General features: G+C 57.9%; 47 protein-coding genes and 2 pseudogenes (2 of these 49 cut by a window edge). 35 read left to right on the top strand and 14 right to left on the bottom strand.

The window, feature by feature from the left end; translation table 11 throughout:
* Positions 1–800, bottom strand: the 5' portion of a protein-coding gene (locus QSV77_RS11070; protein WP_302733499.1) for a PrsW family intramembrane metalloprotease. It extends 52 nt beyond the left edge of the window; the window shows 800 of its 852 coding nt (coding positions 1–800); its start codon is at positions 798–800; its stop codon lies beyond the left edge, outside the window.
* Between the two features lie 346 nt (positions 801–1,146).
* Here QSV77_RS11070 and QSV77_RS11065 point away from each other — a divergent pair, with 346 nt between their 5' ends.
* On the top strand, positions 1,147–1,704 hold the full coding sequence (locus QSV77_RS11065; protein WP_271363796.1) for a TetR/AcrR family transcriptional regulator: 558 nt from the start codon (positions 1,147–1,149) through the stop codon (positions 1,702–1,704).
* Positions 1,705–1,907: 203 nt separating this feature from the next.
* Here QSV77_RS11065 and QSV77_RS11060 read toward each other — a convergent pair whose 3' ends face one another.
* Positions 1,908–2,204 carry a hypothetical protein gene (locus QSV77_RS11060; RefSeq protein ID WP_302733498.1) on the bottom strand — a complete coding sequence of 99 codons (297 nt, stop codon included), beginning with the start codon at positions 2,202–2,204 and terminating at the stop codon, positions 1,908–1,910.
* Positions 2,205–2,869: 665 nt separating this feature from the next.
* Between QSV77_RS11060 and QSV77_RS11055 the strand changes: the two genes are divergently transcribed.
* Entirely contained in the window at positions 2,870–3,184 is a 315-nt protein-coding gene (locus QSV77_RS11055; RefSeq protein WP_302733496.1) for a DDE-type integrase/transposase/recombinase, read from the top strand.
* Between the two features lie 174 nt (positions 3,185–3,358).
* Here the strand turns inward: QSV77_RS11055 and QSV77_RS11050 are convergent, their stop codons facing one another.
* The 4 genes from QSV77_RS11050 to QSV77_RS11035 are packed head-to-tail and all read right to left on the bottom strand — an operon-like array spanning position 3,359 to position 8,173.
* Positions 3,359–4,153, bottom strand: a complete 795-nt coding sequence (locus QSV77_RS11050; RefSeq protein WP_271363799.1) for an inositol monophosphatase family protein — start codon at positions 4,151–4,153, stop codon at positions 3,359–3,361.
* Positions 4,154–4,156: 3 nt separating this feature from the next.
* Positions 4,157–5,218: an ABC transporter ATP-binding protein gene (locus tag QSV77_RS11045; RefSeq protein WP_302733492.1), complete on the bottom strand. Its 1,062-nt coding sequence runs from the start codon at positions 5,216–5,218 to the stop codon at positions 4,157–4,159.
* Positions 5,211–7,217 (bottom strand): iron ABC transporter permease, encoded by a 2,007-nt coding sequence (locus tag QSV77_RS11040; protein WP_302733490.1) that lies wholly within the window; start codon positions 7,215–7,217, stop codon positions 5,211–5,213. Before QSV77_RS11040 ends, QSV77_RS11045 begins: the two co-directional genes overlap by 8 nt.
* The gene (locus QSV77_RS11035; RefSeq protein WP_142840640.1) at positions 7,214–8,173 is read right to left on the bottom strand and encodes an extracellular solute-binding protein; all 960 of its coding nucleotides are present in this window, start codon (positions 8,171–8,173) and stop codon (positions 7,214–7,216) included. The genes QSV77_RS11040 and QSV77_RS11035 overlap by 4 nt, the downstream gene beginning before the upstream one ends.
* 210 nt (positions 8,174–8,383) lie before the next feature.
* Between QSV77_RS11035 and QSV77_RS11030 the strand changes: the two genes are divergently transcribed.
* The 6 genes and pseudogenes from QSV77_RS11030 (at position 8,384) to QSV77_RS11005 (ending at position 14,716) form a co-directional block, all read left to right on the top strand.
* Positions 8,384–9,643, top strand: a complete 1,260-nt coding sequence (locus tag QSV77_RS11030) for an ROK family protein (protein ID WP_302733488.1) — start codon at positions 8,384–8,386, stop codon at positions 9,641–9,643.
* Positions 9,644–9,665: 22 nt separating this feature from the next.
* A complete protein-coding gene (locus QSV77_RS11025) occupies positions 9,666–10,841 on the top strand; it encodes a Gfo/Idh/MocA family protein (RefSeq protein WP_302733486.1) in 1,176 nt (391 codons plus the stop codon).
* Complete coding sequence (locus tag QSV77_RS11020; protein ID WP_302733485.1) at positions 10,838–11,455, top strand: GNAT family N-acetyltransferase; 618 nt, start codon at positions 10,838–10,840, stop codon at positions 11,453–11,455. The genes QSV77_RS11025 and QSV77_RS11020 overlap by 4 nt, the downstream gene beginning before the upstream one ends.
* A gap of 268 nt (positions 11,456–11,723) precedes the next feature.
* Complete coding sequence (locus tag QSV77_RS11015) at positions 11,724–11,954, top strand: BrnA antitoxin family protein (protein ID WP_142840636.1); 231 nt, start codon at positions 11,724–11,726, stop codon at positions 11,952–11,954.
* 219 nt (positions 11,955–12,173) lie between these two features.
* A pseudogene (locus tag QSV77_RS11010) lies at positions 12,174–12,320 on the top strand (IS6 family transposase); the annotation flags it as partial.
* A gap of 617 nt (positions 12,321–12,937) precedes the next feature.
* Positions 12,938–14,716 (top strand): bifunctional diguanylate cyclase/phosphodiesterase, encoded by a 1,779-nt coding sequence (locus QSV77_RS11005; protein ID WP_302733484.1) that lies wholly within the window; start codon positions 12,938–12,940, stop codon positions 14,714–14,716.
* 451 nt (positions 14,717–15,167) lie between these two features.
* On the opposite strand, the gene QSV77_RS11000 is transcribed toward QSV77_RS11005, so the two are convergent.
* Both QSV77_RS11000 and QSV77_RS10995 read right to left on the bottom strand, forming a co-directional pair.
* Positions 15,168–18,425 carry an autotransporter outer membrane beta-barrel domain-containing protein gene (locus QSV77_RS11000; RefSeq protein ID WP_302733482.1) on the bottom strand — a complete coding sequence of 1,086 codons (3,258 nt, stop codon included), beginning with the start codon at positions 18,423–18,425 and terminating at the stop codon, positions 15,168–15,170.
* A 435-nt stretch (positions 18,426–18,860) separates the two neighbouring features.
* Positions 18,861–19,085, bottom strand: a pseudogene (locus QSV77_RS10995) (IS6 family transposase); the annotation flags it as partial.
* Between the two features lie 444 nt (positions 19,086–19,529).
* On the opposite strand from QSV77_RS10995, the gene QSV77_RS10990 reads away from it, so the two are divergent.
* The 16 genes from QSV77_RS10990 (at position 19,530) to QSV77_RS10915 (ending at position 40,413) form a co-directional block, all read left to right on the top strand.
* Positions 19,530–20,642, top strand: coding sequence for a helix-turn-helix transcriptional regulator (locus QSV77_RS10990; protein ID WP_302733481.1), 1,113 nt, complete (start codon positions 19,530–19,532; stop codon positions 20,640–20,642).
* 402 nt (positions 20,643–21,044) lie between these two features.
* The gene (locus QSV77_RS10985) at positions 21,045–21,983 is read left to right on the top strand and encodes an AraC family transcriptional regulator (protein ID WP_142840631.1); all 939 of its coding nucleotides are present in this window, start codon (positions 21,045–21,047) and stop codon (positions 21,981–21,983) included.
* Positions 21,984–22,101: 118 nt separating this feature from the next.
* Positions 22,102–24,276, top strand: a complete 2,175-nt coding sequence (locus QSV77_RS10980) for a TonB-dependent receptor (RefSeq protein ID WP_302733479.1) — start codon at positions 22,102–22,104, stop codon at positions 24,274–24,276.
* Between the two features lie 7 nt (positions 24,277–24,283).
* Positions 24,284–26,077: an ABC transporter ATP-binding protein gene (locus tag QSV77_RS10975; RefSeq protein WP_302733477.1), complete on the top strand. Its 1,794-nt coding sequence runs from the start codon at positions 24,284–24,286 to the stop codon at positions 26,075–26,077.
* Entirely contained in the window at positions 26,077–27,807 is a 1,731-nt protein-coding gene (locus QSV77_RS10970; RefSeq protein ID WP_302733475.1) for an ABC transporter ATP-binding protein, read from the top strand. Before QSV77_RS10975 ends, QSV77_RS10970 begins: the two co-directional genes overlap by 1 nt.
* A gap of 483 nt (positions 27,808–28,290) precedes the next feature.
* The gene (locus QSV77_RS10965; RefSeq protein WP_142840627.1) at positions 28,291–29,199 is read left to right on the top strand and encodes a LysR family transcriptional regulator; all 909 of its coding nucleotides are present in this window, start codon (positions 28,291–28,293) and stop codon (positions 29,197–29,199) included.
* Between the two features lie 147 nt (positions 29,200–29,346).
* Positions 29,347–30,129 carry a carbon-nitrogen hydrolase family protein gene (locus QSV77_RS10960; protein WP_302733926.1) on the top strand — a complete coding sequence of 261 codons (783 nt, stop codon included), beginning with the start codon at positions 29,347–29,349 and terminating at the stop codon, positions 30,127–30,129.
* A 14-nt stretch (positions 30,130–30,143) separates the two neighbouring features.
* Positions 30,144–30,809 carry an RraA family protein gene (locus QSV77_RS10955; protein WP_142840625.1) on the top strand — a complete coding sequence of 222 codons (666 nt, stop codon included), beginning with the start codon at positions 30,144–30,146 and terminating at the stop codon, positions 30,807–30,809.
* A gap of 62 nt (positions 30,810–30,871) precedes the next feature.
* On the top strand, positions 30,872–31,912 hold the full coding sequence (locus tag QSV77_RS10950; protein ID WP_269703335.1) for an ABC transporter substrate-binding protein: 1,041 nt from the start codon (positions 30,872–30,874) through the stop codon (positions 31,910–31,912).
* A 279-nt stretch (positions 31,913–32,191) separates the two neighbouring features.
* Positions 32,192–33,265 carry an ABC transporter ATP-binding protein gene (locus QSV77_RS10945; RefSeq protein WP_302733471.1) on the top strand — a complete coding sequence of 358 codons (1,074 nt, stop codon included), beginning with the start codon at positions 32,192–32,194 and terminating at the stop codon, positions 33,263–33,265.
* Positions 33,262–34,140, top strand: a complete 879-nt coding sequence (locus QSV77_RS10940; protein ID WP_271362408.1) for an ABC transporter permease — start codon at positions 33,262–33,264, stop codon at positions 34,138–34,140. Before QSV77_RS10945 ends, QSV77_RS10940 begins: the two co-directional genes overlap by 4 nt.
* Positions 34,141–34,152: 12 nt before the next feature.
* Positions 34,153–34,947, top strand: a complete 795-nt coding sequence (locus QSV77_RS10935) for an ABC transporter permease (RefSeq protein WP_302733469.1) — start codon at positions 34,153–34,155, stop codon at positions 34,945–34,947.
* A gap of 181 nt (positions 34,948–35,128) precedes the next feature.
* On the top strand, positions 35,129–36,526 hold the full coding sequence (locus QSV77_RS10930) for an NAD(P)/FAD-dependent oxidoreductase (protein WP_302733467.1): 1,398 nt from the start codon (positions 35,129–35,131) through the stop codon (positions 36,524–36,526).
* The gene (locus QSV77_RS10925) at positions 36,523–37,785 is read left to right on the top strand and encodes an FAD/NAD(P)-binding oxidoreductase (protein WP_302733466.1); all 1,263 of its coding nucleotides are present in this window, start codon (positions 36,523–36,525) and stop codon (positions 37,783–37,785) included. The genes QSV77_RS10930 and QSV77_RS10925 overlap by 4 nt, the downstream gene beginning before the upstream one ends.
* A complete protein-coding gene (locus QSV77_RS10920) occupies positions 37,785–39,179 on the top strand; it encodes an FGGY family carbohydrate kinase (protein ID WP_302733465.1) in 1,395 nt (464 codons plus the stop codon). Before QSV77_RS10925 ends, QSV77_RS10920 begins: the two co-directional genes overlap by 1 nt.
* A gap of 121 nt (positions 39,180–39,300) precedes the next feature.
* Positions 39,301–40,413 carry an endonuclease/exonuclease/phosphatase family protein gene (locus QSV77_RS10915; protein ID WP_302733463.1) on the top strand — a complete coding sequence of 371 codons (1,113 nt, stop codon included), beginning with the start codon at positions 39,301–39,303 and terminating at the stop codon, positions 40,411–40,413.
* Between the two features lie 274 nt (positions 40,414–40,687).
* Here QSV77_RS10915 and QSV77_RS10910 read toward each other — a convergent pair whose 3' ends face one another.
* Entirely contained in the window at positions 40,688–41,560 is an 873-nt protein-coding gene (locus QSV77_RS10910) for an AraC family transcriptional regulator (RefSeq protein WP_302733461.1), read from the bottom strand.
* Positions 41,561–41,691: 131 nt separating this feature from the next.
* On the opposite strand from QSV77_RS10910, the gene QSV77_RS10905 reads away from it, so the two are divergent.
* The 3 genes from QSV77_RS10905 (at position 41,692) to QSV77_RS10895 (ending at position 44,224) form a co-directional block, all read left to right on the top strand.
* The gene (locus tag QSV77_RS10905) at positions 41,692–42,627 is read left to right on the top strand and encodes a phytanoyl-CoA dioxygenase family protein (protein ID WP_302733459.1); all 936 of its coding nucleotides are present in this window, start codon (positions 41,692–41,694) and stop codon (positions 42,625–42,627) included.
* A 171-nt stretch (positions 42,628–42,798) separates the two neighbouring features.
* Positions 42,799–43,527 carry a L,D-transpeptidase gene (locus QSV77_RS10900; protein WP_206913474.1) on the top strand — a complete coding sequence of 243 codons (729 nt, stop codon included), beginning with the start codon at positions 42,799–42,801 and terminating at the stop codon, positions 43,525–43,527.
* A 34-nt stretch (positions 43,528–43,561) separates the two neighbouring features.
* On the top strand, positions 43,562–44,224 hold the full coding sequence (locus QSV77_RS10895) for a DsbA family protein (RefSeq protein ID WP_302733455.1): 663 nt from the start codon (positions 43,562–43,564) through the stop codon (positions 44,222–44,224).
* Positions 44,225–44,322: 98 nt separating this feature from the next.
* Here QSV77_RS10895 and QSV77_RS10890 read toward each other — a convergent pair whose 3' ends face one another.
* Complete coding sequence (locus QSV77_RS10890) at positions 44,323–44,931, bottom strand: DsbA family protein (protein ID WP_302733453.1); 609 nt, start codon at positions 44,929–44,931, stop codon at positions 44,323–44,325.
* Positions 44,928–46,790: a protein-disulfide reductase DsbD gene (dsbD, locus tag QSV77_RS10885; protein WP_302733451.1), complete on the bottom strand. Its 1,863-nt coding sequence runs from the start codon at positions 46,788–46,790 to the stop codon at positions 44,928–44,930. The genes QSV77_RS10890 and dsbD overlap by 4 nt, the downstream gene beginning before the upstream one ends.
* A 142-nt stretch (positions 46,791–46,932) precedes the next feature.
* Between dsbD and QSV77_RS10880 the strand changes: the two genes are divergently transcribed.
* The gene (locus tag QSV77_RS10880) at positions 46,933–47,595 is read left to right on the top strand and encodes a response regulator transcription factor (RefSeq protein WP_046801585.1); all 663 of its coding nucleotides are present in this window, start codon (positions 46,933–46,935) and stop codon (positions 47,593–47,595) included.
* Positions 47,595–48,953 carry an ATP-binding protein gene (locus tag QSV77_RS10875; protein WP_271362396.1) on the top strand — a complete coding sequence of 453 codons (1,359 nt, stop codon included), beginning with the start codon at positions 47,595–47,597 and terminating at the stop codon, positions 48,951–48,953. The genes QSV77_RS10880 and QSV77_RS10875 overlap by 1 nt, the downstream gene beginning before the upstream one ends.
* 27 nt (positions 48,954–48,980) lie before the next feature.
* Here QSV77_RS10875 and QSV77_RS10870 read toward each other — a convergent pair whose 3' ends face one another.
* Positions 48,981–51,017 carry an NADH:flavin oxidoreductase gene (locus tag QSV77_RS10870; protein WP_302733448.1) on the bottom strand — a complete coding sequence of 679 codons (2,037 nt, stop codon included), beginning with the start codon at positions 51,015–51,017 and terminating at the stop codon, positions 48,981–48,983.
* Between the two features lie 142 nt (positions 51,018–51,159).
* Between QSV77_RS10870 and QSV77_RS10865 the strand changes: the two genes are divergently transcribed.
* The 4 genes from QSV77_RS10865 to QSV77_RS10850 all read left to right on the top strand — a co-directional run bounded on the left by QSV77_RS10865 (position 51,160) and on the right by QSV77_RS10850 (position 54,992).
* Positions 51,160–51,798: a TetR/AcrR family transcriptional regulator gene (locus QSV77_RS10865; RefSeq protein WP_302733447.1), complete on the top strand. Its 639-nt coding sequence runs from the start codon at positions 51,160–51,162 to the stop codon at positions 51,796–51,798.
* Between the two features lie 193 nt (positions 51,799–51,991).
* Complete coding sequence (locus tag QSV77_RS10860; protein ID WP_302733446.1) at positions 51,992–52,666, top strand: response regulator transcription factor; 675 nt, start codon at positions 51,992–51,994, stop codon at positions 52,664–52,666.
* 35 nt (positions 52,667–52,701) lie between these two features.
* Positions 52,702–54,099 (top strand): HAMP domain-containing sensor histidine kinase, encoded by a 1,398-nt coding sequence (locus QSV77_RS10855; protein ID WP_302733444.1) that lies wholly within the window; start codon positions 52,702–52,704, stop codon positions 54,097–54,099.
* A 266-nt stretch (positions 54,100–54,365) separates the two neighbouring features.
* Positions 54,366–54,992, top strand: a complete 627-nt coding sequence (locus tag QSV77_RS10850; RefSeq protein WP_302733442.1) for an outer membrane protein — start codon at positions 54,366–54,368, stop codon at positions 54,990–54,992.
* Positions 54,993–55,122: 130 nt separating this feature from the next.
* Here QSV77_RS10850 and QSV77_RS10845 read toward each other — a convergent pair whose 3' ends face one another.
* On the bottom strand, positions 55,123–55,512 hold the full coding sequence (locus tag QSV77_RS10845; protein ID WP_142840605.1) for a hypothetical protein: 390 nt from the start codon (positions 55,510–55,512) through the stop codon (positions 55,123–55,125).
* 99 nt (positions 55,513–55,611) lie between these two features.
* Positions 55,612–56,043, bottom strand: coding sequence for a MarR family winged helix-turn-helix transcriptional regulator (locus tag QSV77_RS10840; protein WP_142840604.1), 432 nt, complete (start codon positions 56,041–56,043; stop codon positions 55,612–55,614).
* A 206-nt stretch (positions 56,044–56,249) separates the two neighbouring features.
* On the opposite strand from QSV77_RS10840, the gene graD reads away from it, so the two are divergent.
* On the top strand, positions 56,250–56,789 hold the full coding sequence (gene graD / locus QSV77_RS10835; RefSeq protein WP_142840603.1) for an FADH(2)-dependent resorcinol hydroxylase reductase component: 540 nt from the start codon (positions 56,250–56,252) through the stop codon (positions 56,787–56,789).
* 52 nt (positions 56,790–56,841) lie between these two features.
* Positions 56,842–57,671 carry the 5' portion of an FADH(2)-dependent resorcinol hydroxylase oxygenase component gene (graA, locus tag QSV77_RS10830; protein WP_302733441.1) on the top strand. Its footprint extends 400 nt past the window's final position, so the window shows 830 of its 1,230 coding nt (coding positions 1–830); its start codon is at positions 56,842–56,844; the stop codon falls past the right edge of the window.

Here is a 57,671-nt window from a genome sequence, read left to right as displayed (position 1 = left end):
GTGATTGCCATCGCGATAAAGAGTGGGCACATGACGGTCGCATATATCTTGAAAATTAGAAAAGGATCGCGTCCAGACAAGGCAGCCCAGTCCCAAACTCCATGCAAAGAGATTGCAAGGAGAAATCCAATGAGAATAGCGGCTGTTTGCCGTGTACGGATGCGACTTCCGGCGGCGACTGCAATACCCAGGCCGATAAAAGCCACCAAGAACGGGTGCATTAAGGGGACCATCACGCCTCGCAGCACGAAACTCATTGCAAGCCTCAAGCCGGGAGCATCAGCCGGGTCGCTCGCCATGTAGCCGATGATCATTTGGCCGAAGTACATGACCTGTTCGCTGAATGCGAACCCTGCACCGATTAGACCGCCATACACGATCCCTTGAAGAAGGTCGGAAATCTGCTGGCGGCGATATCTCAGCATCCAGAATAGAAAGAGCCCTTTAGACAGTTCTTCGGTCAGGGGCGTAATGATCAGGGGCCGGAACCAGTTTGCAAACTCAGCGCTGGCATGTGCATCTAAAACAGCCTGCAAAGCTTCTTGTGACCAAATGGCGCAAAGGCCTGCCACTGAGGCGCCCCAGGCAAATGCTGAAAGTGACAGCGCTGGCCTCCCCTCAACCCATCGGCCGAGCCAGCTGAAGGTCTTTGCCACCAGGAACGAGACGCTAGCGGACAGCGGAAATCCCCATGCCACGCCGACAGTTCCAATTTTGGTCCATACCCAAGCCATAGCTGTAAGCCAAGCAAGCATCGCTAGAAGCGGCCAGCAAAGCGTGACGGGATAGTTTTTTCTCATTGTTGGACTTCCGAAACTCGGGACATTTATTTCGCCCAGTAGACCATAACGATCCACAAAAGACCATTATGGTCTATTGGGCGAAATAAGATCAGTCAACCGGAAATAATCTGCGCTTCGGTTGCGACGCCTTCCCGTACCTATTATTGTTGCCCGTGACGTTTAGCAGCCGGAGTATGAGGATCGTTCCTGAACCTCTCGATAGAGTTCAGTTGGGATGCTGCGCCGAGACCAGCGACCTTTGATTGAAATGGAAAAGACAGATGATACCGGTCTTCGTATAGCTTGTGAAACCCGCAGACGACGAGCCAGGTAGCTTAAATATCAAGGATAATCAGTTCCAATCATGTTGAGACCGACAAAGGCCGATATCGAAGCTTACATAATCGACTGTGCTGCAGGTTTGTTTGCCAGGCATGGGTTTGCACATACCTCGATCCAACAAATTGCAGATGCTGTCAGTTATTCGAAGACCGGATTGCTGCACCATTTTCCAAGCAAACAGCTGATATACGACGCGGTCATTGGAGCGTTGCGCGAGCATGTAAACGAAGTTCGCAACGGTGTGCGGGAATATCCGGTTGGGTTCGAACGCGACAAGGCCGTCGTGGAGGCGTCAGTCGATTTCACTTTCTCCAGACCCGGCATCTCGGCGCTTTCAAACCGAATGGCCCTCGACCCGGACCCGGAGGATCAGGCGATGCGAGAGATAGGTTTTGTAATGTACGAAGCCATTGGGATAGACTTGGCCAATCTGGATATGGACAGACTGGTCCGCGTTACCAGCGCTTTTTCTGGCCTTGGCGTGACCGCAAGCTTGGCAGTTGGCTCCAAGCTTACCAAAGAATGGCGCCCTCTCATTATTGCCGCCGCGATGGATGCGCTCGGTCACGGCAGACGCTAGTCCGACGCGCTATCGCGACTGGCCTGATGTCCTGCGGGAGAATAGAAACCTTATTGGCAACCCGGGTCAGCGCGATCTCTGGCCACAATCGTGCAAGACCCGGGGCTCATTTATTTTTGGCTGAGATCCTCCGTTTGGAGCTCACACATCGAGATTGTCACGACATATTTCACCGAGAGCCTCAATCACCCCGTTTCGAGGTGTCACCTCTTGCCCTCGCGTAACCTCCTCATCATTTCAAGATTGTTCAGGGAAGTTTCAGACGTGGCACGCATGCTTTCAGCAGCTATAAGCTGTTCCTGATCGCGGCGATGCTGTTGCTGCAGCATGCATTGAGTATAAGTCGGGGAACCATATCTCGTACCAAAATCGGCACATGTGTTGCTATCTGCCCGGCGCTGCTCTTCGGGCGACATGCATCCGCTAAGCGAAAGGGTCACGGCGAGCATACTGAAAGATATGGTCGTTCGAGTGATCTTCTTCATTTCCAAAATGTCCATTTCAGTTTCTCATCAGGTGATTGTTGGTCTGAACTGTTTAGGTCGCCTGCCAAGGCGTGACTGCACGCGCGTGTCTTCGAGCGCAGTGGCGCGACAATGGGCACTCGCAGCAACGCCGCTCGAGGTATGTTTTTCGTATTGACGGTGATTGCGGGAGTTTCGTCACGCCAAAGTGGGAGGCGCATATTTGTGCAACTGTAACTTTCCGAGGGACAATTCGCGCTTTCACCTCTAAGGCTAACTATCAAAAAAGCAGACCAAATCGGACTTATGCCGACCAATATGGTCTATTATCTTTTTTTCCTTAGGTCAACCTACGTTGGGGCTGCATATCGGCAGGACGGCATCCCGATTGCATATTGCTCAGTCAGCGGTGTTGACACCCGCTACAGGCTTCGATGCGCCGGCAGTTGGCATTTAAAAGTGGATCAACGACTGCAGCCATGAGGTAATCGCTGACGATATCTCCCAGTCTCCTCGGAAGTGGCAGACTGGTCGGCATCGCCAAGTTGTTTGAGCCGGTCATTTGGATTATCGGTCCGGCATGAAGATGCTTGGCTCATTACTCCGGCTGAAGGGGGGGGCGCTTCCCGCGTGAGATCGTCCCTATGCAGTCTGCGCCTGCCACCGCTTTGCCCCGAGCACTGCCGATATGGAGGATCTGCTTGCCGAGCGCGGGGCATCGTCAGCCGGGAGACTGTCGGCTCTGGATCAACCGCTTTGGGCGTCATTTCACGAACTGCATCCGCAGCGACCGGCCAAAACCGGACGAAAAGCGGCACATGGATGAGGCCGTCATCACGGTTGGCGGCAAGAAGTTCTGGCTGTGGCGCGCCATTGATGCCAATGGCGATGTTCTCGATATCCTGGTTCAGTATCGCTGCAACAGCAGAGCTGCCAGGCGCTTCTTTGGCGCCGATCCAGGTCATCGCTCCAGATGCCGAGCATCGGCCGCACAACGGGCTGAAAACCCAAATTGAAAACTCCCCCGGCAAGCCCGAAAATGCGAGAAGATCATGGGTCTCGCTCAGGGTCTCGAAAACCGTGAGGTTGTAAGGTAACCGACGCCCCGGTTAACGGTCATTCTGGCCAAAGTCGAAATTTGCGACAGAGCCCGCGCTCGTCGATAACTCCTCCGGCAACGGATATGACTTCTATTGAAACTTGGTTCTGAGCCATTGATGCAGGGAAGAGGTTCCAGCCAGCAGTGAGCCGCCATCTGCTGGAATGTCGCCCGTGAGCGAGGTAACGAGAGCTCCGGCTTCCTGAGCGATAAGTTTGCCAGCGGCGTAATCGTAATGGCTGAGACCATCTTCGAAGTAGCCGTCGAGCCTTCCGGCCCCGACATAGGCGAGATCAAGTGCTGCCGAGCCAAGTCTCCGGACGCCTGCTGTCTCGTTAGTGATGGAATCCAGGGCCTGGAAGAAGGTGCCGCGGTCGATTGCCTTCAACTGTCCGTGGATCGGCATGGATAGAGAGATGATAGATTCCTCCGGCCGCTTTTCTTCTAACGGAGCCAGTTTTTCGCCGTTCAGCCGGGCACCCAAGCCGCGAATTGCGGTGAACATCTCGCCACGCAATGGGTCCAGGACGACACCCAGCAACTCGCCTTCGTCGTCGCAGAGAGCGATGCTGACGGCAAAATAGGGGATCCCCCAGATGAAGTTGCTCGTCCCGTCGAGGGGGTCCACCACCCAGCGACGTTGCGCGTCCGCCTTACGTGCACCGGTTTCTTCACCGACGAAGCCATAGCCCTCGCCCACTGTCGCCAGAACGGTGGCAATCGCCTCCTCGGCGCGAAGATCTGCTTGGGATGCATAATCTCCCAATGCCTTTCGCTGAACACTATCGCCCGAGACAGCGCCAAAATGCTTCTTCAATTCGGCACCTCCAACAAGGGCCGCGGACGACGCGATCTGCATCAGTTCGTCAAGCGACTGGTCCGCCATTGTTCATGCTCCCGAAGGTAGAAAGGTAAAGGTCTCGAAATCGACACCGACGCGCGAACCGAGATCGAGCGCTCTGCGTGTTTCCACCGATAAGATTGGCCCGCTGTCAATCCGAAGGCTCTGCGTCCAGGCTTTGCCCATGAAGCGCTTATCTTCCACTCTGGCGTCTACAAGAGCGCTACCGCATTCGCGGATCATCACCTGTTCGGGACGCACCACAAGCGTGCCTTTACCGTGGTGGCTCTTTCCGGTGATGGGGAGCCTTGATCCGTCTGCCATCAGGAAGCCTGTCTCGTTAAAACTGCCCTCCAGAAAGTTCGCGCTGCCGACGAACTCGGCAACGAAACGGTTCGCCGGTCCCGAATAGATGGTTTGAGGGTCTGCAAGCTGCTGCACGACACCATTTTGCATGACGGCAATCCGGTCTGACATTTCCAGGGCTTCTTCCTGATCATGCGTAACGTAGATTGCTGTCAGGCCGAGTGTCTTCTGCAGGCTGCGTAATTCGTGGCGAAGAGCCACGCGAAGGCGCGCATCGAGGTTGGACATCGGCTCATCCATGAGAAGCAGCGGCGGGTTGATGACGAGTGCGCGCGCCAGCGCGATGCGCTGCTGCATGCCGCCGCTCATTTCTGCAGGAAAGCGCTTGTCAACACCATGAAGCTCGACTTGCGCCAATGCGGAGTGAACTCTTTCGGCGATTTCGCCTTTGGGAATTTTTCTTAGCTTCAACCCGTAAGCAACATTGTCGAACACGGTCTGGTTCGGCCAGAGCGCGTAGTTCTGGAACACGAAACCGATATTCCTGTCCCAGGCGGGAAGAGTGGTCACGTTTTGGCCGTTAAACAGGATTTTCCCGCCATCAATCGGGTGAAAGCCTGCAAGCGCGCGCAAAAGCGTGGTCTTGCCGCATCCGGATGGCCCAAGCAGCGTGAAGAATTCGCCAGGCCTGATCGTGAAGCTGATGTCTTTCAAGACTGCGTGATTGCCAAAGGTCTTGGAGACGGCATCAATGACGACCTCGCAGCCTTGGGTGGGAGTTTTGGAAGATGAGGTTTCAACCACCGGATTTTCCTCGAATTTGGCCATAGCGGACAATGAAATAGAGCGGGATATAAATGATCAGCATCAGGAGGATTGTTTGCGCTGCCGAGACACCGAAATCGGCGTCCACAAGCGTGTTTTCGAAGATCACCGCCGTCATAGGCTTCCACGGCGGGCGATAGAGAACGATGGTGGAAGACAGCTCAGTGACGATGTGAAGGAAGGTGAGTGTTGCCCCGGTGACCGCGCCCGCAAGCACCAGAGGTGCAGTGATCGTGAGGAACACCCTGAGTGGCCGCGCTCCAAGACTGATCGCCGCCTCTTCCAGTGCAGGGTGAACCCGACGTAGGGCAGCCTCTGATGCTTTTACCGTGAACGGCAGGTTGCGGATGAGATAGGCAAGGACGAGGATAAACCAGGTGCCGGTCAGTTGCAGCGGCGCCTTGTTGAACATCATGATCAGGCCGATACCGAGCACCGTGCCAGGAATGACGTAAGGCATCATGACGGTAAGGCTGAGAACGGGTGCCAAGACTCGATAGCGCTTACGGATAATGACATAGGCGATCCCCAGGCCGATTGCGCTTGCAGCCAGCGTCCCGGCAATGCCGAGCGACAAGGTCACCCATGCCGGCCCCATGCCGGTGCGCAGCATGGTCGTGTAGTTTGCGAGCGTAAAGTTTGCTCTGGGCAAGCCTACACGCCATTCCATGAAGCTGGAGATCAGTACCGTTAAATGAGGGGTAAATGCCATTAGGAGTGCAAGGATGACTGATCCAAGCACCAATGCCTGGCCAAGAGGCGAGAGTGGTTTGCGCTCCAATGCGCGCGAAGAGACCACGGCAAAACCGCGCCGCGCCAGATAGATTTGCTGTGCCATGAGAAACAAGCTGGAGATGGTGATGAGCACCATTGATCCCGTGGCCGCAAGCGCCGGATTGCGGCCCGCCTCGCTGAGGAACGACGTGTAGATCAGAACCGGCAGTGCGTTGACATCGAGGCCGATGATGCGTGGCGTTCCGAAATCTGACAGAGCTGCCATCGTTGCGAGATAAAGACCCGTGATGATGCCGGGAAGTGCCAGCGGAATTTCCACCGACATGCGAACGCGTGGGGGCTTGGCGCCAAGGCTTTCTGCCGCCTCGATATGGCCAGCATCGAGACTTTGGAACGAGCTGTGGCTGAGGAGAAAGATGATTGGAAAGACCAGCCAGGTGATGACCCAGATGACGCCATGCAAGCCGACAATGGAGACATCGAGGCCGAAGTAGTTTGTCAGAACGCCGTTGCGCCCGAGAAGCAGCCGCCAGGCATACGCGCCCAGAAATGGCGGCGACACAGAGGCCATGGTGACGAGGAAAACGATAGCCGTGCTCCCCGCGACCCGATAACGCGCAACAAGATAGGCGAGAGACACGCCGATTAAGGCGGCCAATCCGGTAGACGTTAGTGCAATCAGCAGACTGTTTATCGTCGCCGAAAGGGTCTCCGAGCGCGTGAAGAAATCTATGTAATGAACGGGAGAGAGCGACAACGCCTTGTTTTCAAAGGTGATGTAGGCGTTTACCGCATGGGACAGCAAAACGGCGTTGGACGATTGCGCCTTGATATCCAAGGGCGCTGGAGCCGTTGTGGCAAAAAGCCCGCGCGGCGCCTGTTGCGACAGGGTAAACCGAGCGGAGCCAAGATCGAGTTCAAGCAGCCCGCCTTCGTCCTTGCCAACCAAAATCGGCTGTTGCGACGAGAGGCGAAGCGTTCGGTCGTCCTCGACATCGACAGTCAGGCCGTCCGTCGTATTCAACGATATGACGAGGCCGTCAGGGAGTTTCGCCACGTCGTAGCGGCTGGTCATTTCCGGGACAGATTGCAGTCCATCCCTATTGTGCAGCAGGGTGAAACGACCGCCCTCTTCCAGAAGGGAGGCAGCAATGACGCGAATTTGCGGGACGATGATCGTCAGGCCGCAAAGCACGAGCGCGACGATGGAAAAGATAAGCCAGTTGTCGCGCAGCGCCTTCATTTCCCGCGAAGCTCCTGGAACCGGGCAACGACTACGGGCCGCGGATCGACCGCGGAAACGATCGTGAGAGAGGACATGTCGGGCAGAGCGGCCGGCGGCGTTACATCCTTGCGGGCAGAACGGCGAACGGTGGCATCGCGGACGATTTCATGCGCAGCCTTGCTTCCGAGAAAATCGATGAAGCTCTTGGCGTCGTCGATGTGTTCGGCACCTTTGACAATGGCCTGAGCATCGATCTGCCCGGTAACGGCATCCGACGGATAGACGATATCTATCGGCAGGCCCTGGGCCTTCCACTTGGCGCCGAGATCCTCGTTGATCCAGCCAATTGCCGCTTCTCCATCCCGCACTGCGTTGAATGCGTCATCGGATCCCGGGGCGATGCGCGCGCCCTTGGCCATTTGGCCGACGAAATCCCAGCCGAAATTGCCTGCAAGAGCCGACAGGATGACATAACCTGTACCGGATTTCCCAGGGTCTGGAATAATCAGGCCACCGTCCTTCGCGAAGTCATGCGAGACGAGATCCTTCTGCGTCTTGGGTATCGATTTCGCCTCGACGCGCTTGGTGCTGACGATCAACGGCTGCAGCAGCACCGTGAACGGATGCCAGATGTGATTGGGATCGGTCGTCATCATATTGGCGTCCGACTTGCTCTCGTACGCCTGGAAAAGCGTGGCATTTTCTTCGAAAGTCTGGGTCGGTCCGCCCCACATTACGTCCGCCGAGGAGTTGCCACCTTCAGCGCGAAGGCGCTCGATGAGCTCGCCTGTCCCACCGCGCACGACGGTCACCTTGATATCCGGATTTGCCTTGGCGAAAGCATCGAGGATGGGCGCTGATGTTGCCTCCCCATGAGCGGTGTAGACGACCAGCTCTCCGGCATTTGCGACACTGAAGATTGATGCCGACGCGAAAGCGCCAGCCATAATCCGCCGTAAGGTCCATTTCACCATGACTATGTTCCCCTTTTTTTAGTCACTGAGAAGAAGGTAGCCAATTAATTCCATTAACCGGATTAAAAATCAAGCCACCCTTTCGTCGAAAATGCATATTGAGATGTGGAATTTTGATATAAACGTTGTTTTCAGCTGTTTCTGTCTGCTTGACGCGTTTGGCGCACCCTGATAAATTCCATTTAATTGATTAAATAGGAATCGGCATCCATGAGCCTGATGGGAAGCAACCACACATATTCGGGCCGTTATAATCGTCGCCTCGTTTTCGATCTTATCCGGTCCGGCGATGGCATCAGCCGGCGGGACCTTGTTGATGTGACGGGTTTGAAGCCGCAAACTATGTCCAATATCTGCAAGGACCTGATCGATCGCTCGCTGGTGGTGGAAACAATCCAACAGGAGGGTGCGCGCGGTGCGCCGCAAAAAAAGTTACGGATTCGCGCCGAAGCAGGTTGTTGCCTGGGCATTCATGTGGATCGCGATGGACTAGTGGGTATCGTCTGCGATCTGGCGGGGCGGGAGCTGGGACGCGAAACCGCATCGGCATCGCTTGAGGATCCATCTGATACAATCCGCGCCATCGCTGACTTGACGCAGCATCTGCGCTCGGTCTCGGTGGACCGCCCTGCCTGGGGCATCGGCATTGCCATGCCGACACTGCAGGAGGCGGAGTTTGAACATCCTGTCGGTCCGCCAGGTTGGGATGCGTGGAACCGCATACCGGTGGCAGAAGCCATCGAAGATGTATGTGGCCTCCCCACCATCATCGAGAATGACGCGACAGCCGCAGCAGTTGCCGAACTGAGGGCCGGCAGTGCGACAGGATTGACGCATTACGCTCATATTTTCGTCGGTTACGGACTTGGTGCCGGCATCATCAATGACAGCATGCCGCTTCAGGGATTTTGGAACAATGCGGGAGAAATCGGTCTGCTTACATGGCCGGCGGAGCTCGCCAACCCGGATGCGGTCGGGCAGACCCCGTTTTCCATCGACGAGCTCGCAGCGATGCTGTCTTGCGAAAGCAGGGAGATTGCGCGGCCTGGCGTGTTAGAGAAACTTTACGCTCAACGCGACAGTATTCTGATGCGGTGGCTAGATCTCAATTCAAGGCGTTTGCGGTTGCTAGTGTCGCTGCTCGAAAACATGATGGATCCGCAGACCATTGTGGTCGGAGGGCATTTTCCTGCAATCCTCACCAATTCCCTGATTGATCGGGCGTACCCCCTTTTGCCCTCCGTCAGCGCCCGAAGCCACCGGGAAATTCCCCGGCTGTGTGCCGGCGCCCTGGGACCAGAGGCCGCCGCCATCGGCGCGGCCATGCTGCCCGTGATTGCCCATGGCAGCCCGGACTTCAGGCGCCTCTCATCCATGCGCGGACGCAGCCAGGCTATCGATTTCGAAAGACGTTTCGATCGAGTCGCCGGAGCACCAACGGATGATGACACTTCGTCCCGATTTATTTAACTCTCGCAGACAGGACTAAAACATGAAAATCGCAGTTGCCGGGCTTGGGTTTCGGCTTGCCAATGTTATTGCCTCGTTCCGCAAGGCCTGCCCCGAACTGGAAATCGTTGGGCTGATGGATCCCCGGCCTGCGGGACTACCGGAGATTCTATCTTCCGGTCTGCCGGAACCGCGCCGCTTCGAGACGGTGGAGACGATGCTGACGCAGACGCGGCCGGATCTTCTCATGGTCGGCTCGCCCAATTTTCTCCATCTGGATCATATCACTGCCGGATTGCGCGCGGGCGTCCGGGTCTTCACAGAAAAGCCAGTGGTGATCGATGAAGACCAGACGATGAGGATGGCACGGCTGCTCGCTGAATATGGCAGTGATAGCGTTATCGTGGGCCTCGTGCTGCGTTACTCTGATCTCTACCGAGATCTGCATGCAGCACAGGCTGAGGGCCACATCGGCGCGATCACCTCGATCGAGGCGTCCGAGCATATCGCACCCTACCACGGCGCCTTCTTCATGCGCGACTGGCGGCGGCATACGCGCTACGCAGGCCCTTTCATCCTGGAAAAATGCTGTCACGATATCGATCTCTATGGCAGTGTCGTTGGGCAGCGGGCGATGGCCGTCGCTAGCTTCGGAGGCCGAAAGTCGTTTGTTGCGGAAAACAGGCCGGATCGCCTTTCCGAATTTCAGAAGCAGGAATTCTATAAGAAACCGAGCGGTTGGCTGCAGGGCGATACCGTGTTCGAGAGCGACGGTGATATTATCGATTATCAGACCGCGATCATCGAATATCAGGGCGGGGCGACGATGTCGTTTCATACCAACCTCAACGTTCCCGATCAGTTTCGCCGCTTCTGCGTTATCGGCAGCAAGGGAATGGCCGAAGGTGATTTCATCCGCAATCGCTTCGAGGTTCATTCCGCCGCAACGGGTGAAAAGCTTATCGAGCGACGTTACGAAGGGCATGAAAGCGACCACTATGGTGCCGATGACCAAATGGCCTCGGATATCTACCAGCATCTGACAAAGGGCGCACCGCTATCCGTCGGTATCGTCGCGGCTTTGGAGGCTGGGCTCGTGGCAATCAAGATCGATGAGGCACGCCGTGCACGCCGGACCATTGAACTGGTCGAAACCTGGCAGCGCTTCGACGACGCGCTCCTCACCAAGCATACTGCTGCGTTGGGGCAGCGAGGATGACGATGCCAGACCTTTCATCATCCGTCATCATCCGCAACGCCCAACCATCAGATGAGACGGCAATTCTCGATATTTGCCTGCGCACCTCAGATGGCGGGCAAGATGGCTCACATCTCTACACCGATCCAAGGCTTCCTGGTTTGCTCTGGGCGTTGCCTTACGTCCGTTTCTGCGCAGTCCATGCCTTTGTGCTGACGAAAGATGCAGCCGTCTTGGGTTACTGTGTCGCGGCACCCAATACAATCGCTTACGAAGAATGGCTGAAGGCCGAATGGTGGCCGTACCTGAAGAGCGAGCTTCGCGATTTCTGTGCAGAAACAGCAGAAGATGAGGACATTCTGTCCTACATTGAAGGCGCGCCACGAACACCTCCTCAGGTGACAGGCCTCTTTCCCGCTCATCTGCATATCAACCTCCTGCCGGAGATTCAGAATGGTGGACATGGATCGGTGCTGCTGCGCCATCAACTGGACGCTCTGGAGAGAGCAGGAGTGACGGGCATCCATCTGGGTGTGAACCAGAAAAATGAGGAGGTCGTCGCCTTTTACGCTAAATTCGGGTTCGTGGAACTCGACAGGAGACCGTCGATCCTGATGGCAAAACGGATAGCGTGATGAAAAAATAGTCCGCGTAGCGGTCGCAGGCGCGGCGGGCTTTCAGAACAACTAAACTTCTAGCGGAGATCGAAGGCTATTATCGGCGGAGGCTTCCGGCAACCAGTTCGGCAGTTGCCAGTGGAGTTTCACTTCGCGATATGCGATCTCTTCCGAAGAGCGGGGGCGGCTAACCAATTTATCAGCAGCGATTACGGTCCTTCCGCTGCCTGGAAACAACAACTGACCGGTTGCGCTGTTCAAGCGCACGACAAAAGAGGACATGACCATGGCAACACCCCGGCGACCATCCAATCCGAAAGACGCAGCCGAAGCGCTGTTCAAACCGGCAAAAAAGGTCGCAGCGCCGGCCGTTGAACGGCCTGCAATTCCTAACACCAAGGAGCTTGTATCATTGAAGATCGACAGCGATGTCCTCGCACATTTTCAGGCGGACGGTCCGGGCTGGCAAGAGCGCATAAACGATACCTTGCGAGCCGCAATGAATGTGTCCAATTGAGCTCTTGAATGGGTTCGAACCACCGACCCATTTAGCGAAGCCATTGATACGAAATAACTCTACCGATGTTGATGGTGAGCTGAGCCAGCATTGCCAAGTTGTTTGAGCCGGTCATTTGGATTATCGGTCTGGCATGAGGATGCCTGGCGCATTACTCCGGCTGAAGGTTTCGCTTCCCGCGTGAGATCGTCGCCTATGCGGTCTGGGCCACCACCGCTTCAGGCACAGCGCTTCCTGTCGGCCCACGATCAAATCAACACGATCTTCCGCCCCCGTAGCTACACTCCACCCGCCATTTCATACCGTCACGCGCTGGCTGACGCGTTCAGCCTGTGGGATAAGCAAGGCGCTGAAATGATAGTCTGAAACTGGCGACACCGCGTCGCTGGCACCCAACGCCACTCAACGGGCCAATTCCATTTCAGCGCGATCGCCCGGAATGCGAGCTCACTCGTCGATGAATATGGCACGGGCCGGGGTCGCGCCGGTCTCAAGTTGGGGGCGGTTGTGGTCGAACGCCCCCAAAAAGGGTGAAGCGATTTAACCACCGACGACTTATGGAACTCACGGGCAACGTAGCGCTTACCGATCAAAGGTTAGTCTTCCCTTTGTTCAACGCAGCCCAGAGCGGTATAAACTAAGCGAGAATGGCGTTACCTGCGATCTGCTCCGCCGAGCACTTGAGCGCCACGATTTTTTATTTCCGGCTACATCAATCCAAATTTCCGCTGAATCAAATCTTATTTCCATCACCATATGACAGCATCTTTCCGCCCGACGGATATGTATCGTCTATCAGTTAATCAGCATAATCATTATGCTCAAGATGCAGCGATACAGAAGATGTAAATAAAATATCCTCAAAATCGTCTAGAATTACTTTGCACTCGCAGAGCAGCAGGACTGCCATGCCTGGACAGGCTCGCGGCAAATATAGATCCCTGCCAATAATTCCCCAATACAAAAGCCATGAAAGTCGGGCCATGCTTCTTGAATTTAAGAATATTATTCTTGAAATGATCGCCAGAGGCGTGTCGCTTGAAACAACTATTGAGCGCATCTGTTTGGAAATGGAGGCCCGAGTTCCCGGGATATTGTGTGTCATCACCACAGTTAAAGGAGGGGCCCCGTGCGATCTTACATGCCCTTTGTCGGGCATCAACGGTTTGACAGCGATTACTGATCGAGATTTAGAGGATCGTCTCGCTTCGTGCCCACCTTCGGCCCTTGTTCAAGAAGCTTCGACCAAAGCAGAAAACCAAGAGCTTGCATGGGTCGATTTAATGGACTTTGTTCCTCCCGTCGGCTTCAAGTCTTGTTGGCCGGCGCCCGTTCTGTCGGGCAACCGTCTCGTGGCGATGGTCAAATTCTACCATTGGGAAAACCGCGATCCAACCGATCTCGAACAAGAGGCGGCAAATGCAAGTGTCCATCTATGCTTGATCGCAATAGAGCGGCACGAACGAGTTTTGGAACGCCAGAGACTGGCATACACTGATTCCTTGACAGGCCTTCCCAATCGCGCACGGTTCAATGAATTTCTAAAAGAGAAATCCATGCAGGAGAACCGCATTTCCGGTATCCTGCTTGCAGATATCGACAATTTGAAATTGGTCAACGATACGTTCGGTCATGCGGCAGGAGATGCCCTTATCCAGCTTGTTGGAAGTCGCATATCAGCGATCATGACAGCTGAAAATACATTCAGACTGGGCGGAGATGAGTTTGCCATCGTCATCTCCGGTGAAGCCCCTATTGATCTCGCAGCTAAGGCCCACAAAATTCTCGTGGCTATCAAGCCGCCGGCAGAGTGTGGTGGACATGTCATCTTTCCGGCGGTGACGCTCGGGGGCGCCTACAGGGAGCATGAATCAGACCTTTCCCAATTGCGTCAAAATGCGGACATTGCGCTTTACCACGCAAAGGAGCGTAGCCGCGGACAATATGTTGAATTTCATCCCGATCTCGGGACTGCGCTCACTCGTCGTACCAGAGACATACGAGATGTTTCTGTTGCTCTTGTCGAAGATCGAATTGACGTCCACTACCAGCCGATCATTCGTCTCGATACACGTGAGATCGTCGGATTCGAAGCGCTTTGCCGTATGACCACGGCTTCCGGTCAAATCACAGCCGCAGCCAATTTTCACGAAGCAACCAAGGATGCGCACGTGGCTGCTGAACTAACCGAAAGGATGCTCCTACGCGTTGCACAAGATGTCCGCAATTGGCTCGACAGAGGCCTGCCTTTTCAACACGTGGGGATTAATCTGTCAGCTGCCGATTTTCAGAACGGCAATTTGGAGCAAAGATTATGTACAGTGTTCGCAAATGCTGGCGTCCCACTAAAACACATTGTTCTGGAAGTCACCGAGTCCGTTTATCTTAGCCAACGCGACTATGCTATCGCGGAAGAAATCAAAGGACTGAGAACGAAAGGCATGCGGGTCGCTCTCGATGATTTCGGTACGGGCTTCGCGTCCTTGACGCATCTCCTGACCGTTCCCGTCGATATTATCAAGATCGACAAGTCATTCGTGCATCGCATGGTGCCTGGGGATTCGGCTACTTTCATTATTGAAGGACTGGTGGCAATTGCCAAGAATCTCGGCATCGGTGTTGTTGCTGAGGGCATCGAAACTTCCTCACAGGCTGAACAGCTAGTTGCAATGGGATGTGAACTTGGCCAAGGATTTCTTTATTCCAAGGCTGTCAATCGCACAGCCGCGGGTGCACTGATTGAATCGCCCGGTCATAAATAAACGTCTGAGATTTGTTTTCACGCGCACTGAAATCGGCAAGTCTGTCGACCAGACTCACTGAAAATCGTCAGCGCTCTTTCCGCGATCAGCCGGTTTTTTCAACAGGACCGATGAACGGCCCTGCTTCGAATCGCAATCAAATGGTCTCCGTAACACAGGGTTTTCGCTACATACCTCAGATATTCAGTCGAGGTGCCCAGCGTCTCGGTCGCGCAAGCTCGCAAGTCAGCCGAGAGCCCTTTTTCAAATGCACTTTGCATGTCGAGAAATAGTTCGGCGCGCCGAAAGATAGCAATTATCCGCCAAGTCGGCGAGTGACCGCAGACTTGGATATGCATCCGGAGAGGCGTACCGAACGGCACGGCCCGTAGGCCGTGCGTATCCCTGTGCATGTTGACGAAGTTAGTCCCGCGAGGTCCGGTTCCGTCAGAAAAGCTTATTTTGTAAGGGCTCACCAGCTGGCTTTGAAACCGACCATCCCGGAAAGGGTATAGCTTTCCCCCAACTTCGCTAAACCGGAGTCGAGTGAAGCTTTGCCATAGATCGCATATCGGTCATCATTCCAAGCGTAGGTTGCGCCCAGTTCGATCCCGCCCCAGAGTCGTTCCTGCCGTGCAACGGTATCTGTTCCAGATATGGTGACCCGTGTTCCCTGAAAAAACTCGTTGCGGACGTTCGTAGCGCCGAAAAAATCCAAATGGGAGACCGTTCCGTCCGCCTCTTTCCAGACGCTAGAATACTCAACCGCAGCCCCGAGCCGACCACGAAGACTTTCGCCGTCAGAAAAGACAACGGCGGCTCCGAATGGATCCGCAAACTCATCGACTTTAATACTGGTGTAAACTAGCTGCGCCTGTGGGACCAGCGTCCAGTTGTTGCCAATCTTTATGCGTTGCCCAGCTTCCAGACCTATTGCGGCGCCAAAGCTGTTATTGTCACTTGTGAGCGATTGCCCCAACGTATCGGACGCCAAATCACTTTTAAGCCAAGTTGCCTGCGCCCGTCCATCCAGGTAGAATCCGCCGGATCCATACCATGTCAGTGCTGCGCCTGCACCATAACCTTCGCTCGCGATACTGCCTCTGCTTCCGAACGCACCAATCGTTGCAGAACTTTGATCGCGCCGGAGGTTCGCTCCGCCAACTAGAGTTCCATGTTTTCCCTCAAGCAAGATGCCATCGACACCGACCTGAAATGTGGAAGACTCATACTTATAATCCGCTTCGCTTGCGGAACTAGCCAAAGCATGTCGCCCGCGTCCACCCTCAAGATGGACCCAAAAGCCACTTCTAGCGGTACAGTGGGTCCCATCGGTAGCGTGGAATTCGACATCCTCCGGTGCGTAACATCTGTCAATTCCGGCGAGATTTCCGCCACGCCCAGTTGTTTCATGTTGTTCTAGAGGATTTATCCAAAGACGATTCCGGCCGCTGTTTGACAGATCTGGAAGCTGTGCCATTTCGAGAAGAACCTGCGGGTAGCTTTCGTAAACGGGGACCGTTGGCGCCAGAGATGCCTTTCGGAGGTACCAGTTACCGTCGGCTGCATCACTCCCAACGCCATTGTGATAGAGGCCGTAGGAGTAAGCTCCCAGTACGATCGACTCCGATTCACCGACCCGGGAATCACCAACGAGCGAGAAAACGTTTGCGCCGGAAGCGTCTTTGTTGCGTACTTCGACGAGGAGAATGCCGTTTCCATCTTCTGATGAGCCGTTGCTTTCGCGTCGGGCAATCCTAATCTTGGTCGGACCGCTTGCAACGCGCGTGCTGTCCACGACGAGAACGTCAGCGTATGATTCCGCCGGCTCTCTCGATGCGCCACCGCCATTTGCCACCGCGTTTAGTACGAGGTGACCGCCATCACTGAGGAAAACACCATTGCCCGCGCCTGAATCGGCGGTGGCATTGCCGGTGATGAGGAGCGTATTGCCTGTTGTTGGTCCTGTCAGATCGATCGAGCCCGAATTTTGAAAAGTGCCTAAATTGACGAGCTGACCTTGAACCACGCCAGGTCTATTCAACGAGTAGATATTGGGATCCAATGGGCTCGTGGCTGATTTAGGTTGATAATAGTTGCCTACGTCGACATTTGTTTCCCCCGTTACCGAGCTCAAATGGACGGTCGCACCGACCTGATTGTGGAAGATGCTGGTGTTGGAGCCAAAATCGGACACAGAGACCCGCTTTGTATCACGCAAACCATCGCCATCAGTGTCGGCGAAGTGCCGAATGCTGAAAACACCGTTCTCACCATTGATAAACTGATTGCCGTCGACGCCGGCGTACACAACAAACCCGGTCAGGCTGCCTTGATTGACAACATCCAAATGCCCGTTTGCTGGATGGAATCGCCCCACGTCAACGACGGCACGGTCGGAGCCAGCTTCAATTCGACCGGTGTTAACAAGTTTGCTCAACGTCGCGGAGCCAATTAAAATTCCGGAAGCGGGTCTTTCCGAGGTTGTGCCTATCTCGGTCAAGCCTGGCTGCCATCCGCCGCTCACCGTCGCCTCCCTCCCCACGACAACAGTTGAGGTGGAGGTCGAGGAGTAGGAGGAAATGCCGATACCGAATTGCCCGGAAGAACGAATTTCGCCATCAAAGCGGCCTTCGGACTTGTTTTCCGCCGTTAAATTTACCCCGAAAGACTGATCTCCGGTGACATTGACCGTGGATTTTCCATCCTGGATCGTAACCACGTCACCACCACTTGAGCTTTCTATACCATTGGCCAATGAACCCGCAGTTGTTATGGCTGTCTCTGGGGCGAGACGAACAATTGCCGCGCCTGTCCCTGGCGTTCGAGTTACGATCGCGTGTGATGCATCGCCTTGGGTCGTAATACGTCCACCCTTGTTAATAGTAACAGTGGCGTCCTGGGAATTGGCTGCGTCATCGATTTTGGCAAAGGCACCATAAGCGTAAGCGCCGCTCGTGGCAACGAAAGCGCCCGATTCGATCGTCGCCGATCCGAGAGCTTCGTTACTTGCAAGTAGAGCGTCCGCGGCATAGCCGCTCGTTTGAATAGTCGCACCTTCAGTGGCGATAATGTGAGCCTGTCCAGGATTGGCCGAACCGAGAATGCGAAGAAAAATACCCTGCCCATTTTCTCCCTGAGTTGTAATGGTGCCCTTTGTGATTGCCAGTGCGTCGCCGCTGCCCCAATGCTCACCATAGACCCCGCGCCCCATATGTCCCGTGGCGGTTATGGTGCTGTTTTCCCGCTGAAATATGTCGAGATTGGCATGACCAGCCCCGCTTCTGATCGACCCGGAAAGTCCTGCTGCGGAACCTGTATCTGACGAGGGAATCTGCACGTTAATATCAGCGGCCGAAATTATCGAGATATCGCTGTCACTCTCTACAAAGACCGCGTCAGAGTTTAGGCCGAATGTGCTAATCGACGTCCCGTAGTCCAAGTCAACTGTTGAGGGGGAGTTCAAAAGCCGCAGTGTTATTCCTCTGTTTCCGCCCCCATCAATCCTGTCAACGGTGACGCCCCGTTCTAGCCTTATCCAGTTTGCCGCGTTTAGGACATAAGTGATACCGTTAGGGTAGGGATTTAGCGACGTGTCGTTACAGGTTACGACGCCCCCAACTGCTGGTCCGCATTCGCCATCGGCAAAGCTGACACTTGTCGTGCCTGCAACTGTAAAAATAACCATGGCAGTTAAAGAGCAATTTCGATGGAAGCCAGTATTAGTCATATTCACCTGCAGTATTTATTATTAATCTTCCTTTGCCGGCTGACTCATAACGAAATACAGTTTATGGTTGTGCCTGGTTTGAGCTACAAGAGTTTGCCTTCAGCTGCGGAAGGGTCGTGCATTACAGCTTTACGGCCTGGACAAACTGATATCCCAATCGCCGACATGCACCGCTCATAGCATTTACTGGAGGAAGAATTGGCTGCGTTGCAGGCACATTGTCTACTGCCATATGATGGGGGTACGCCCACCATATTGAATGTTTGGTATGGCCAAGTTGTTTGAGACTGGCGTGTCCGGTATGAAGGCGCCCTGAAATTGCAGAGCGCTTTACCCCGCTTGAGGGGGTTTCGTTTCCACGTGAGATTGTCGCTTATGTGGTTGGAATTGCCACGTGGATTGGCGTTGCGTACCAGCGGCGCGGTGTCGCCAGTTTTAGACTGTCATTTCAGCCACATACTCAGCCCACAGGCTGAACGTATCAGCTCGCGCGTGGCGGTATGAAATGGCGGCTGGAATGTAGCGGCGGGGGCGGAAGATCGTGTTGATTTGATCGTGGGCCGACAAGGAGTACTATGCCTGAAGCGGTGTTTTGAACCGACACATGATCTTCTCGCATTTTCGGGTCTGCTGGTAGGAGTTTTGGCCCAGACTGCATAGGCGAGGATCTCACGCGGGAAGCGAAACTCCATCCAGCCGGAGTAATGAGCCAGGATCTTCATGCCGGACCGATAATCAAAATGACCGGCTCAAACAACTTGGCAACGCCTGCTCCCAGATATTCGCCTCAGAACCGAAATGGAAGCGATAGTAAAGTATGGATAGTTGTAAGATTAACCGCTGGGTTTTATTATAATTAGTCCTATAGCATTCAATATTAAAGATAAAATACACGCGTAATGAGGCCGTTATTTCGTTCGCAACTCACGAGGACGTTACAGGGCCGCATATATCAATCCCTATCATATGGTAGTAGTAGATTTACCCGACTAATCAGAATAATAAATCCACGCACTGTAGAGTATGGAATAAATATTACAATACGACCAACGTGCTTTGCGAGTTATAAATGATTGAACTGGATCGTCGGCGGGGACGTTGGAGTTGGACACTAGTTATTTCTCTGAAAAAATGTACGAGGCTGCTTTCTTTCCGGAGCTGTGGGTGCCGCTGCTTGATGAATTGGCGGCGCAGACTGATTCCGGTTTTGGTGGCATCGGAGTATATTGGCCGACTCCAAGGGGTATTACGACCAGTCGCAGGATCCTCCCGGATTATGAAGATTGGCATCAAACTCCCGAAGCCCAAGAGCGATGGACGAGCTATGTTCGCGCTAAAGGGATAATTAATAAAGGTTTCCTTCAGCTCGATCCGTTTGCTGGCGATTGGTCCGATATTGTCGATTTCCAGGAGAGGGTTAAGCGGCATGCCGAACGTGGCTACGGTGTGCAGGCGGGCATGATTGTTGAGTTATTTAACGGCGAAATTATAACGCTCGAATTTACTCGCCGGCTGGGTGAGCCCGGTTACGGTCCGAAAATCATTGCTCAGCTCAACAAACTAAACCAGCCCTTTTCGCAAGCTGCGTTGTTCGCGTCACGTATGTATTTTGAGCGCGTACGTGGAGGAGTAGAGATGCTTAACAGCGTCGGAGTGGCTGCCGCTTTTATCGCTCGCAATAGAGAAATCGTCCTAACAAACGATCTGTTCCACGATAGCCGTCGATATTTTTCCGCGAATTCGTCAGGTCGCCTCGATCTCAAGGGCAGCGATTCCTTGAGGAAGGCCTTCTCCCAGGCGCTGGATGTTTCCATAAGGAAACCCGTGAGCATTCCCATCCCGGCGGACGAAAGTCGTGACGCTGCGGTTATCCAGATGATTCCATTGTATCGAGAAGCGAGACACATATTCGCCGGGCCGGGGACGATAATGATTGTCACGCCAGTTGCAACGACGAGAGGACTTCCCGGTGCGGAATATGTTTCCCGGCTCTTCGGATTGACGCCCGCGGAGGCTCGATTGGCGCTGGCGTTGACATCCGGCCTCTCCCTACGCGACTCGGCTGCGAACCAACGAATAACTTTCGGAACGGCGCGCACTTATCTGAATGCAATTTTTTCAAAAACAGGAACTAGTCAGCAGAGCTCGTTGGTGAGTCTCTTGAAGAGTGTACCTTCAAATGAGTCACATAACTCGTGCAATGCTTTGCTACCTTGAAGGCGAGTTTTTGATGAGCGCGCTTTGTGGCGCGCAGGAATGGCCAGAGTCTATGCCGATACGCTGAATCGGCTCTTTCTTGTTGGGGCGACGGTGCAATTCTTATCAAGAGCCCAATCAGGTCATCGTGTCTGTCCATGGACCGCATAGCAGCCGGCAAGCATGGCGGGCACAGTCGAGGGGCAGATCGTGCTGCGAACTCGTAAAAGCGCCTGAAATCGGCCCTCGCAACGATTTTTTTGCCCTCTGTGGGTTGTTGCATAAAACTTGATTGTAGTAATCACGTTAAGCGGATGTTGCGATCCGATCCATCATGTGGGTGGGGCAGATGAATCTCAGGGTTGGTACGGTGTGCAATCCGATCAGGACGACGTGGCGTGCGCGGCCAGGGGAGCGAAAGGCGTGACGGATGTGGTCGGTACCGAGGCGCATGATTTTGCCGGCTCGCTCGAAGATGCTGGCATTCTGGAGGAACGGATGGAGATGCAGGGCGATACACGCCGCTGGCGCGAGGTCAGCCCCGGAATGTTCCTCGGCACCACCGATCTTCGCCTCGACACGCCGCTTGCCTATCAGAGTCACACCTTTCCAGCGATCTGCCTCTCCGTCGTACTGGAGGGCTTTGCCACCAACACGACCGAAGGCATCGAGGGTGGATTCTGCCCGGACGAGGTCTGGATCACTTCCACCGGCGAAAGCCGGCCGACGAGCATGACCATCCATGCCGATCAACCGGTTCGCGTGGTGGAGTTATTGCTGACGCCCGCCTGGAGCGAGCATAACCGTGCCGTCATGGATGGCGATCCCACCTATCAGGCCATGCAACGCGCCATGTGCCAGCCGGTGATGATACGCCGCCATTCGCTCGATGCGCGGCTTCGCCAGATAGCCTGGTCCGTGCTGAACCCGCCGGCGCACGGCGCCTTCACCAATGTGCATCTCGATGCCAGTGCCATGAGCCTGCTGAGCATTCTGGCGGAGGCCTTTCGTCCGGCTGAGGTGGCCGCAGTCGCCAACCTCACCGCGAAATCGCTGGAGCGTATGCTGGAAATCCGCCGGCACATCGATGCGAATGCCGCGGCTATCGATTCGCTCGCCGGCCTTGCTGCCCGCTTCGCCATTGGCCAGAGCAAACTCAAGCAGGACTTCCAGCGCGCCTTCGGCATCAGCGCCCGGGAATATCTTCTGGAGCGGCGGCTGCTGATCGGTCGGAACGCTATCCTGCGCGACGGATTGAGCATTGCGGAGGCGGCCTACAAGGCCGGCTACCAGCATCCCGCAAACTTCACTTCGGCCTTCACCCGGCATTTCGGCTATCCACCTAGCCGATTGAAATCTTGAATGATTTAAAACTGGATAATAATCGTAAGCTTTTTGCCGAAACGCATAAGCCAAGCGCCTCGACCCTTCTTCCATCCACCGCGATAATCCGCGCCGAACTGGGGTCCGGGGATTGATCATGAAAACTGCCATACGGTTTGCCACGCTTCTGGCAAGCACCAGCCTGCCTGTCATTGCTCTTGCGCAGGAGGCGACGGAAACGACTGTGCTGAAACCGATCATCGTCACGGCGCAGAAGCGCACGGCGGAAAGCAAGGACGTGCCTGCAAGCATCGCGGTGGAGAGCGGTGAGACGCTGGCGCTTCAGAAGACAAAGCGTCGCGATGATGCCATCGCTGCCGCGCCCAATGCTCAGACCGGTGCCGTTACGGCGAAACTCTATACATCCTTCACCGCTATCCGCGGCGTCGGCTCTGCGCTTATAGAGAGCGACCCGTCGGTCGGCGTCTATCTCGATGGTGTCGGCATCGGTAGCGCACAGGCCCATAGCGGCACGTTGCTCGACGTCGACCGTATCGAGATTCTGCGCGGACCGCAGGGTACGCTCTATGGCCGCAACAATATTGCCGGTTCGGTCAACATCATCTCCAACCTGCCTGATCCCGACCGGACCGGCGGCGAACTCGGAATTGAATATGGTCGCTTCGGCACGGCGACGGCAACCGGCATTTTCAACACGCCGATTGGTGACAATGGCTGGGCAGCGCGCGGCGCCCTTTCGGTCTCGAAGACCGATGGCTCCCTCTATTCAACCATCAATGACGATGATCTCGGCGGCGGCAAGGATGTGCATGGTCGCGTCAGCATTGCCGGCGACCTCACCGATAACCTCGAATTCCTCGGTATCGTCGATATCGAGCACCAGGTGCTGGACGGCGAGATGCTCGGTATGCCGGAAGCGGATTTCCTCAAGGGCAGGCGGGGAGTTGCTATTGACGATCCGATCCGCATCGAAAGCGATCTCGCGACTGTCTCAGGCCAGTTCACCTACCACCTCGACAATGGCGACAAGATCGTCTCGATCACCGGCTTTCAGAAAAGCGCGGTGGATGTCGGCGGCAACGGCTTTCCGCTCGGATATTTCGCGGCCTATGACGGACTTTTCCAGTCCCTCGGCTTCCCAAATTTCCGCTACCGTGCAGACAATCCGTTCGACGGCAGCTATCGTCAATGGTCGCAGGAAGTGCGTTATGTCTCCGAGGACAACGAGCGCTTTAACTGGGTCGCTGGACTTTATGGCGAGTTCTCGGAGGGTTCGCGCACCTATGGCGCCAACAGCACGTTCACCGGTGGCGCTGCGACGCTTTCGACCCGCGGAGATACCGACACGGTTTCGCTTTCGGGCTTTGCGGACGGAACCTACGCGCTGAACGATCAATGGAAAGTTTTTGGCGGTCTGCGTATCGGCCATGACCGCAAGTCCTTCGACTATGACTTCACCGCCAACAAGACCGCTGAACTGCTTGGCCTGACCGGAACTTTTGCGCGCGGTTACAACGCCCGGCTTTCCGAAACCTACGTCACACCACGCATCGGCCTGCAATTTGCGCCGATGGAGGGGCTGAACCTTTATGGCGGTGTCTCGAGCGGATACAAGTCGGGCGGTTTCAACTCCGGCTTCGTCGGCCTTGGTGATGAAGGGGCCTACGATTCGGAAAGCGTAACCAGCTATGAGGTGGGCCTGAAGTCGGCGACACTGGACGACCGGTTGAGGGTCGAGGCTTCATTGTTCTACATCGACTGGCGAGACCAGCAGGTCCAGGGCTTCAATGGGCTGACCGGCGCCACGCCGATTTCGAACGCGCCACAGAGCCAGTCCTTCGGCGGCGAACTCTCCGCCGCGTTCGACATCGACGATCACTGGTCGCTCACGGCCGGCGCTGGCTACGCGGATGCGACTTACAAGGAATACCGCAATGCGCGTGCGCTGAATGGATCGGGCGCCGTGGATGTCAGTGGCAACCAGCAGCAGTTCGTTTCACGCTTCACCGGGTCGGCCGGTCTCTCCTACCAGTGGGAAACGGGCCTTGACGACCTCGTTGGCAAGGTCGGCGTGAACTACCGTTATCGGTCGAGCTACTATTTCGACGTGCAGAACACGATCCAGCAGAAAGGCTATGGCCTCATAGACGCCTATGTCGGACTGGAGAATGACCGCTATGCCGCCTATGTCTTCGCCAAGAACATCGGCGATACCGACTACCGCACGGTCGCCGCAAATCTCGGTGTCGGCACGCTGGTTTCGCCGGGTGACCCGCTGACCTTCGGCGGCAGCTTCAAGATCAAGTTCTGAGCCCAAGATGGCGAAGAATGCATTAGGTGACATGCCCGAAGAGGCCGGGCAGGGAGACGACGTTGCCGGCGGTGGGGCTGCCGGCCATCTCTGGCGACTGACGGAGGGGTATCGTGGCTGGATGGGTATCGTCATCGCGGCGTCGATCCTCTCCGCGGTGCTCGAAACAGCTGTCGCCGTGCTGGTCGCATTGGCGGTGGCGGCGCTCATCGCGGGAGATCGCGACGGCGCGATCTTTTGGTCGGCCGGGCTTCTGGGATCGGTCGTACTGTCCTGCCTCCTGCAGATGGTATCGAACCTGCTATCGCATCGGGTGGCGATCGACGTGCAGGCGCAGACGCGGCTTGCGATAGGCCGGAAACTCTGGTCCACACCGCTCGGTGCTCTCCAGCGCTTCGAGGCTGCCGAAATCCGCCGCACGCTGATGGAGGATGTCGAGCGCATCGAGGATGGCATCGCGCATCTTATCCCCGACCTCGTTGCCGTGATGATCGCCCCGCTCGCTATCGGCATTGCCATGCTGTTCCTCGACTGGCGACTGGCCATTGCAGCATTCCTGCCGGTTCTGGCCGGCTTTATCGCTTTTTCCATGATCCTGAGGCATGACGGAGGGCTGTCCCGCCGGTTTGTCGCGGCGCAGACGGCGGTCGATGCTGCTTTGCAGGAGGCGATCCGCATGGTGCCCGTCATCAAGGCCTATGGTATCGGCCCGGGCGATCTTCGCCGGGCGGAGGCATCTTTCCAGGAAGTGGACGACGTGGTTGGCCGCTGGCTTTCCTTCTCCGCGTCCAGCAACAACTGGTTTTTCCTTGCCATCACCTCGACGCTTTTGATCGTTGCGCCACTTGGCCTGTGGCTTCATCCGCTGCCAGACGGCTATTCCGTACTCGTCTTCTTCCTGCTTGCGAGCTTCACCCTTTCCTCGCTTGGCGCGCGGCTGTTCGGCGCGATGGGGCGGCTGCGCATCCAGCAGGCCTCGCTGGCACGCGTTGATGCACTGCTCCGGTTGCCAGACCTGCCGGTTATTCAGGATCGACCGCAAAACGGGCAGGATATCCGCTTCGAAAAGCTTGGTTTTGTTTATGAAGATGGTTTCGCGCTGGAGGATATAGACCTGGATATCAAGACCGGTCAAAGCGTGGCGTTTGTTGGTCCGAGCGGTTCCGGAAAGTCGACCCTTGCGCGGCTCCTGCTTCGCTTTTTCGATCCCGATATCGGCCGCATCACGCTCGGCGGCCGTGATATCCGCTCTTTCCCGCAGCATGAACTCGCTCGGCAATTTGCCCCGGTGTTTCAGGAGTCGTTCCTGTTTTCACAAACGATCCGCGCCAATATCGCGCTCGGCCGGCCAGGGGCGACGCAGGACGAGATCGTCGAAGCCGCACGTCTCGCGCAGGCGGATAGTTTCATAATGGCGCTGCCCGAGGGTTACAACACTATCCTCGACCGGGGCGAAGGGCTTTCGGGTGGACAAAAGCAGCGCATCGCGATCGCCCGGGCCATCCTGAAGGACGCGCCGATCCTCGTGCTGGACGAGGCAACGGCCTATCTCGACCCGGATAGCCAGCATGAAATCCAGCAGGCCCTGGATGCGCTGGCAAAAGGCCGGACCGTCATCGCGATCGCCCATCGCCTCTCCTCCGTGTGCGGCTTCGACCATATAGTCTACCTGGAGAACGGCCGCATCATGGAACAGGGCGACCACGACGCGCTGCTTGCCCTCGACGGCGCCTATGCCCGGCAATGGCGTTCGCATACTGCCGCCCGATCCTTCGTCCTTGAGAATGGCACGGTGCATTGATGGCGGACCGCGATCCTCTCTTGTACCTTGGCATTCGGTTGGATGCGGCTTCGCTCGGGCGTATGCTCGATGGCCTGTTGCTCGTCGCTCAACCACTTCTTGCCGCGGCCTTCCTGTGGCAGGGTGCTGGTGGAAATTCAGGACATTACGCTCTCTGGTGCGCCGGCATCCTGCTCCTGATCTTTACTGCCCGGCGCCTGCTGCTTTGGCCAGCTTTACGAAAACTCTATGCCGAAGCCTATGGCGGTGGGCTGCGTTTGCGACGGGCGATCCTTGCACACCTGATCCGCATGCCGCTGGGTGCCTTCCGGGCGATCGAAGGCGGCAAGCTTATCCAGGCCGTGTCAGAAGACGTGCTCTGGCTTGAAAACCATGCATCCTATACCCGGCCGGAGATAGCCGCCAATGCAGCAGCACTCTGCGCCTGCCTGATCGGCGCGCTCTTCTTCTGGCCAATCGCTGGTCTTGCAGTTGTTGCCACCATGATTATCGGCTTCGTCGTCCTCGTTTTTGCGCAACGCCGGCTGGCCACCGGGTTGGAGCGCCGTGGGCGCAGCCTGGCTGCCGTTTCGCTGGCGATGCAGGAACAGGCGGAAGGTGTTTCGGTGTTGCGCGCCTTCTCAGGTGAAGACGACATAGGGGAAGACTTTGCCCGAAACGTCGCCCAGCTTCGCCATGGCGCCTGGCGCGGCATCCGTCAGATGACGCCGATTGCCATCTTGTTTCGCATGGCGATCGAGCTCTCGGCCGCCATTGCCATGCTCATCGCCGTTCTCACCTTGGGCGAGACGTCGGGCGCCGATACCATTCACAAGGTTGTCGCCTTACTATTGATCGTTTCGGCAATTGTCCCGGCGCGGAACTTCGCAAGCCTCACCGCCATGCTGGTGCTCGCCCGCATCGGGCGGCGGAATGTCGATGCCATCTTTGCTGTGCCGGCGCCTATATCGCATGCCGACAGCCGTCCTGATACCTTCGACATACGCTATGAGAATGTCTCTTTCACACATGGCGGACGGAAGGTGCCGACACTCTCCGGCATCTCCTTTTCGGCAAAGCAGGGGGAGATGGTTGCGCTGATCGGTGCCAATGGCAGTGGCAAGACCACCTGCCTGCAACTTCTCATGCGTTTTTTCGAACCGGATGACGGGACGATCTGCATCGGCGGTCGGGATATCCGGCAAATCGATGACCAGGTGCTCGCCTCCATGATCGCTCCGGTCTTCCAGGAAACCCTGCTTTTCAACGAGACTATCGCCGACAATATCCGCGTCGGTCGGCCATCCGCGTCCGACGCCGAGGTCGAAGCAGCGGCAAGGGCGGCTGTCGTGCACGACACGATCATGGAATTCGAGAACGGTTATGACACAATGGTTGGCACGCTCGGCGCCCGGCTTTCAGGCGGCGAGCGCCAGCGCATCTGTATCGCTCGGGCAATCCTCAAGGACGCACCGATCATCCTTCTCGACGAAGCGACCTCGGCCGTCGATCCGGAAAACGAGGAGGCGATCCAGCAAGCAATTTCGGCACTTGCCATCGGCCGTACTCTCTTTGTCATCGCTCACAAACTGCCCTCGATCATCGCTGCCGATCGCATCATCCTTCTGGATGCCGGTGCGATGGTGGCGAGTGACACGCACGAAGTCCTCCTGCAAACCTCACAGGATTACCGCCGGCTTTGGAACCGCTCGACTGTCATGGAGAGCTGGACGATGGCGATACACCAGTAGCTGTTTCAGACGACCGGTGAAGCTTGGCCTGCCAGAGTAGAATATCACCGCCCCTTGGCGGATGAGAACGGATTGGCAGACGCGGGCGTGCAAGCCAATGTCACAAGCAGGAAGATGGCGGACCAGGGGGATTTCACGGCGCAAGCTCCTTTGTGTGCGTGTAGTCATACCCAGGAGAACACCGCAGGACGCTATTTAATCCACATCCGTTCCGGGGGCCATCGGGCCTGTTGAAGCTCCAGCCATGAAGTGGCTCGGGTTGGCTTACATCTGATGTTTCGGGAGGCCGGAAAAGGAGCGGAAAATAACTGAGCTCGGCAGCTTGATGAGCGTTCCGCCATCGTGCCAAGCGACTCGGCTCTGATCCCTTGCTTATGGGCGTGTGCATCGGACATACTGACACTCGAACCACAAGGGCCAAGGGCAAGACGAAGCCGGCATTGGATTGCTGGATCGCGGAGCCATGCGAGAAGATTTTACCTCATGAATACGCGATTTCTCGAAACCTTCCTCTGGGCTGCACGGTTGAACAGCTTTTCGGCAGCGGCGGAACGTTTGCACACCACTCAGGCATCTGTTTCCAACAGGATTGCCGCTCTGGAACGAGAGCTTGGCGTTGTGTTGTTCACCCGCGATGTGCGCTGCGTCAACCTGACGCCGGCCGGTCGTCTGGCGCTGCAGCATGCTGAAAAGATCGTCAACCTGACCGGGGAGTTCCGGCAGATCGTGAGCAGTCGTGAGGCGCTGAGAGGTACCGTGCGTATCGGTGCTGCGGACACCATTGTCTATGCCTGGTTGCCGCTTCTCATTCGTCGAATGAACGAACAATATCCCGGTGTCAGCCTGGATCTGACCATCGATACCAGCCTGAAATTATCCCAGCGCATTCAAAATGGTGAAGTGGATGTCGGTTTCATAATGGGACCGGTCATGGCGGCGAACATCTATAATTCGCCGCTCTGTACGTTCGAGTCCTGCTGGGTTGGCGCGGTTGATCTGCCTTTACCGGAAACAGGTGTCACGCTTGAAGATATCGCGCATTTTCCGCTACTTACCTTCTCGACGGGTTCTCAGCCGCATCAGGCATTGCGTGCGCTGCTCGATGCCCACGGACTGTCTGACAGTCGTATTTATAATTCCAATTCCCTGTCGATCATGACCCGCCTCGTGGCAGCGGCGGTCGGCGTGGGCGCTTTGCCGCGCGTGCTGGTGGACGGCATCATCAAGTCCGGCGAAGCACGCATCCTCGATATCGCGCCGTCTGTACCGCCCCTGACATTCCACACCGTTTATCAGGAACGTGGCGACAACGCGCTCGCCCGGGCCATTGCCGACATGGCGACGGAAATCGTCAGTGAAACCACCACACAATGGATGACTGTCGCCGCCTAAATTTTGCGCTGCAACACGAAATGATTAATCTATAAGCTTATCTTATGGGTTCCGATAGAGTTTTTCCGTTTGTCATGAAAACCGTTCCCGTTCTTAATTCTCCTCGCAACATGAGAGGAGAGCAACGTGAAAGTCTCACTTGTTCAAATGAATACCCAGAACGACAAGGCAAAAAATCTTAAGGTGGCTGCCGATCTTATCGAAAAGGCAGTCAAGGCGGATAATCCTGACCTTGTTGTTCTTCCAGAATACTTTGCATTTCTTGGAGATAATCCTCAGGAGATGCATGAAAGCGGGGAAGAATTTCCCGATGGCGAGATTTATACGCTGCTTTCGGGGCTCGCCAAAAAGCACGCGATCACGCTGCATGCCGGTTCCATCGTCGAGAAGGAAGGCAACCATTTCTACAATTCGACGCTCGTTTTTGGTCCTGAAGGCAAGCAGATCGCCCGTTACCGCAAGATGCACCTGTTTGACGTCGATACGCCGAACGGTATCAGCTATCGTGAGTCCGACTCCGTTGCCCGCGGCGAAGACGTTGTAACCTATAAGGTCGGCGATAAGACGGTTGGTTGCGGCATCTGCTACGATATCCGCTTCCCGGAACTGTTCCGCGCCCTGCGGGACAGGGGGGCAGACGTGATCGTTCTGCCGGCCGCCTTCACCCTGATGACGGGCAAGGACCATTGGGAAGTGCTGGCCCGCGCCCGCGCTGTCGAAACCCAGACCTATTTTCTGGCTGTCGGCCAGATCGGCACCCATGCGGGCGGCAAAAAGGCCTGCTGGGGGCATTCCATGGTCATCGATCCCTGGGGCCACATCATCACCCAGTGCTCCGACACTGTCGGGACCGCCGGCGCTGCCCTCGACTTCGACTATTCGGCCAAGGTGCGCGCCAACGTGCCGGTGGCAAACCACCACGTGCTCTGATCGGAGAAAGACTTATGTTTATCGTCAATCCAATGCCGGACCAGATCGACGCTGATATCGTCGAACTTCTGGAAAAGGTCGAAGTCGCAACGATCGGCCACGTGCTTCATTCCGGTTTCGTCGATCCGGAAATCCGCGCGGTCCTTCCGGGCAAGCGGGTGGCCGGCACCGCCGTCACGCTGCGCATTCCGAACGCCGATTCGACCATGCTTCACTACCTGACGCAGATTGTGCGTCCGGGCGATATCGTGCTCATTGATCGCTGCGGTGATACCCGCCACGCCTGCTGGGGCGGCGTCATCACCAACACGATGAAAATGGCCGGCGTCAAGGCTGGCGTGGTCGATGGACCGGCGACTGACTTTTCGGAGTTCGTCAAGGTCGATATGCCCATGTGGTGCCGTGGCCCTTCGCCGATCACCACCAAGATCCTTGGCCTTGAAGGGGCGATCAATGTTCCGATCAGCGTCGGTGGCCAGATGATCAATCCGGGCGATGCGATCCTGTGCGATGAAAGCGGCGTTGTCGCCCTTCATCCGAGCCAGGCCCGCGCCATGGCCGAGCGCGCCATCGGCATGCAGGAAGCTGAACTCGTGCTTCTGGAGCGTCTGCGCAACGGCGAGAAGTTGCCGGATATTTCCGGCGCCAACAAGCTCGTTCAGGCCAAGCTGAGCGCCTGACACCGCCTTACGGGTGGCGGACCAGTCCGCCACTCCCAATAATAATAGAGGAGAACAGGACAATGAAGAAATCTATACTTCTGAGCGGGATTCTCATGCTTGGCGCGGCCGCTCTGCCGGCGCACGCCCAGCAGACCGTAACGTTCCTTGGCTATAGCGGCCTTTTCCAGGAGCGTTACACCAAGGCCGTCATCGAGCCTTTCATGGCCGCCAATCCGGATATCAAGGTTGAATATTTCCCGCAGCAGGGTTCCGCCGCCATGCTTGGTTCGCTGCGCGCCCAGAAGGCTGCGCCGCAGGCCGATGTCGCGCTGATGGACGTCTCCGTTGCCAAAACCGGTACGGATGAAGGTCTGTTCGACAAGATCGATGAAAGCGTGACCAAGAACGTCGGCGACCTCTATCCCAACGCCCGCTTTGAAGGCGTGGCCGGCGTTGGTGTGACGTTCGACAATCTTGTGCTCATCTATAATACCGATGCGATCAAGACCGCGCCGGACAGCTGGAACGCTCTGAAGGACAGTGCCCTCAAGGGAAAAGTCGCCATGTTGAGCGCGCCCGATATTGTCGGTATCGGCACGACGATCATCATGGACCACATGAATGGCGGCACTGATTTCATCAAGAATATCGACGCCGGCATCAATGCGATGGCTGAAGTTGCGCCAAACATTCAGACCTGGGAGCCGAAGCCGGAAGTCTATCCGAATGTCGTCAACGGCCAGGTTTCACTGGGCGTGGGCTGGAATGCTCGCAGCCAGGTGAATGCCGATGGCTCCAAGGGCAAGATGAAGGTTGCGCTTCCCAAGGAAGGTACGATCCTCCAGATCAATACGCTCAATCTCGTCAAGGGCGGCCCATCATCGGAGGCGGGGCGCAAATTCGTCGATTATGCGCTGAGCCCTGAAGCGCAGGCTGCCTTTACCGCCGCCATGTATTATGCGCCGACCAACACCAAGGCTACCGTTGCCGACGATGTCAGCGAGCGCACGGTCATCAAGGCGATGGACAAGGTTATTCCGGTTGACTGGATCGGTCTTTCAAAGGTCCGCGATCAGATCACACAGGACTGGCGTCGCAAGGTCATTCCGCTCAGCCGCTAGGGCTCTTGTGCAGAAGGGCAGCTCTTCCGCATCACTCATGCGGCTGCGGAAGGACAAAGCAATACATTCCCTCTGTCGACACTGGGGTCGGCGGAGGGAAGGGCAAGACGGACATGCATTCCCTTTGGCCTGGCATGTCCGCGATACGGGAAACGCCGTGAAACAGCGCAGCGAAGTTCTGCTGCGACTGTATAGATCAAGGGACAGGCCATTCCGCGCCTAACCGGCCGGACATGTCCTGAAGAAAGGCAAAAAGCCAGAATGGGAACTTCAGACATCATGCAGCCCGGATTCCTCTCGATTCGTTCACTGACCAAGCGCTACGAGACCATGGTCGCCGTAGATGATCTCAACCTCGAGATTCCCAAGGGCGAACTGGTTGCCTTCCTCGGTCCTTCGGGTTGCGGCAAGTCGACATCGCTGCGCATGATTGCGGGCCTCTCTCCCGTCTCTTCAGGCTCGATCTCGATTGGCGGCAGGGACGTGACGCAGCTTGCGCCTTACAAGCGCGACATCGGCCTCGTTTTCCAGAGCTACGCGCTTTTCCCTCACATGACGGTTCTCAAGAACGTCATGTTCGGTCTTGAAATGCGCAAGGTGCCGGCGGCCGAGGCCGAACGCCGTGCGCGTGAAGCCATTGCCATGGTGCATCTGGAAGGGCGCGAGGACCGACGTCCCGCCCAGCTTTCCGGCGGCCAGCAGCAGCGCGTCGCACTGGCGCGCGCCCTCGTCATCCAGCCCTCCATCCTTTTGTTCGATGAGCCGCTTTCCAATCTCGACGCCAAGCTGCGCGATGAGATGCGCGCCGAAATCCGCCGTATCCAGAAACAGCTCGGCATCACCTCCATCTTCGTCACGCATGATCAGGTCGAGGCGCTCAGCATGTGCGACAAGGTCGCCGTCCTCAACGGCGGGCGCCTGGAACAGCTCGGCACACCGCACGATCTCTATGAGCGCCCGGCGACGGCTTTCGTCGCTTCCTTCGTTGGCCGCACCAACAGGCTGGTGGGCAACGCGGCCGGCGATCGCATCACGGTCGGCGATGCGGTTTTGCGTGCCCCCGGCTCACACGCCGGCAAGATCGACCTGATGGTACGGCCGCATCGCATGGCCATGACGGTTGCTGGCGACGCTTTGCCTGATTTCGATGGAGCGCCGGTCAACCGCATCGCCGGCGAGGTTCGCGATGTCTATTATGCGGGAGATATTCTCCACTACGAGATCGCCGCAGGCGGGCAGATATTGTCCGTGGAACGTGCGACTTCCGGCGGTGAAACACCGGTAGTCGCCGGTAGCGCAGTCAGTCTCGTCTGGCGCGTGGAGGACACGCTGGTTTTCGGAGCAAACCAATGACGGCGTCGGTCATGATCACGGCTCCCGGCAGCCGCACGTCCTCCATGGTGTTTCTCGCCACCCTGCTTCTCGGGCCGATCATCGCGGTCAATGGTCTGGCCTTTGTGATGCCCGTCTTCAATCTGCTTTTACTTTCCTTCCGCGAAAGCCTCGGCGGCGGCGGTCTCGGGGAAGCCCACACGCTTGCAAACTGGTCGTCCACGCTCACCGACGGTTTTTATATCGAACTGATCGGCCAGAGCATCCTGACCAGCCTCATGATTACGGTTCTGACGCTCATCGCTTCCTATCCAATCGCTCTTTATCTTCACCGGGCGCAGGGCCGCTGGAAGACACTGCTGCTTGTGCTCGTCATTTCGCCGCTGCTCACCTCGGCGGTGGTGCGCACCTATGGCTGGATCGCGATCCTTGCGGATGACGGGCTCATCAACAACATCCTCTTCGCCCTGGGTGCTGAAAGCGGCGTGCGTCTGTTGTTCAACAAGGTCGGCGTCGTCATCGGCCTCACCGAAATCCTGATGCCCTATATGATCCTCGCATTGCTCGCCGGTTTTGGCAGGCTTGATCCGCGGGTCGAGGAGGCTGCCGAAACGCTCGGCGCATCGCCCTGGAAAGTCTTTTGGCGGATTATCGTGCCGCTCACCATGCCCGGCGTGGCGCTTGGTTGCCTGCTCTCCTTCGTTCTGGCCGTCAGCTCGTTCATCACCCCCAAGCTGCTTGGCGGCGGCCGTGTCTTCCTTCTGGCGACGGAAATCTATGATCAGGCCATTGTGACGCTCAACTGGCCTCTTGCCGCAACGCTTTCGATGATCATCCTCGTGATTTTCGGGGCTGCCCTGGTGCTCTATTCCCGGCTTCTGCGGGCGGTTCTGTAAAGGAGATCGAAGATGGAAGAACGTCCCGTTCCGCTGGCGCTGAAAATTGTCGCCTTTGTCATGTTCCTCTTTCTGCTTGCGCCCGTGGTGCTCGTCGTGCCGATTTCCTTTTCAGCCGACAGCTACATGACTTTTCCGCCTTCCGGCTGGAGCCTGCGCTGGTATATCGAGCTCATGCACAATTCCAAGATGATTGGCGCACTGGGCACCAGTACGCTTCTCGCCTTCATCGTCACGGTGCTGTCGATGCTGATTGCGCTGCCCGCCTCCTACGCCATCGTCCGCATGCGGGTGATCGGCGCAGATGCATTGCTTGCCTTCTTCACTGCGCCCCTGCTTCTGCCGACCATCGTTCTCGGTCTCGCGATCCTGATCGTTTTTGCCGGTGCCGGTCTGCTCGGCACGTTCACCGGACTGGTGATCGCGCATCTCATCATCGTGCTGCCCTATGCCTTGCGTGTGCTCACCACGTCGCTCGCCGGCCTGCCGCTGATCTTCGAAGAGGCTGCCTCGACGCTCGGGGCATCGCCGTTCACCGTCTTTAGCCGCATCACCATGCCGATGATCGCGCCGGGCGTTGTCGCGACGGCGGCGCTTTCCTTTCTCGTCTCGTTCGATGAGGCCGTGATTTCGCTGTTCCTCACCGGTCCGCGTATCACAACGCTCCCCGTCGCCATGTATCAGCATGTTGAAACCCAGGCTGATCCGCTCGTTGCGGCCATTTCTGTTCTTCTGATCGTGCTGACGCTTGCCGTCGTCCTGATCGTTGACCGAACGGCGGGCCTGACGAAGACTTTTGTCAAATAAGGGCGGCAGGCATATCGAGAAATATTCCTCGTAAGGCTGGTTAAATTCAAAGGGTCGGCGCCAGCTTTGCCGGACTGGAACCAGCACTAATTTCATTCCCGTTGATGAACGCCTGCTGCGTCGGCGCGATCCGTCACGTCTGTTGATTTCGTTTTTGAACCACGAAGGTAAAGGGAAGCCAATGGTCCAGAGCATCTCCACGGAATTCGACGTTGCCGTCATCGGTGCCGGGGTTGTCGGCTGCGCGGTCGCCCGTCGTTTCGCCCTGGCCGGTGCGAAAGTGGTCGTTATCGAGAAAGGCGCTGATATTCTCTCCGGGGCTTCGAAGGCCAACAGCGCCATTCTTCACACCGGCTTCGATGCGCCGGAAGGCAGTCTGGAGCTGGAACTGGTAAAGGCGGGTCGGGCGGAATATCTGTCCATCCACGGGCGGATGGGCCTCAGCCTCGTCGAGACCGGTGCACTTGTCTGTGCCTGGAATCCGGATGAGGCGGAGAGACTTTCGGCGATTGCCGAGCAGGGGCGGCGCAACGGCATTGCCGAACTCGACCTGCTCACGGCGCGGCAGGCCCGCGAAACCATGCCCGGCCTGTCCAGCCATCTTGCCGCCGCGCTCGAAGTTTCGGGTGAACACATCATCGATCCGTGGTCCGCGCCGCTGGGTTATCTCACGCAGGCCGTGGGGTTGGGGGCGCAGCTGGTGCGCAATGCCGAAGTCCTCTCCGGTTCGTTCGATGGCGCGTGGCGGATCGAGACGATGGCAGGTCCGATCCTTGCGGCAAGCGTTGTCAACGCCGCAGGGCTGTTTGGTGATGTGGTCGATACGCGGCTGGGGCTTCTCCCCGAATTCACCATCATGCCGCGCAAGGGACAATTCGTCGTTCTCGATAAGGCCGCCCGCCGGCATGTGCCGCGCATCGTCCTGCCCGTTCCCACCGAAATCACCAAGGGCATCGTGGTCTGTCCCACTGCCTTCGGCAATGTTCTCATCGGCCCGACGGCGGAAGAGCAGGATGATCGCGAGCGTGCGATCGTGGAGACGGCGACGCTGCAAGCGCTGCTGAAGCGTGGCGCGGAGATCGTTCCGGCACTGGCCCCCATTTCCGTGACCGCCGTCTATGCCGGCTTGCGGCCGGCGTCTGACAAGAAACATTACCGGATTTCCGCGCGGCCGAACCGGCGGGCGATCACGCTCGGTGGCGTGCGTTCCACGGGCCTCAGCGCTGCGCTCGGGCTGGCACAGCATGCGTTGACGCTTCACGCGGGTTTCGGCACCCGCTTTGACCTGCCTTCCTCCGTGCCCGAGGTGACGATGCCAAACCTGACCGAAACCTGCGAGCGGGACTGGCAGCGTGCCGATCATGGCGAAATCGTCTGCCATTGCGAACTTGTCACCCGGCGTGAGATCGATGCGACATTTTCCAGTCCGGTGCCGCCGGGCGATTTCGGCGGGCTGCGTCGGCGCACCCGCGCCGGCATGGGGCGCTGTCAGGGGTTTTATTGCAACGCCCGGCTTGCCGCGATGACGGGTGACCGTCTGGCCGTACCGCTTGCGGTCAGTGCCGGAGACGAGCGATGAGCAGCGTGACGCTTGTTCAGCAAGAGCGTGAAGACGCTTCATGTGCCGATATCATCGTGGTTGGCGGCGGCCCGGCGGGCGTGGCGGCGGCTCTGGAGCTGAAAGCCCGTGGTATTGCGCGCGTGATGATCCTCGAGCGCGAGCCGACCCTTGGCGGCGCGCCCCGGCATTGCTCGCACTCGCCTTTCGGCATGCGTGAATTCGGGCGCGTCTATTTCGGCCCGGCCTATGCGAGACGCCTGCAGAGGGAAGCGCAGGATGCCGGTGTCGATATCCGCACCGGTCATTCCGTGGTCGAACTCGGACAGGATGGCGCATTGCTGGTCACATCGGAGCGCGGTATCGAGAGCGTGAAGGCCCGGCGCATCTTGCTGGCCACCGGCACATGGGAAAAACCACGCTCGGCGCTGCTTCTGCCCGGCGACCGGCCGGTGGGCGTGATCACCACCGGCGCGCTACAATCCCATGTTGCCTTTCATGGCATCATGCCCTTTCGTCGGCCGCTTATCATTGGTTCTGAACTGGTTTCATTCTCTGCGCTTCTGACCTGTCTGGCGCATCGCGCGCGGCCGGTGGCGATGATCGAGCCTGAGCCGGAACCGCTGGCACGGTCGCCTTTCCAATGGTTTCCGCGACTGGTCGGGGTGCCGTTTCATTGTGGTGCAGTGCTTATGGACATTCGCGGGCGCGGCCGTGTCGAGGAGGCGGACATCCGGCTGGCGGATGGCCATCTCCTGACCGTCAAGTGCGATGGTATTCTTCTGACCGGGCGGTTCACGCCGGAGGCGGCGCTTTTGAATGCATCCGCGGTCGATGTGGCGGCAGGCAGCGCCGGGCCGATGATCGATCAGGACGGCCGGATGGCTAACCCCATCTTTTTCGCCAGCGGAAACCTCTTGCGGGCCGTGGAAACGGGCGGCTGGTCGTTTCGCGAAGGTAGCCGCGTGGGTGCTGCCGTTGCCGACGATCTCGCCCGCGAACCCTGCAACGACCTGATGGTACCCGTCACTTTCACCGAGCCGGTCAAACTTGTGGTACCCACCATGCTCCGCAGGGGAGGGCTTGACCGACCAGCTTTTCGCGACTTTCAGCTGCGTTTTACCAAACGTGTTCGAGGCCGGCTTTCTCTCCATCTTGATGGAACGGAAGTGTGGAGCAAGAGCGGCCTGTGGTTGCCGGAGCGCCGTGTGCTCGTGCCCATTCCCCGCTCTGCGCTTGAAGCAAGCGAGATCGCCTTTCACGTTCGGGAGACAAACTGATGCGCATTGCGGCGATCGATCAGGGAACGACATCGACGCGATGCCTTGTGGTCGGCGATGGCATGGCGCAGGTCGTCTTGAGCCTGCGTCACGCGCAGTTCTATCCGGCGCCCGGCCATGTGGAGCATGACCCCGAGGAACTGTTGCGCAATATCCGCGCGGTGCTTGCCGCTGCCGGGCCGGTGGATGCGATAGCCATCGCCAATCAGGGCGAGAGTTGCCTGGCGTGGGACGCCGAGAGCGGTGAGGCGCTGTCGCCAATTATCGTCTGGCAGGATGCCCGCACCGCCGATGTTCTTGCCGCTCTGCCGCCATCGGCGTTGGATCGTTCGAAAGAGATTTGCGGCTTGCCGCTCGATCCCTATTTTTCGGCAAGCAAACTGTCGTGGCTGCTCAAGCATAATCCAGCGGTGACGCAGGCAAGGGCGGCGGGGCGGTTGCGGCTGGGCACCACCGATGCGTTTTTTCTGGATCGGCTGGCTGACTGTTTCCGCACCGATCTTGCGACAGCTTCGCGCACCGGGCTGCTTGATCTGGCAACCGGAGACTGGAGCCCGGAACTCTGCATGCTTCACGGTGTGCCGCTGGATTGCCTGCCCGCCATCGGCCCCGTCGATGGTGGTTTCGGCGCAATCGAGGCAACGCCTGTCCGCGTTTCCATCGTTGACCAGCAGGCGGCGCTTTACGGGCATGGTTGCCGCAAACCCGGTGATTGCAAGATAACCTTTGGCACGGGCGCTTTCCTGCTGGCTGTTGCTGGCAACGAGCGGCCGCTGACGGGGGAGCTTTTGCCGACTATTGGCTGGCACAGGCAAGGTGCGCCGGCCGTTTTCGCTATCGAGGGAGGGGTCTACGACGCCGGTGCGGCGCTCGAATGGGCGCGAAAGATCGGCCTATATACCGATAATGCCGAACTCGACGGTTTCGAGGGACCATCCGCCATTCGGCGCGGCCTTGTATGCGTGCCCGCATTTTCGGGCCTTGCGGCGCCCTATTGGGACAGACAGGCCGTGCCGCTGTTCATCGGTATGGACCATGCCACCGAGCGGCGTGACATGGTGCGCGCGCTGCTGGAAGGTATTGCCATGCTGACGGTGCGATTGATCGATGCGATGCCGGCTGCAATTCCCATCGGTGACAAAATCTCCATCGACGGTGGCCTGTCGAATAGTCGGTATTTCGCCCGTTTTCTGGCGGCCGCCAGCGGCCGGACCATCTGTGTGCCTGACATGCGGGAGTTGACGGCGCTCGGTCTGGCGGAGCTGTGCGGTATCGATGTCGCCGCCATGCGAAACGATACCGAGATGTTCATGCCCGATGGGTCGGTTGATGCCACGGATCACGATCGTTTCGCACGTGCCGTGGGCAATGCGCGGACTTGGCGAAATGCTTAAAGCTTTCGCGAGGACGATCTTGTCCATCGGTGTGCCCGTCGTGAATTTCCTCTGCCAGACCGAACTGTCGTGTCTTTGAAATGTAAAACGTGCATCATCCCTGCAACCTGGGGAGGATCAGATGCGCCTTGCTGTCTACAACGTTGAAAACCTCTTTGATCGCGCCAAAGCGATGAACCTTGGGAGTTGGGAAGAGGGAAAGCCGGTTCTTGAGCATTTCGCGGCGCTGAACCAATTGCTTGGTCAGGTCGAGTATAGTGACGCAGACAAGGTCGAGATCGCCCGGCTCGTCGTCGAATTGGGTATGGAGCAGTCCGATACGGGGCCTTTCGTTATCCTTCGCCGAAACCGTGGCGGTTTGCTCAAGCGGCCGACTGCGGGCGGTGTCGTGGTCGTTGCCGATGGCCGGGCTGACTGGGTCGGGTCGCTGGAACTGCGTGACGAGCCGGTCAACGAGCACGCCATGCGCAATACCGCGCGGGTGATGGTCGATCTCGAGGCCGACGTGCTCGGCATCGTCGAAGTAGAGAGCCGCCCGGTGCTTTCCGCATTCAATCGCGAGATCCTGCCGGCGATCGGCGGCACACCGTTTCGGCACGTAATGGTAATCGACGGCAATGACGAGCGCGGGATCGATGTCGGCATGATGACCCGCAAGGGTTATCCCATCGGTGCCATGCACAGCCATGTCGATGATTGCACACCGAACGGTGAGGCGATCTTTTCGCGCGATTGCCCGGAATATGAAATCACCACGCCCGCCGGCGCTCAGCTTGTCGTCATGGTCAATCACCTCAAGAGCAAGGGGTATGGCGGAAAGGCCAAGTCGGATGCCAAGCGCAAGGCACAGGCAAAGCGTATTGCCGAAATCTATGAGAAACTGATCGAACGGGGCGTCGAATATGTTGCTGTTATCGGTGACTTCAACGACACTCCCGGCAGTGATCCGCTGGAGCCACTTCTTGGCGGCACCTCGTTAAAAGACATCTTCAAGCATGACGCTTTTGATGATGGTGGTTACCCCGGCACCTATGGCGGGTGCACGGCCTCCAACAAGATCGACTATATCCTGCTGTCTCCCGCCCTTTTTGCAAAGGTCAAGGACGGTGGCGTGTTCCGCAAGGGCATGTGGCCGGGTGTTCGGCCGAAGAAGTGGGAAAGCTATGACGAGGTCAAGCGTCAGGAGGACGCCGCGTCCGACCATGCCGCGCTCTGGGTCGATCTTGATATTTGAATGTTGCCGGTGTGACACCGACTGATCCGGGGCGGTGGGCTGATCTGTCGCGCGCGATCGGCGACAGAGAAAGTGTGAAGGTTGCAAGGGTCATGAAACCCGCGGGCGTATTGCGTCGAATGCGGTCAATTCCTTGAGAAAGGGTGCCACGGCATCGGGCGCGAGACCAAATTTGCTGGCTTCGCCTGATGTGTTGACCAGTACCCCGCCTGGGGCAGGGTGCGAAGTAACGCAGGCCGCTGCGGCATAAGGGCAATCCGGTAGCTTTGCTGCGTTATCGGATTTTCCTGCCGCTACCATGAAACGAGGCGCGATAGTCGCGCGGTGTCATGCCGCGCAGACGCAGGAACTGGCGATTGAAATTGGCCAGCGAGGCATAACCGACATCGGCAGCGATATGCCGGATCGGCTGGGTGGTGCCTGAAAGTCGGGCGCAGGCTTCGCCGACCCTGAGGCCGATCAGATAATCCGACATGCTGACCTGCGTATGTTTCCTGAACATCCGGTGCAGGCCGGATTCGCTGAGAGCGGCTATTGCGGCAATCTGCTCCATGCGGAGCGGCTCATGGTAGTGACGGTGCAGATGGATCAGGACACGGTCAATCCGCGAACGGTCCCCTTCCACCTGTTGCGGCACGACGGTTGACAGGGGCGCGCCGTTATCCTCTGCGGCCAGCCGCGCCAGAATATCCAGAAGTCCGGTCAGCTGCCCGACTGGTGGACGGGAAAATATCGCTTCAAAATCATCCGCCAGAGCCCGACCAAGCGCGGGATCGAACGCCAGTCCGGTTGCGGCGTTCTGGATGAGACGCCTGACGGGCGCCAGTTCCACCGATCCATCGGCCAGTCCTTCGATCCATTCTTTTCTGAACCAGAAGACGAGGGCGACATGGGGTTCAGCCGGATCGAGTTTGTCACGCGACGCCCAGGTGTGCGGCAGGTTCGGGCCGATGAGCACGAGGTCGCCGTGATCGTAATCGGCCACATGATTACCCACGAACCGCTGCCCGCGGGAATTCAGCGTCAATGTCAGCTCGAACTCGGGATGGTGGTGCCATTCGAACGGAATGGCGTCGTCAAGCCGCCGGTTGAGCCTGCTCCAGGATGACTCCGGCGATGTCGGTAGATGTTCGAGATGTGGTCTCATTCCGCGCCTTTTGGGATTTATACGCTGGAATAGTATCAGTATTGTCCATCTGCGGACAACACTTTCACCGGGAAAACCGTAGCTTTCCTTTCATCGCCTGATGGTCAGGGAGATGATGATGGGAGAACGACATGCAATCCACCGCAGCAATCAAACGCGACAGCCATCCGACGACGGCCGCCACGACCCAGCTCAAGGATATCAAAAAGACCTTGCCGCTGCGCGTCCTGTCGGAAGCGGACTGGCAGCACTGGACGACGAGGGGATATATCATTGTCCGTCAGGCGGTGCCTGCGGCGAATGTGGAACGCCTTGTCGATCTGCTCTGGAAATTCGATGAGAAGGATCCGGCCGACGCTTCGACGTGGTATGCGCCGCAAAGGCGCGAACACAAGATGAAGGAATTGAACAATACCGGCATGCTGGAGATCTATAATCACCAGTATCTCTGGGACAATCGCGTGGAGCAGCGGGTCTATGACGTCTTCGTCGACATATGGGACCGGGAGGATCTGTGGGTCACCATCGATCGCGCTAATCTCAATCCGCCGAAAAAGGTGAAGGGCAATCCCAACGGCTTCATCCACTGGGATGTGGATACGTCCATCCGTCCGCTGCCGATCGGCGTACAGGGCGTGCTGAGCCTGCAGAAGCAGGACGGCGATGTCGGCGGTTTTCAGTGCGTGCCCTATCTTTTTGAGCATTTTGACGCATGGGTGAAGACGCAGCCGGAAGATCGTGATCCGATGCATCCGGATATGGCTGGCCTCTCCGTCGTCAATATCGATATGGAACCGGGCGATCTGATGATTTTCAACTCGCTGCTTGCCCACGGCGTGCGTCCCAATCATTCCGATGGCCGCGTGCGCATGGCCCAATACATCTCCATGCACCCGGCGGAATTCGACAATGAGGCAGAACGGCAGGAGCGGATCCGGCTCTGGAAGGAGCTTGATCATCCGCAGCGCGACGCCTTTCCCGGTGATCCGCGTGAATGGGAGAAACGCCATGCCGAAACCGCCAGGCTCAACCCGCTCGGTGAAAAGCTGCTTGGTTTGACCCGCTGATGAACTGCATTGAACACACGGAGGAAATGACCGCTCCAGGGGGCGGTCATTTATCTTGTCGATGATCGGCAGTAACGCCGATCCGGACGAATTGCCGTGCGGATGGTGGCCTTAAGACTGGCTTAAGGTGGGGGCCGGCTATGTGTCGCCGAATAGGAGACACAGCCCAGAATGCACGATATCCCGATTTTCACCACCCGCAGAAACCTTCTTGCCCTTGGGCTTGCGGGCCTGCTGGCGGGTTGCGCCACGTCCGGTCAGCCACCAAAGCCGGCGACGCTGTCGAGGAACGACGACCCCTTGCCCGAGACGCCTGCGCCGGCCACGCCGGCAATGTATGCGGCGCTTCCCGATGAGACATTCCCGATCCCGGCGGTGAACATCAAGCAGGTGGACCCCCGCTACTGGCGGCAGGTCGTCGATTATCCGACCGACGAAAAGCCCGGCACACTGATCGTCGATACGCCGAACAAGTTTCTCTATCACATTCTGCCGGGTGGCAAGGCGACCCGTTACGGCATTGGCGTCGGCCGGGACGGATTCTCCTGGGCCGGCCGGGCGATTGTCGCCTACAAGCGGGCATGGCCGAAATGGACCCCGCCGGACGAGATGGTGGCGCGGCAGCCCAGCCTCCAGCCCTACAGCATCGCCAATGGCGGAATGCCACCCGGCCTCAAGAACCCGCTCGGCGCGCGGGCGCTCTACATTCATCAGGGCGGCCGGGACACGCTTTACCGCCTGCACGGAACACCGGAGGCGTTTTCGATCGGCAAGGCGGTTTCCTCCGGCTGCATCCGTCTGCTGAACCAGGATGTCATCGACCTCTTCAACAATGTGAGGGACGGCAGCACCATCGTGGTTATTCCCGACCCCTCGAAACGCCAGCAACTTGCCGCCTGACGACCGATACGGAAAAGAAAGAAGGCCCATCACCATGGCACATGATGTTCGAAACCGCGCGGATGTTTCAGCCCTTGCCGGGCTCAGACGTCGTGCCTTTCTCCTCGGCTCGATTTCGGTGGTCTCGGCCGTCGCATCGCCGACAGCAGCCTCGCCCAACGGTCTGAAGCTTGAGATGATCCTGCGCGATCCGGCGACACCCGTCTCCGGCAATCCCGCCGGCAAGCTCACCATGGTCGCCTTTCTCGACTATAATTGCCCCTGGTGCAAAAAGACGGCCGTTCCCATGAGCAATGCGGTCTCGGCAGACGGGGATGTCAGGATGGTCTACAAGGACTGGCCGATCATAACGCCCGACTCCGTCGAGGGAGCGCGACTGGCGCTGGCGGCAAAATATCAGGACGGTTATCACATCGTCCATGATGCGCTGATGGCGATCAAGACGCCGAAGGTGAAGGCCGACGAGATGCGTGACACCGTGCGTGCGACAAGCATCGACTTTGCCCGTCTCGAGCGTGACATGAAATCGAAAGCGGCGGAGATCGATGATCTGCTTGCGCGCAATCATGAACAGGCGATGTCGCTGCAATTGACGGGAACGCCTGCTTTCATCATCGGCAAGTTCCTCGTCCCCGGTGCGGTACAGAGTGCGGAAGCCTTTACCGACCTTTTCAAAAGAGCGCGTGAACAGGCGTAGCCTCCGGAGAATGATGGTTTCAGGTCCAGTCGGTCTGAAACCATCGTTTTAACATTCCGGCCGGGCATCGCAGTGCCGATGCCCTTTGCCGTCTCGTCCTATCCCCGTGCCTTGGCGATTGCTTCCTTCAGGCCCTTGCGGTCGAGGACACCGGCAAAGCTCGTCGTTCCCACCACAAAAGATGGCGTGCCGACGAATTTGAAGGCGGCGGCCTGTACCCAGTTCCGGTCCAGCAGGCCGGAAATCCATGCCTGATGCTCGATAACGGCCTTGCCGACGCCGTCGAAGGTCAGGCCCGCTTTCTTGAGGGCCTTTTCGACATCGGCCTGCTGCAGCTTGTTCGGCGTGTGAAACATGGCGTCCAGCGTCTTTTCATATTTGCCAAGCCTGGCGCTGGCGAGCACCGCCTGCGCAGCGATGACCGATGCGCCGCCGAAGACCGGCCAGTCCTTCAGCACAAGCCTCACCTTGCCATCCTGTTCGACCACGTCGCGCACCATGCCGTAGGACGATTTGCAATAGGGGCACTGGTAGTCGAAATATTCCACCACCGTCACGTCGCCTTTCGGATTGCCGAGGACCGGGGCGTCCGGATCGTGCAGCACCATCTGCCGGCTTGTCGGGTCTGTCTCGGCAAAAACAAGTGAAGGGGGAGCAATGGCGGCAAGGCCGGCCATTGCGACAAGCTGTCGGCGTGTAAGGGTCATTGGCGGGCTCCTGCAGTATTGTCGATTGCCGGTTTTGCAAGCGCCTGATGCGTTTGCGCCGCCGCATCGATGAGTGAACGGGCCGAAATCTCGCCCACCATGCGGATGGAGGGGAGTTCGGTTCCTTTTCTGTCGAAGAACAGCATGGTCGGCGGGCCGATGACGTTGCTGTCTTTCATCAATTGCTGTTTGTCTGACGTCATGTCCGATAGATCGACCGAGACAAGGTTCGTATCCTTAAGGCTTTCCGCGACCTGTGGATCGCTCAGAACGGAGCGCTCGATGACGCGGCAGGAAACGCACCAGTCCGCGGTGAAGTAGACGAGGCTTGGTTTTCCTGCTTCAGCGACGGCGACTGTCAATTCCCGATTGGAACTCACCGTTGCAAAACTCGCCTTTGTCAGGCCGGGCAGGGAGAGGCTGGCGACCGGGCTGCCGGAGAATTGCAGCGGCTGGAGCATGCTGGTGCCGCCGCTTGCCGCGCCGAAAGCGAGAAACGCTCCGTAAAGCATGGAAAGAAGGCTGGCCGATTTCATCAGCCGGCGGCCAATGCCGGCCTGTTGCGGCAGTGCGTCGAGAGCACCGAAGAAAACACCGATGGTAACGAGCAGCGCTGCGGAAAGCGCGAGTGTTGCGGATGGAGGAATGAGCCGGTCGAGATACCAGATCGCGGTGGCAAGAAAGATGAAGCCGAACAACCAGCGTATCTGCGCCATCCATGCGCCGGCCCGCGGCAGCAATGCCGCGCCGGAGGTGCCGATGAGGATGAGAGGAATGCCCTTGCCGATGCCGAGCGCAAAGAGCGCCGCTGCGCCAAGCAGCAGGTTGCCGGTCTTGGCGATATAGAGAAGTGCGCCTGCAAGCGGCGCCGTCACGCAGGGGCCGATCAGCAGCGCCGAGCTGAAACCGAGAATGGCGGTCGAGCCGAACGATCCGCCGAGCGAACGCTGCGATCGCGCCAGCCGGTCGCGAAGGCCGGCCGGAAGCTGGACCTCGACCATGCCGAAACTGGCGATCGCCAGAATGATAAAGACAGCGGCGGTGATGAGAATGGCCGGTGGTGACTGGAGGGCGATCTGGAAGCTCTGTCCAAGCCATGCGGCCAGTATGCCGAACAGGCTGAAGGCGGCGGCAAGCGCGACGACATAGGTTGAGGAGAGGAGAAAACTGCGACCGGGTGACAATGAAGCGCCCTGCCGGCCGAGCGTGGCCGCGAGGATGGGGTACATGGGAAATACGCAGGGCGTGAATGCGAGGAGTACGCCAAGACCCATGAAGGAGGCGAGAAGCAGCGCGATGCCGCCTCGGGCAAGAAAACCTTCCACCATGCCTGGCTCGGCCGGGGGTGCGGGTGAGGGTACTGACTGCTCAGCCTTTTCCGGTTCTGCGGACGGGGCGATCAGGGCGAAGGACTGAAATGCGGGTGGATCCTGCGGCCTTATGCCGAACGGTGCCTCCGCTTCGATCCGCAAACCGTCAATGGCGACCGTTCTGAAGGGATAGCAGATGCCGCCATCCTGGCATCCCTGAAATGTCAGCTTCATCGTCTGCGGCGCGTCGGCGAGCGTGGCGGCGGCTTGCCCGAAATAGACTTCGGTGTTGCCGAAGCCGGGATCATCCTTCATCTCGCCGGCCTGCGTCCTGAGATCGAGCTTCGTTCCGTCCTCAGTGCTGGCCTGCAGGCTCTCCCGATAGAGATAATATCCCTCGGCGACTTGCCAGCGGAAGGTGGCCGCCGTTCCCGTGCGGTCTATCGAAAGCTTGAACGCATCCGCCATGTCCATCGGCGGACCGAGCGCGAGCGCCGGTCCGCAAATGGACATGAGAACGAGGAGCACGAACGAAAAATTGAAACGCATTCTCTTTCCTTATGGGGTAGGCCTTGTGGGATAAGCCATGGATGGCGCAGGCTTCCGGCTGGAAGCTTAAGCCAGCCTTAAGGTTCGTTTCTCAGGTTCCCGCGCATCAAAATACCCGTGTGCCGGAATGATGGAGTGCTCAATGCGTCTGTTGGTGGTCGAGGACGATGATGTCCTGCTTGATGGTCTGCGTGTCGGGCTGCAGCTTGCCGGCTTCACCGTCGATGCCGTCATGACGCTTGGCGACGCAAAAATCGCCCTCGAGAATTGCCGTTTCGACGCCGTTGTCCTTGATGTGATGTTGCCTGACGGGTCAGGTCTCGATCTTCTGCGCCACACCCGCAATGAACGCAACCGGGTGCCGATCCTCCTGCTCACCGCCAAGGATGCGACCACGGACAAGATTTGCGGCCTCGATGCCGGCGCGGATGATTATCTGGGCAAGCCTTTCGATCTTGATGAGGTTGCCGCCCGGCTGCGGGCGATCATCCGCCGTGGCGAGGGGCGTTCCGAGGGCACGCTGTCGGCGCTGGGCGTGACGCTCGATCCGGCGAAGATGGTGGCGAAGAAGGACGACAGTGTCATTGCGCTGTCGCGCCGCGAATTTGCGATCATCCATGCCCTCATGCAGAATCCCGGCATGATTTTTTCAAAGCCGGTTCTGGAAGAGAAGCTCTATGGCTGGCAGGAGGATGTGGAAAGCAACACCATCGAGGTCCACATCCACAAGCTTCGTTCCAAGCTGGGCGCCGGTTTCATCGAGACGGTGCGTGGCGTCGGTTACCGCGTCGGGAGGGTTGCGTGATGTCGATCCGGGCAAGATTGTTTACCGTGCTTCTGTTGATGACGGGCCTCGTATGGCTGTCGGCCTGCGTGTGGATCTATACCAGCACGAAGGCGCGGCTGGAGCATGTTCTTGATGCGCGGCTGGTGGAATCGGCAAGAATGGTCGGATCCCTCGTTGGCGACCGCCCTGTCGATATCCGCCTGATAGACGGCCATTCACCGACGCATGATGAGGACGCGGACGCTGATGCGGCGGCGATACCCTCCTACGAACGCCAGCTCGCCTGCCAGATTTGGTCCATCAGCGGCCGTCTGCTCAGCAAATCGGACAGCGCCCCGGATGCTTCCCTTTCGGATCATGCCTCGGGCTTCCAGAATACGGTCATCAACGGCATCGAATGGCGTGTTTATGCGGTCGTAAAGCCGGACCTTGGTGTCAGGGTTCTGGTGGGTGACAGTGTCGAGGTTCGCGACCGGTTGGTTGACGATGTCATCAAGGGACTTCTTTATCCGGCGCTTTTCATCATGCCGCTGATGGCTGGCCTTATCTGGCTATGTGTTTCCCGGGGTCTTGCGCCCTTGCAAAAGCTCGCAAACGGCATGAAAGCGCGCGACGCGACTGAGCTCCACGGCTTTGCCGACAAGGGAACGCCATCGGAGCTTCGGCCGATGATCCATGCGCTGAACAGCCTTCTGGCGCGTGTTCAGGCGACGCGGGAGAGGGAACGCGAGTTTACGACCTATGCAGCACATGAATTGAAGACGCCGCTTGCCGGCCTGAAGACGCAGGCGCAGGTGGCCATGCGCTCCACCGATCCCGAGGTGCAGCAGCAGGCGCTGCGGCGCATCGAGCAAAGCGTCGACCGGACAAGCCGGATGGCAAAACAGCTTATCGACCTAGCTGCCGTCGATGCCACTGAAGCGCAGGCGACGAAAGCCGGCGTCGACATTCCCCGTCTGATCCTTGATGTCATACAGGAGCTGGAACCGCTCAGGCGAGCGCGCGAGGTTGAAATTACCTGCCGGCTTTCGGAAGAGGCGGATACGATCCTCATCGAGGCGGATCGGTCCCTGCTTCGTCTTGCGATCCGCAACGTGATGGAAAACGCCGTGCAGCACTCGCCGAAGGGATCGACGGTGGAATGCCGGGCGGAACTGGCAAACGGCAAGGTCAATGTCGTGGTCATCGACGAAGGGGCAGGGATCGCGGTGGAGGAGCAGGAACGGGTGCTGCAGCGCTTCTACCGTTCGCCGCGATCGGAACCGGGTGGAAGCGGCCTTGGACTTGCCATCGTCAAGATGGCAATCGACCGGCTGGGGGGGCGATTGCAGTTTTCGCAATTTGGTCAGCGGTTCGCGGTATCGCTTGAATTATGAAGGAGGCCGCCACCGGGCGGCTCTCTCTCAGAGGTCCTTTGCGAGGCGCAGTGCGTCGTAGATTGCCGCATGGGTGTTGCGCGCTGCGACCGCATCACCAATCCGGAACAGCCGGTAGGAGCCGGCAGGATTGCGCTCGACGGTCTGGGCCGCGCCCGCAATCAGCGCGTCATAGGATATTTCGCCGAGGTTCTTTGAGCCGGGCTTGAGCTCGAAATAAAGCTCGTCCAGCGGGATTGTGCCGTGATTGACGACGATCTGGTCGACAACGCGCTGTTTCGAAACGCCGCCATAATCGCTGCCGACATGGGCGATGATCTGGTTGCCGCTTCTTTCCGCCGCTTCCAGCCGGTAGGTGACGGTGAATGTCGTGTCGCGTTTCTGCAGCGAACGCATATAGGGCACGAGATTCATGGCCATGACTTCCGGGGCGAAAGAGCGATCCGGCGTCATGATCTCGACCTTGCCGCCCGCCTTGGCGATGAATTCGGCGGCCTGAAGCCCGGTGTGGTCGCCGGCATCATCATAGACGAGAACATTGGTGCCCGGCTTGACGTCGCCGGAAATGATATCCCATGCGGAGACGACCAGCTCGTTGCCCTTCGAAAGCACCTCGGTATGCGGCAGTCCGCCGGTAGCGATAATCACCACGTCGGGTTTTTCGGCGACAACCGTATCCGCCTCCGCCCAGCTGTTGAAATGGAAGATGACGCCGAGCTTCTCGCACTGGCTCATGCGCCAGTCGATGATGCCGATCATTTCGCGGCGGCGTTCGCTCTGTGCGGTCAGGCGGATCTGGCCGCCGGCGTCGCTGGCGGCTTCGAAGACCACGACCGCATGGCCGCGCTCGGCGCAGACCCTTGCGGCTTCAAGGCCTGCCGGGCCAGCGCCGACAATCACCACCTTCAGGCTTTTCTCAGCCCGGGTGATTTCATGCGGCATGGTTTCCTCGCGGCCGGTTGCCGCATTGTGAATGCAGAAGGCGAGGCCGCCCTGATAAATGCGATCAAGACAATAATTGGCGCCGACACAGGGGCGGATGTCCTCCTCCCGCTTTTCCATAATCTTGCGGACGATATGCGGATCGGTCATGTGGGCGCGGGTCATGCCGACCATGTCGACCTTGCCGGCGGCAATCGCATGCCGGGCGGTGGCGACATCCTGGATCTTGGCGGCATGGAAGATGGGGAAGCTGGTCGCCGCGCGGATTTCGCCTGCAAAATCAAGATGCGGCGCGCTGGCCATGCCCTGAATGGGGATGACGTCGGTAAGGCCGGGATCGGTGTCGATATGCCCCCTGATGACGTTGAGATAGTCGATCAGGCCGCTCTCCTTTAGCCGTCTGGAGATTTCGATGCCTTCCGCCTTGCCGGTGCCGTTCTCAAGACATTCATCGGCGGTGTAACGAACCCCGAGGATGAAATCGTCGCCGACGCGTTGGCGTATCGCCCTGAAGACGTCGAGACAGAAGCGCATGCGGTTTTCAAGCGAGCCGCCATAGGGGCCGTCAAGCTCGTTGGTCAGGGGTGAGACGAACTGGTCGATGAGGTGGCCATAGGCTTCCAGTTCCACGCCATCCATGCCGCCCGCCTTCATCCGTTCGGCAGCGTCGGCGAAATCCTTGATGATGCGCTCGATATCCCAGTCCTCGATCTTCTTCGGAAAGGCGCGGTGCGCCGCTTCCCGCTGATGCGATGGCGCGAGGACCGGCAGCCAGTCGCCCTTATCCCAGCGGGTGCGGCGGCCAAGATGCGTCAACTGGATCATAATCGCCGAACCCGCCTCATGCACGGCGTCGGTCATTTCCCGGATCCACGGAACGATTTCATCCTTGTAGGCCAAGAGATTGTTGAAAACGGGCGGGCTGTCTTTCGATACGGCGGCAGAGCCCGCCGTCATCGTCAGCGCCACGCCGCCCCTGGCCCGCTCGACGGTATAGGCGCGGTAGCGCCCTTTCGGCATGCCGTCTTCGGGGTAGGCGGGTTCGTGGGAGGTGACGATGATGCGGTTGCGCAGCGTCAGATGCTTGAGCTGATAGGGCTGAAGAAGGGGATCGTTCGACATGTGCCTGCTCCAAAACGGTTATGACACAAGGCTAAGAGAAAATGTACATATGTGTCAATTAAGAAAACACTGGTGTTTGTGAGTTCGACAAGAGTGTACGCTTTGCCTTGTCGTGCAGGGACTGATTTGCTACGCAATTGTCATGGAAGCGACATTGAATGAAACCGGTTGGCGTGGATCGCAGGAGGGTTGGCTTGAGGCCGCCTACGAGGCGCTGCTGGAATCCGGGGTGGATTCCGTCAAGATCCTGCCTCTGGCGAAAAAGCTCAATCTCTCTCGCACCAGCTTCTACTGGTTCTTCAAGGACCGGGAGGAATTGCTGGCGGCGCTGTTGTCCCGCTGGCGCGAGAAGAACACGGGAAGTATCCTCAGGCAATCGGAGGCCTATGCGGAAACCCTGGCCGAGGCGATGCTGAATGTTTTCGATTGCTGGCTGGATTCCTCGCTTTTCGACAGCAAATTCGAATTCGCGGTTCGCAGTTGGGCGCTGCAGTCCGATGATATTCTTGCCGAGCTTTGCAAAGCCGACCAGATGAGAATGGAAGCGCTTTCGCGCATGTTCATGCGTTTCGGCCACCCTGAAAATACGGCAGACGTGCGCGCCCGCACCACTTATCTCGTGCAGATCGGTTACATTTCCATGCAGGTCGAGGAAGATGTGGCGGTGCGAATGAGAAGGATTGCGGACTATATCGCGATCTATACCGGCGAGGTGCCGCAGCAGCGCGAGCTTGACCGCTTTTATGCCAGACACGGATACAGGCCTGCCCCCGAGGTCTGACGCCCGATCGCTGATCACGGCATGTCTGGACGATACAAGGACAGCAATTTGGTGTCGCCAAACGCCTGCGATGCCAGTCGGATTATGTTGGTTGCGGTGCTACAAGAAGAAGGGCCCGCCCGCCTGCAATCTACCTGCAACCTTCACCGAACAGTGGTGAGGATGGCAAGAGCTCGTCTTTGGGGGAAAGTCATTGCGAATCCTGCTTCTTGAAGATGAACCCGAAATGGCGCGTGCGCTGCTCGAGGCCCTGCGCCGGCGTGATGTGCTTGCCGATCATGTCAGCACCATCAGCGATGCCGATGCCCTTGCGCGGGATGGCTCCTACGATGTGCTGGTTCTGGATCGTCGCCTGCCGGATGGCGAGGGGCTGAGCCTCGTATCCTCGCTTCGCCGCCGGAAACATTCCGTACCGATCCTTGTCCTGACGGCGCTTGGAAGCGTCGATCACCGGGTCGATGGGCTGGATGCGGGGGCGGATGACTATCTCGCCAAGCCTTTCGCAATCGAGGAATTGCTTGCCCGCCTAAGGGCCCTTCACAGGCGCGGCCCTTCGATTTCCGACAAATATACCAGCTTCGGAAATCTCAGTATCGATCCGAAAAGCAATGAAGTCAGCGTTGCGGGTTCCGTCCTCGAGTTGCGGCGTCGGGAATATCTGGCGCTCGAAGCGCTGATGCGGCGTCCGAACCGCATCGTGACACGGTCGAGCCTGATCGAAGCGGTTTATACGCTCGACGATGAGATCGAATCCAATGCGCTCGATGCGCATATCTCGCGCATCCGGAAGAAGCTGGTGCAGGCCGAAGCGACGGTGGAGATAAGAGCCGTGCGCAATATCGGTTATCTCATCCGGGCAAAGACATGAGACCGGAGCGCAACCGATCCCTGCGATGGGGGCTGATGAAGCGCCTTTTCGCCTTGCAGGTATTTTTTCTCGTTCTTTTCGTCATTCTTCTCGTTGGCTGGATCTGGATCATCGATCCGCGGCTGGAAGGCGCCAATGAAGAGGCCGCACGCATCATTGCGGAAAGCGTGACAAAGGATGGGCAGGGCCGGCCACAGGTGTCGGCTACGCCCGATCTGGAGGCGTTGAAGCAGCGCTACTCTAATCTCTGGTTTGTCGTGCGGGACGCCGACGAAATCGTCCTGCAATATGGGGATATCCCGGCGCCTGCTCTGGAAGCGGTGTTTCCCCGGGGCATCGAGAGGGCGCGTCTGGAGGCCGGGGAAACAGTCCGGGCCACCATGGAAAACCGCGATACGCCGGCCGGGCGGCTGCAGTTCATTGCCGGGACGGAAAAAGGCTTCCCGAATGACGGCATCAGTCTGTGGATCAATGTGCAACTGGATCTCGAAAAGGATGCCGATGGTGCCATCCGCTGGCTGACCGTGCTGCCCGGTGTCGGTTTCATCATCCTTGTCGCCGTCGTGCCCATGCTGCTCTTGACGGGTATTGCGACATTGCTGGTGACGCCCCGTGCGGTTGGCCGTTCGCTGAGCGGTCTCATGGAAACGGTAGCCGAGGCACAATCGATCAATTTCGAAAACCGCTCCGCCCGGATCGATCGCTCGAAGGTGCCGAATGAAATCATTCCGCTGGTGGATGCTTTCAATGTTGCGCTCTCGAAACTGGACGAAGGCTATAATCGCCGCAACCGCTTTTTGGCCGATGCCGCCCATGAACTGAGGACGCCGATTGCGATTGCGCGCGTCCGGGCCGATCTTCTCCCCGATGACGAGCTGAGCCGGCAGCTGCGGGCAGATATCGACCGCCTCACCCGCGTCGCGCATCAGCTTCTTGAAATGCAGGCGGTGGGCGCGGTGGAACTGCCTGCCGAAGAGCAGGATCTGAACGTTCTCGTCGAACGCATCGCGACCGATCTTGCGCCGATTGCGATGGATGCCGGTTATGAGTTCGATTTCGAACCCAGCGAAGGAAAGGCTCTCTTCACGGTCCAGACCTCGATCATCGAGATGGCGGTCGTCAACCTCATTCGCAATGCCATCGATCATGGTGGCGGCAAAGGCGCGATCGTCATCCGGATTGGCGCAGCTGGAACCATAGATGTCTGTGATGAGGGGCCGGGCATACCCGTTGCGGAACGCGAGCAGGTATTTGAACCGTTCCATCGCATCAATACGAACTCTTCCGGTGCCGGTCTGGGTCTCAACCTGGTCCAGAAGGCGGCGGAGCTTCATCGCGGCCGCGTTACGTTCCTCGACCTTGATCCCGGCTTTGGTGTTCGGCTGGAAATTCGATCGGTAATTTTGCGAGATAAGGCTGTTGCCGTCGTCTAAAAATATTAGGCATCAGGCTGCGCCGGCATGGGGAAATTTCTTACAATTTAGTTAAGGAATTTCATTTAACTATATTAAATTACTGGATTATTTTTCAATAAATTCGTTTCATGCAATCCAGACGTAATTCTCGTGGGGAAAATGACCGTATCTGCTGAGCCCATCCGCACAGGAGATCAACGGGAGCCGGTTTCCGGTTCTTCAACGCGAACGGAAACCCTGCAGCCGTCAGAGCATGGCGCATCGGTTTCGTCTGGAGTCATTTAATGTCGTTCATCGCAAAATCGCTTGTCACCGTAGCGGCTGCCGTCATGGTCGCAACCAGTGCCTATTCGGCTGATCTTACCAACTACAATGCGCAGCAATTCGACTATGCCAATCCGCCGGCCTTTTCCTGGGGTGGGGCTTATGTCGGTGCTCATGGCGGCATCGCCTCCCCGAGATTTAATCCGCTGGCCAGCGGCCGGGGTCTGACGGGTGGCGTACAGGCCGGCTATAATTTCCAGTTCGGCTCCGGCGTTGTCGGCGCGGAACTGGAAGGCTCCTATCTTGGAAACGAAGCACGCGTGCCGAACGGTCGGTTGAGAGAGCGCTTCCGGGGCGCGGCCAAGCTGAAGGCCGGTGTTGCGCTTGACCGCACGCTCGTTTACGGCACCGCCGGCCTGACCACGACGAAATTCAAGGATACGAATGGCGTTAACGGTCCCGATGGCTGGAAACAGGGCTATCTGCTGGGAGCAGGTCTGGAACAGAGCTTTGGTGGCGGTCTGTCGGCCAAGTTTGAATATAATTATGTGAGCACCGGAAATGTCACCACGACGACCTCGAGCGGGCGGTCAAAAACCGATGTGACCGATCATGTCATCAAGGCCGGCCTGAACTATCGTTTCTGAGCGGCCGATCCGATGACAGATTCCAGGGAGAGTTCAAAAGAATATCGCCGCTTTCAACATGGAAGCGGCGGTAAAACAGCGCATGGCGCGAAACGGGCGGGGCCGGGGGAGATCTGAAATCCCGAAACGATCATTCGCATTCAAGCGAAGGCTGCCGGAAGCTCGTCACATACCACTCGCTCCCGGAATTGCGGGTGTAGAATGTATAGAAACAATCGATGCGTTCGACATAACCCGGTGTCTCCGACACTTCGTAACGTTCGCCATGCCGGGTCGACCGCACTTCACCGCTGGATGATCCGGCAACGACCTGTGTCTTGTTCTTCCGCCACTGGTAAGCCTGCTGACCGGGACCCATGCTGTAAATATTGTCCGGCGGTCCGTAATCCAGCATCACGCTGGTGATAGGCGCGCCAATATAGCTTTTCATGACCGTCGAGGCGCAGGCGGTGAGCACTGCCGATACGGCGGCGATGAGAATGATCGCTGCCGGGACTGCAAGTGACGATCTGTCGGACATGGGAATTCCTTTCAGCTGCGGTGGATTTCCGCAGGGATAGGAACCGGTCATTGCAAGTACATTGCACGTAAAGATCGCAAGGCGAGCGGGGTGCCGGTGTCAGAGGCCGGCAATATTGCGGCCGATATGCCGCAGGATGCTTTTGAAAAGCTTTACCTCATTGGGATCGAGACCTTCGATCGCGGTTTTTTCGAACATCGCCGCGATGGGCATCAGCTCGTCGGCCAATTCCTTGCCTTTTGTCGTCAGCGTGATGCGCACGATGCGGGCATTGTCGGCCGGTCGTTCGCGGCTGACAAGGTTGCGCCGGACCATCAGCCCCACCAGCCGGGACAGTGTGGAAATCTCCACCGACACCATGTCCGAAAGCTCGGTCAGCGTCTTGCTCTCCTGCTGTCTCAGTGTCGCCAGCACGCGGTACATCGGCAGAGTGATGTCATAGGAGGCCAGTCTCAGCGAAAAACGTTCGCCAAGCCGAACGCCCACCCAGTTGAGCAGGTAGGGTACCGAGTCGGTGAACTGATAAGACACGAAGCAAATCCCCGTTTGAGAACCATCTGCGCAGATGCTGATGTGCGCCTATCGGCTGTACCGGCACAATCCATCCGTTTCAATAGCTTCGCTCCAGAAGACCGGGGAATGCGCGACTACATCGCTGCCTGAAATGACAAAAAACATTTGCATTGACAAATATTGCAAACGCAAATAAATAAGAATGCAGGATTTGGGAGGATCTCATGACATCAGCACTGTTCGGCCTGAGCAACCTTGCACCGGAAGGCGTCGGCCAGACTTTTCGCACGACGATGCGCCGTTTTCCAGCAACCGTGACGGTTATCACTGCCTGTGCTTCCGGCGATCAGCGTGATCATGGCATGACCGTGACGGCCGTCACGTCAGTCTCGATGGAGCCGCCCTCTCTTCTGGTTTGCTTGAACAACCGCACCTTGCTGCATGAATTGCTGCTGTGCCGGCCGGATTTCATTGTCAATGTGCTGACCCAGGATCAGATCGCGCTTTCGGATGCGTTCAGCGGCAAGGTCTCGCCGGAGGAGCGCTTCGGCAATGGTGACTGGCAACGCCACGAAAACGGCGTCCTTTATCTGCCCACGGCCCATGCGGCCATCGCCTGCCGCCGCGTTGCAGCGATGCCCTATGGAACGCATACCGTGTTCATAGGGCAGGTGGTTTCGGCCGATGTCAGCGAGACGACACGACCGCTGCTTTACGAAAACGCCCAATATTGCGCCGCAAGTCCGGCAAGTCTGCCAGCCTGATATTTCCCGGCCTGTCAGCCACCGGCCAAGTACCTTTCCGAAGGAGACAATCATGAACGATATGAGCCATGCGCCGCAGCCGGCGCAAACGACCCCGCGTGTTCACCTCACCGGCCGCGTTGCCGGCATAGCCGATCTTTTCCGGGCGAGCGCCCGCCAGACGGAAGAGGCGCGGCGCGTTCCCGCCAGCCATATCGAGGCGCTGCGTGGTATCGGTTATTTCGACATCGTCAAACCCCGCGCCTTTGGCGGAAAGGGCGGTGAATTCGCTGAACTGGTCGAGGCCAATATCGAGCTTTCGGCTGCCTGTGCGTCGACTGGCTGGGTGGCTGGCCTGCTTTCCGCCCATCAATGGCTGCTGGCGATGTTTCCGGAAGAGGCGCAGGCCGATGTCTGGGGTGAAAATCCTGACGCGCTGCTATGTGGTTCCTACGCACCGGTGAAAATGGCTGACGTCGCCGAGGGCGGTTATCGCCTCAGCGGCAAATGGGCCTTCGCTTCGGGTTGCGAAAATGCGCAATGGTCGCTCTGCGCCGCCATTCTGCCGCCGCAGGGTGAGGGCAGGCCGGTTCCCGCTTTCCTGCTCGTTCCCGCCAGCCAATATGTCATTGAAGATACCTGGCATGTGGTGGGGCTGGCCGGCACCGGCTCCAAGACGCTGGTTCTCGATGATGTCTTCGTCCCCAAGCATCGGGTTCTGACCTTCCCGGACGCCACGAGCGGCAAGACGCCCGGCGGGCAATATTATGCCGGGGAAGGCCTGTTCAACATGCCGCTTCTGACCGGCATTCCTTCCTGTCTCGCGGCCGCCGGTGTTGGTGCGGCCAAGGGTGCGCTTGTCGCTTATGTCGACCATGTCGGTGGCCGGGTGACGCGCGGTGC

The organism is Agrobacterium sp. V1, assembly GCF_030518355.1.
GTDB classification, from domain to species: Bacteria; Pseudomonadota; Alphaproteobacteria; order Rhizobiales; family Rhizobiaceae; genus Agrobacterium; species Agrobacterium cucumeris.
This window is presented reverse-complemented; position numbering and strand designations above follow the sequence as displayed.

What these genes read in the sequence shown, in the direction of transcription:
- QSV77_RS10925 (WP_302733466.1), top strand. Translation starts at nt 36,523, where the DNA reads ATGAGCAGCGTGACGCTTGTTCAGCAAGAGCGTGAAGACGCTTCATGT.
- QSV77_RS11060 (WP_302733498.1), bottom strand. Translation starts at nt 2,204, where the DNA reads ATGGACATTTTGGAAATGAAGAAGATCACTCGAACGACCATATCTTTC.
- QSV77_RS10960 (WP_302733926.1), top strand. Translation starts at nt 29,347, where the DNA reads ATGAATACCCAGAACGACAAGGCAAAAAATCTTAAGGTGGCTGCCGAT.
- dsbD (WP_302733451.1), bottom strand. Translation starts at nt 46,790, where the DNA reads ATGCGTTTCAATTTTTCGTTCGTGCTCCTCGTTCTCATGTCCATTTGC.
- QSV77_RS11035 (WP_142840640.1), bottom strand. Translation starts at nt 8,173, where the DNA reads ATGGTGAAATGGACCTTACGGCGGATTATGGCTGGCGCTTTCGCGTCG.
- QSV77_RS11000 (WP_302733482.1), bottom strand. Translation starts at nt 18,425, where the DNA reads ATGACTAATACTGGCTTCCATCGAAATTGCTCTTTAACTGCCATGGTT.
- QSV77_RS10900 (WP_206913474.1), top strand. Translation starts at nt 42,799, where the DNA reads ATGCACGATATCCCGATTTTCACCACCCGCAGAAACCTTCTTGCCCTT.
- QSV77_RS10920 (WP_302733465.1), top strand. Translation starts at nt 37,785, where the DNA reads ATGCGCATTGCGGCGATCGATCAGGGAACGACATCGACGCGATGCCTT.
- QSV77_RS10945 (WP_302733471.1), top strand. Translation starts at nt 32,192, where the DNA reads ATGCAGCCCGGATTCCTCTCGATTCGTTCACTGACCAAGCGCTACGAG.
- QSV77_RS10965 (WP_142840627.1), top strand. Translation starts at nt 28,291, where the DNA reads ATGAATACGCGATTTCTCGAAACCTTCCTCTGGGCTGCACGGTTGAAC.
- QSV77_RS10905 (WP_302733459.1), top strand. Translation starts at nt 41,692, where the DNA reads ATGCAATCCACCGCAGCAATCAAACGCGACAGCCATCCGACGACGGCC.
- QSV77_RS10975 (WP_302733477.1), top strand. Translation starts at nt 24,284, where the DNA reads ATGGCGAAGAATGCATTAGGTGACATGCCCGAAGAGGCCGGGCAGGGA.
- QSV77_RS10845 (WP_142840605.1), bottom strand. Translation starts at nt 55,512, where the DNA reads ATGTCCGACAGATCGTCACTTGCAGTCCCGGCAGCGATCATTCTCATC.
- QSV77_RS10910 (WP_302733461.1), bottom strand. Translation starts at nt 41,560, where the DNA reads ATGAGACCACATCTCGAACATCTACCGACATCGCCGGAGTCATCCTGG.
- QSV77_RS11005 (WP_302733484.1), top strand. Translation starts at nt 12,938, where the DNA reads ATGCTTCTTGAATTTAAGAATATTATTCTTGAAATGATCGCCAGAGGC.
- QSV77_RS10875 (WP_271362396.1), top strand. Translation starts at nt 47,595, where the DNA reads ATGTCGATCCGGGCAAGATTGTTTACCGTGCTTCTGTTGATGACGGGC.
- QSV77_RS11040 (WP_302733490.1), bottom strand. Translation starts at nt 7,217, where the DNA reads ATGAAGGCGCTGCGCGACAACTGGCTTATCTTTTCCATCGTCGCGCTC.
- QSV77_RS10955 (WP_142840625.1), top strand. Translation starts at nt 30,144, where the DNA reads ATGTTTATCGTCAATCCAATGCCGGACCAGATCGACGCTGATATCGTC.
- QSV77_RS10855 (WP_302733444.1), top strand. Translation starts at nt 52,702, where the DNA reads ATGAAGCGCCTTTTCGCCTTGCAGGTATTTTTTCTCGTTCTTTTCGTC.
- QSV77_RS10895 (WP_302733455.1), top strand. Translation starts at nt 43,562, where the DNA reads ATGGCACATGATGTTCGAAACCGCGCGGATGTTTCAGCCCTTGCCGGG.
- QSV77_RS10880 (WP_046801585.1), top strand. Translation starts at nt 46,933, where the DNA reads ATGCGTCTGTTGGTGGTCGAGGACGATGATGTCCTGCTTGATGGTCTG.
- QSV77_RS10935 (WP_302733469.1), top strand. Translation starts at nt 34,153, where the DNA reads ATGGAAGAACGTCCCGTTCCGCTGGCGCTGAAAATTGTCGCCTTTGTC.
- QSV77_RS10940 (WP_271362408.1), top strand. Translation starts at nt 33,262, where the DNA reads ATGACGGCGTCGGTCATGATCACGGCTCCCGGCAGCCGCACGTCCTCC.
- QSV77_RS10970 (WP_302733475.1), top strand. Translation starts at nt 26,077, where the DNA reads ATGGCGGACCGCGATCCTCTCTTGTACCTTGGCATTCGGTTGGATGCG.
- QSV77_RS11020 (WP_302733485.1), top strand. Translation starts at nt 10,838, where the DNA reads ATGACGATGCCAGACCTTTCATCATCCGTCATCATCCGCAACGCCCAA.
- QSV77_RS10980 (WP_302733479.1), top strand. Translation starts at nt 22,102, where the DNA reads ATGAAAACTGCCATACGGTTTGCCACGCTTCTGGCAAGCACCAGCCTG.
- graD (WP_142840603.1), top strand. Translation starts at nt 56,250, where the DNA reads ATGACATCAGCACTGTTCGGCCTGAGCAACCTTGCACCGGAAGGCGTC.
- QSV77_RS10950 (WP_269703335.1), top strand. Translation starts at nt 30,872, where the DNA reads ATGAAGAAATCTATACTTCTGAGCGGGATTCTCATGCTTGGCGCGGCC.
- QSV77_RS10930 (WP_302733467.1), top strand. Translation starts at nt 35,129, where the DNA reads ATGGTCCAGAGCATCTCCACGGAATTCGACGTTGCCGTCATCGGTGCC.
- QSV77_RS10890 (WP_302733453.1), bottom strand. Translation starts at nt 44,931, where the DNA reads ATGACCCTTACACGCCGACAGCTTGTCGCAATGGCCGGCCTTGCCGCC.
- QSV77_RS10850 (WP_302733442.1), top strand. Translation starts at nt 54,366, where the DNA reads ATGTCGTTCATCGCAAAATCGCTTGTCACCGTAGCGGCTGCCGTCATG.
- QSV77_RS11015 (WP_142840636.1), top strand. Translation starts at nt 11,724, where the DNA reads ATGGCAACACCCCGGCGACCATCCAATCCGAAAGACGCAGCCGAAGCG.
- QSV77_RS10915 (WP_302733463.1), top strand. Translation starts at nt 39,301, where the DNA reads ATGCGCCTTGCTGTCTACAACGTTGAAAACCTCTTTGATCGCGCCAAA.
- QSV77_RS11025 (WP_302733486.1), top strand. Translation starts at nt 9,666, where the DNA reads ATGAAAATCGCAGTTGCCGGGCTTGGGTTTCGGCTTGCCAATGTTATT.
- QSV77_RS11065 (WP_271363796.1), top strand. Translation starts at nt 1,147, where the DNA reads ATGTTGAGACCGACAAAGGCCGATATCGAAGCTTACATAATCGACTGT.
- QSV77_RS11030 (WP_302733488.1), top strand. Translation starts at nt 8,384, where the DNA reads ATGAGCCTGATGGGAAGCAACCACACATATTCGGGCCGTTATAATCGT.
- QSV77_RS10870 (WP_302733448.1), bottom strand. Translation starts at nt 51,017, where the DNA reads ATGTCGAACGATCCCCTTCTTCAGCCCTATCAGCTCAAGCATCTGACG.
- QSV77_RS11050 (WP_271363799.1), bottom strand. Translation starts at nt 4,153, where the DNA reads ATGGCGGACCAGTCGCTTGACGAACTGATGCAGATCGCGTCGTCCGCG.
- QSV77_RS10865 (WP_302733447.1), top strand. Translation starts at nt 51,160, where the DNA reads ATGGAAGCGACATTGAATGAAACCGGTTGGCGTGGATCGCAGGAGGGT.